The 57,671-nt window shown below is 39.5% G+C and carries 52 protein-coding genes (2 of these 52 running past the window's edge); 24 read left to right on the top strand and 28 right to left on the bottom strand.

Features of this window, described 5'->3' with window-relative positions:
* The 6 genes from dapA to PHF18_RS00865 all read right to left on the bottom strand — a co-directional run.
* Positions 1-262: the 5' end (the start) of a 4-hydroxy-tetrahydrodipicolinate synthase gene (gene dapA / locus PHF18_RS00890; protein WP_300097214.1), read on the bottom strand. It extends 614 nt beyond the left edge of the window; the window shows 262 of its 876 coding nt (coding positions 1-262); its start codon is at positions 260-262; the stop codon falls past the left edge of the window.
* A gap of 57 nt (positions 263-319) precedes the next feature.
* Entirely contained in the window at positions 320-514 is a 195-nt protein-coding gene (locus PHF18_RS00885) for a 30S ribosomal protein S17e (RefSeq protein ID WP_300097213.1), read from the bottom strand.
* 342 nt (positions 515-856) lie between these two features.
* Entirely contained in the window at positions 857-1,216 is a 360-nt protein-coding gene (locus PHF18_RS00880; RefSeq protein ID WP_367279119.1) for a hypothetical protein, read from the bottom strand.
* Between the two features lie 572 nt (positions 1,217-1,788).
* Positions 1,789-2,553 (bottom strand): heparan-alpha-glucosaminide N-acetyltransferase, encoded by a 765-nt coding sequence (locus PHF18_RS00875; protein WP_300097212.1) that lies wholly within the window; start codon positions 2,551-2,553, stop codon positions 1,789-1,791.
* 394 nt (positions 2,554-2,947) lie between these two features.
* A complete protein-coding gene (locus PHF18_RS00870; RefSeq protein ID WP_300097211.1) occupies positions 2,948-3,823 on the bottom strand; it encodes a CPBP family intramembrane glutamic endopeptidase in 876 nt (291 codons plus the stop codon).
* 2 nt (positions 3,824-3,825) lie between these two features.
* A complete protein-coding gene (locus PHF18_RS00865; RefSeq protein WP_300097210.1) occupies positions 3,826-4,713 on the bottom strand; it encodes a DUF1616 domain-containing protein in 888 nt (295 codons plus the stop codon).
* A gap of 844 nt (positions 4,714-5,557) precedes the next feature.
* On the opposite strand from PHF18_RS00865, the gene PHF18_RS00860 reads away from it, so the two are divergent.
* Positions 5,558-6,454, top strand: a complete 897-nt coding sequence (locus tag PHF18_RS00860) for an SDR family NAD(P)-dependent oxidoreductase (RefSeq protein WP_300097209.1) — start codon at positions 5,558-5,560, stop codon at positions 6,452-6,454.
* 137 nt (positions 6,455-6,591) lie between these two features.
* Here PHF18_RS00860 and PHF18_RS00855 read toward each other — a convergent pair whose 3' ends face one another.
* A complete protein-coding gene (locus PHF18_RS00855; RefSeq protein ID WP_300097208.1) occupies positions 6,592-8,475 on the bottom strand; it encodes a TIGR04279 domain-containing protein in 1,884 nt (627 codons plus the stop codon).
* A 98-nt stretch (positions 8,476-8,573) separates the two neighbouring features.
* Positions 8,574-9,452 carry a hypothetical protein gene (locus PHF18_RS00850; RefSeq protein ID WP_300097207.1) on the bottom strand — a complete coding sequence of 293 codons (879 nt, stop codon included), beginning with the start codon at positions 9,450-9,452 and terminating at the stop codon, positions 8,574-8,576.
* Between the two features lie 677 nt (positions 9,453-10,129).
* Between PHF18_RS00850 and PHF18_RS00845 the strand changes: the two genes are divergently transcribed.
* The gene (locus PHF18_RS00845; RefSeq protein ID WP_300097206.1) at positions 10,130-10,327 is read left to right on the top strand and encodes a hypothetical protein; all 198 of its coding nucleotides are present in this window, start codon (positions 10,130-10,132) and stop codon (positions 10,325-10,327) included.
* 172 nt (positions 10,328-10,499) lie between these two features.
* Here the strand turns inward: PHF18_RS00845 and PHF18_RS00840 are convergent, their stop codons facing one another.
* From PHF18_RS00840 to PHF18_RS00830, 3 genes are all read right to left on the bottom strand, one after another.
* Positions 10,500-11,156 carry an HNH endonuclease gene (locus PHF18_RS00840; RefSeq protein WP_300097205.1) on the bottom strand — a complete coding sequence of 219 codons (657 nt, stop codon included), beginning with the start codon at positions 11,154-11,156 and terminating at the stop codon, positions 10,500-10,502.
* Positions 11,102-11,782: an RNA-guided endonuclease IscB gene (gene iscB / locus PHF18_RS00835; RefSeq protein WP_300097204.1), complete on the bottom strand. Its 681-nt coding sequence runs from the start codon at positions 11,780-11,782 to the stop codon at positions 11,102-11,104. Before iscB ends, PHF18_RS00840 begins: the two co-directional genes overlap by 55 nt.
* A gap of 356 nt (positions 11,783-12,138) precedes the next feature.
* Positions 12,139-13,080 carry a hypothetical protein gene (locus tag PHF18_RS00830; protein ID WP_300097202.1) on the bottom strand — a complete coding sequence of 314 codons (942 nt, stop codon included), beginning with the start codon at positions 13,078-13,080 and terminating at the stop codon, positions 12,139-12,141.
* Between the two features lie 767 nt (positions 13,081-13,847).
* Here PHF18_RS00830 and PHF18_RS00825 point away from each other — a divergent pair.
* The gene (locus tag PHF18_RS00825; protein ID WP_300097200.1) at positions 13,848-14,111 is read left to right on the top strand and encodes a hypothetical protein; all 264 of its coding nucleotides are present in this window, start codon (positions 13,848-13,850) and stop codon (positions 14,109-14,111) included.
* Positions 14,112-14,813: 702 nt separating this feature from the next.
* Here PHF18_RS00825 and PHF18_RS00820 read toward each other — a convergent pair.
* Positions 14,814-16,019 (bottom strand): TIGR04279 domain-containing protein, encoded by a 1,206-nt coding sequence (locus tag PHF18_RS00820; protein ID WP_300097198.1) that lies wholly within the window; start codon positions 16,017-16,019, stop codon positions 14,814-14,816.
* 98 nt (positions 16,020-16,117) lie between these two features.
* On the bottom strand, positions 16,118-16,867 hold the full coding sequence (locus PHF18_RS00815) for a hypothetical protein (protein WP_300097196.1): 750 nt from the start codon (positions 16,865-16,867) through the stop codon (positions 16,118-16,120).
* A 650-nt stretch (positions 16,868-17,517) separates the two neighbouring features.
* Here PHF18_RS00815 and PHF18_RS00810 point away from each other — a divergent pair.
* Positions 17,518-17,754, top strand: coding sequence for a hypothetical protein (locus PHF18_RS00810; RefSeq protein WP_300097194.1), 237 nt, complete (start codon positions 17,518-17,520; stop codon positions 17,752-17,754).
* 80 nt (positions 17,755-17,834) lie between these two features.
* Here the strand turns inward: PHF18_RS00810 and PHF18_RS00805 are convergent, their stop codons facing one another.
* Both PHF18_RS00805 and PHF18_RS00800 read right to left on the bottom strand, forming a co-directional pair.
* Entirely contained in the window at positions 17,835-19,181 is a 1,347-nt protein-coding gene (locus PHF18_RS00805; RefSeq protein WP_300097192.1) for a CPBP family intramembrane glutamic endopeptidase, read from the bottom strand.
* A 647-nt stretch (positions 19,182-19,828) separates the two neighbouring features.
* Entirely contained in the window at positions 19,829-20,716 is an 888-nt protein-coding gene (locus tag PHF18_RS00800; protein WP_300097190.1) for a DUF1616 domain-containing protein, read from the bottom strand.
* 1,044 nt (positions 20,717-21,760) lie between these two features.
* Here PHF18_RS00800 and PHF18_RS00795 point away from each other — a divergent pair.
* The 8 genes from PHF18_RS00795 (at position 21,761) to PHF18_RS00760 (ending at position 32,622) form a co-directional block, all read left to right on the top strand.
* Positions 21,761-22,732: a glycosyltransferase family 2 protein gene (locus PHF18_RS00795; RefSeq protein ID WP_300097188.1), complete on the top strand. Its 972-nt coding sequence runs from the start codon at positions 21,761-21,763 to the stop codon at positions 22,730-22,732.
* Positions 22,733-23,565: 833 nt separating this feature from the next.
* The gene (locus PHF18_RS00790; RefSeq protein WP_300097186.1) at positions 23,566-24,510 is read left to right on the top strand and encodes a glycosyltransferase family 2 protein; all 945 of its coding nucleotides are present in this window, start codon (positions 23,566-23,568) and stop codon (positions 24,508-24,510) included.
* 54 nt (positions 24,511-24,564) lie between these two features.
* Complete coding sequence (locus tag PHF18_RS00785; RefSeq protein WP_300097184.1) at positions 24,565-25,734, top strand: glycosyltransferase family 4 protein; 1,170 nt, start codon at positions 24,565-24,567, stop codon at positions 25,732-25,734.
* Between the two features lie 42 nt (positions 25,735-25,776).
* Complete coding sequence (locus PHF18_RS00780; protein WP_300097182.1) at positions 25,777-26,958, top strand: glycosyltransferase family 1 protein; 1,182 nt, start codon at positions 25,777-25,779, stop codon at positions 26,956-26,958.
* Positions 26,955-28,079 carry a glycosyltransferase family 1 protein gene (locus PHF18_RS00775; protein ID WP_300097180.1) on the top strand — a complete coding sequence of 375 codons (1,125 nt, stop codon included), beginning with the start codon at positions 26,955-26,957 and terminating at the stop codon, positions 28,077-28,079. Before PHF18_RS00780 ends, PHF18_RS00775 begins: the two co-directional genes overlap by 4 nt.
* A 41-nt stretch (positions 28,080-28,120) precedes the next feature.
* Positions 28,121-29,251, top strand: coding sequence for a glycosyltransferase family 1 protein (locus PHF18_RS00770; protein ID WP_300097178.1), 1,131 nt, complete (start codon positions 28,121-28,123; stop codon positions 29,249-29,251).
* A gap of 395 nt (positions 29,252-29,646) precedes the next feature.
* Complete coding sequence (locus PHF18_RS00765; protein WP_300097175.1) at positions 29,647-31,512, top strand: DUF2206 domain-containing protein; 1,866 nt, start codon at positions 29,647-29,649, stop codon at positions 31,510-31,512.
* Between the two features lie 45 nt (positions 31,513-31,557).
* Positions 31,558-32,622 (top strand): glycosyltransferase family 1 protein, encoded by a 1,065-nt coding sequence (locus tag PHF18_RS00760; RefSeq protein WP_300097173.1) that lies wholly within the window; start codon positions 31,558-31,560, stop codon positions 32,620-32,622.
* Positions 32,623-32,677: 55 nt separating this feature from the next.
* Here the strand turns inward: PHF18_RS00760 and PHF18_RS00755 are convergent, their stop codons facing one another.
* From PHF18_RS00755 to PHF18_RS00740, 4 genes are all read right to left on the bottom strand, one after another.
* Positions 32,678-34,114, bottom strand: coding sequence for a flippase (locus tag PHF18_RS00755; protein ID WP_300097171.1), 1,437 nt, complete (start codon positions 34,112-34,114; stop codon positions 32,678-32,680).
* Between the two features lie 331 nt (positions 34,115-34,445).
* Positions 34,446-35,474, bottom strand: a complete 1,029-nt coding sequence (gmd, locus tag PHF18_RS00750) for a GDP-mannose 4,6-dehydratase (protein ID WP_300097169.1) — start codon at positions 35,472-35,474, stop codon at positions 34,446-34,448.
* 46 nt (positions 35,475-35,520) lie between these two features.
* Positions 35,521-36,522 (bottom strand): GDP-mannose 4,6-dehydratase, encoded by a 1,002-nt coding sequence (gmd, locus tag PHF18_RS00745; RefSeq protein WP_300097302.1) that lies wholly within the window; start codon positions 36,520-36,522, stop codon positions 35,521-35,523.
* 92 nt (positions 36,523-36,614) lie between these two features.
* Complete coding sequence (locus PHF18_RS00740) at positions 36,615-37,982, bottom strand: mannose-1-phosphate guanylyltransferase/mannose-6-phosphate isomerase (protein WP_300097300.1); 1,368 nt, start codon at positions 37,980-37,982, stop codon at positions 36,615-36,617.
* Between the two features lie 381 nt (positions 37,983-38,363).
* Between PHF18_RS00740 and PHF18_RS00735 the strand changes: the two genes are divergently transcribed.
* Positions 38,364-38,507 (top strand): hypothetical protein, encoded by a 144-nt coding sequence (locus PHF18_RS00735; RefSeq protein ID WP_300097167.1) that lies wholly within the window; start codon positions 38,364-38,366, stop codon positions 38,505-38,507.
* 131 nt (positions 38,508-38,638) lie between these two features.
* Positions 38,639-39,598, top strand: a complete 960-nt coding sequence (galU, locus tag PHF18_RS00730) for a UTP--glucose-1-phosphate uridylyltransferase GalU (RefSeq protein WP_300097165.1) — start codon at positions 38,639-38,641, stop codon at positions 39,596-39,598.
* Positions 39,599-39,782: 184 nt separating this feature from the next.
* On the opposite strand, the gene PHF18_RS00725 is transcribed toward galU, so the two are convergent.
* Positions 39,783-40,601, bottom strand: a complete 819-nt coding sequence (locus PHF18_RS00725; protein ID WP_300097163.1) for a polysaccharide deacetylase family protein — start codon at positions 40,599-40,601, stop codon at positions 39,783-39,785.
* 106 nt (positions 40,602-40,707) lie between these two features.
* Here PHF18_RS00725 and PHF18_RS00720 point away from each other — a divergent pair, with 106 nt between their 5' ends.
* From PHF18_RS00720 to PHF18_RS00685, 8 genes are all read left to right on the top strand, one after another.
* Positions 40,708-41,613 (top strand): glycosyltransferase family 2 protein, encoded by a 906-nt coding sequence (locus tag PHF18_RS00720; RefSeq protein WP_300097161.1) that lies wholly within the window; start codon positions 40,708-40,710, stop codon positions 41,611-41,613.
* A 475-nt stretch (positions 41,614-42,088) separates the two neighbouring features.
* On the top strand, positions 42,089-42,244 hold the full coding sequence (locus PHF18_RS00715) for a hypothetical protein (protein ID WP_229387297.1): 156 nt from the start codon (positions 42,089-42,091) through the stop codon (positions 42,242-42,244).
* Positions 42,244-42,531, top strand: coding sequence for a hypothetical protein (locus PHF18_RS00710; protein ID WP_300097157.1), 288 nt, complete (start codon positions 42,244-42,246; stop codon positions 42,529-42,531). The genes PHF18_RS00715 and PHF18_RS00710 overlap by 1 nt, the downstream gene beginning before the upstream one ends.
* Positions 42,532-42,536: 5 nt before the next feature.
* Positions 42,537-42,806: a type II toxin-antitoxin system RelE/ParE family toxin gene (locus PHF18_RS00705; RefSeq protein ID WP_300097155.1), complete on the top strand. Its 270-nt coding sequence runs from the start codon at positions 42,537-42,539 to the stop codon at positions 42,804-42,806.
* 311 nt (positions 42,807-43,117) lie between these two features.
* The gene (locus tag PHF18_RS00700; protein WP_300097153.1) at positions 43,118-43,294 is read left to right on the top strand and encodes a hypothetical protein; all 177 of its coding nucleotides are present in this window, start codon (positions 43,118-43,120) and stop codon (positions 43,292-43,294) included.
* Positions 43,294-43,551 carry a type II toxin-antitoxin system RelE/ParE family toxin gene (locus PHF18_RS00695; RefSeq protein ID WP_300097151.1) on the top strand — a complete coding sequence of 86 codons (258 nt, stop codon included), beginning with the start codon at positions 43,294-43,296 and terminating at the stop codon, positions 43,549-43,551. Before PHF18_RS00700 ends, PHF18_RS00695 begins: the two co-directional genes overlap by 1 nt.
* Positions 43,552-44,258: 707 nt before the next feature.
* On the top strand, positions 44,259-44,480 hold the full coding sequence (locus PHF18_RS00690; RefSeq protein WP_300097149.1) for a hypothetical protein: 222 nt from the start codon (positions 44,259-44,261) through the stop codon (positions 44,478-44,480).
* Positions 44,481-44,492: 12 nt separating this feature from the next.
* Entirely contained in the window at positions 44,493-44,900 is a 408-nt protein-coding gene (locus PHF18_RS00685) for a PIN domain-containing protein (RefSeq protein ID WP_300097147.1), read from the top strand.
* 349 nt (positions 44,901-45,249) lie between these two features.
* Here PHF18_RS00685 and PHF18_RS00680 read toward each other — a convergent pair whose 3' ends face one another.
* The 3 genes from PHF18_RS00680 to PHF18_RS00670 form a co-directional block, all read right to left on the bottom strand.
* Positions 45,250-45,672 (bottom strand): DUF86 domain-containing protein, encoded by a 423-nt coding sequence (locus PHF18_RS00680; RefSeq protein WP_300097145.1) that lies wholly within the window; start codon positions 45,670-45,672, stop codon positions 45,250-45,252.
* A complete protein-coding gene (locus PHF18_RS00675) occupies positions 45,669-46,112 on the bottom strand; it encodes a nucleotidyltransferase domain-containing protein (RefSeq protein WP_300097143.1) in 444 nt (147 codons plus the stop codon). Before PHF18_RS00675 ends, PHF18_RS00680 begins: the two co-directional genes overlap by 4 nt.
* Positions 46,113-46,244: 132 nt before the next feature.
* Entirely contained in the window at positions 46,245-47,426 is a 1,182-nt protein-coding gene (locus PHF18_RS00670; protein WP_300097141.1) for an ATP-binding protein, read from the bottom strand.
* 284 nt (positions 47,427-47,710) lie between these two features.
* Here PHF18_RS00670 and PHF18_RS00665 point away from each other — a divergent pair, with 284 nt between their 5' ends.
* On the top strand, positions 47,711-48,391 hold the full coding sequence (locus PHF18_RS00665) for an acylphosphatase (protein ID WP_300097139.1): 681 nt from the start codon (positions 47,711-47,713) through the stop codon (positions 48,389-48,391).
* A gap of 461 nt (positions 48,392-48,852) precedes the next feature.
* Here PHF18_RS00665 and PHF18_RS00660 read toward each other — a convergent pair whose 3' ends face one another.
* The 3 genes from PHF18_RS00660 to PHF18_RS00650 all read right to left on the bottom strand — a co-directional run bounded on the left by PHF18_RS00660 (position 48,853) and on the right by PHF18_RS00650 (position 53,153).
* Positions 48,853-50,289, bottom strand: a complete 1,437-nt coding sequence (locus tag PHF18_RS00660) for a TIGR04279 domain-containing protein (RefSeq protein WP_300097137.1) — start codon at positions 50,287-50,289, stop codon at positions 48,853-48,855.
* Positions 50,290-50,520: 231 nt separating this feature from the next.
* Positions 50,521-51,285, bottom strand: coding sequence for a hypothetical protein (locus PHF18_RS00655; RefSeq protein ID WP_300097135.1), 765 nt, complete (start codon positions 51,283-51,285; stop codon positions 50,521-50,523).
* A gap of 359 nt (positions 51,286-51,644) precedes the next feature.
* A complete protein-coding gene (locus PHF18_RS00650) occupies positions 51,645-53,153 on the bottom strand; it encodes a lipopolysaccharide biosynthesis protein (protein WP_300097133.1) in 1,509 nt (502 codons plus the stop codon).
* A gap of 758 nt (positions 53,154-53,911) precedes the next feature.
* Between PHF18_RS00650 and PHF18_RS00645 the strand changes: the two genes are divergently transcribed.
* The gene (locus PHF18_RS00645; RefSeq protein WP_300097131.1) at positions 53,912-54,991 is read left to right on the top strand and encodes a transposase; all 1,080 of its coding nucleotides are present in this window, start codon (positions 53,912-53,914) and stop codon (positions 54,989-54,991) included.
* 777 nt (positions 54,992-55,768) lie between these two features.
* On the opposite strand, the gene PHF18_RS00640 is transcribed toward PHF18_RS00645, so the two are convergent.
* Together PHF18_RS00640 and PHF18_RS00635 are read right to left on the bottom strand one after the other, a co-directional pair.
* Positions 55,769-56,815 (bottom strand): polysaccharide deacetylase family protein, encoded by a 1,047-nt coding sequence (locus tag PHF18_RS00640; protein WP_300097129.1) that lies wholly within the window; start codon positions 56,813-56,815, stop codon positions 55,769-55,771.
* 63 nt (positions 56,816-56,878) lie between these two features.
* Positions 56,879-57,671, bottom strand: the 3' portion of a protein-coding gene (locus tag PHF18_RS00635) for a nucleotide sugar dehydrogenase (protein WP_300097127.1). The gene runs 635 nt beyond the window's last position; 793 of the gene's 1,428 nt are visible here — the last part of the coding sequence; its start codon lies off the right edge, out of view; it ends in the stop codon at positions 56,879-56,881.

Below are 57,671 nucleotides of genomic sequence, written 5' to 3'. Positions count from 1 at the left end.
TTGTAAATTGGAGAGCTTCTCCCGTGTTGTTTGAACCTGTTCCTGCAATCACAGGAACCTTTGAGCACTCCACTGCAATGTCGATTACTTCTTCATGCTCCAAAGCGGAAAGAGTTGCCGATTCTCCGGTCGTGCCACAGGGCACGATTCCCGAAACTCCTCCCTCTTCCACAAACGCTATATTCCTTCGTAGCCCTTCCCTGTCAATCCTGTCATCTTTAGTAAAAGGAGTGATCAGGGCAGGCATTGCTCCTTCAAACATATTGATACCCCTGCCTGTTTCCTGGAAATAAGTTCTTTATCTATTCAGTAAACTTATTCAGTAAACTTTCATGCGTGCAACTTTTCTTGTGACGTAGCCTGCAACCCGGTTTCTAATTATTTTGCTCTCAATGGTTGTATACTTTGTCACAAGGAGTTTGTTGGTATCAAAGTCCTTTGTAAAAACGTCTCCGTAGTTTTCAAGCAGGCTAAATGCAGTTCTTTTGATGTTTGTCTGTCTTATATTTCCCATCGTATCTCCTCTTATGTTTTTGTTTTTTATTCCAGTTATTCAAGTTTTTGTGGTTTGTCTAAACCATGTTTCCCTGTGAATTCTGGTTAACGTGAAGCCGGAAAAGGAAGCAGTTCCATAACATGGGGTTTCTTCTATCTCCGATTAATGATTTAGCGGAAACTGGATTCAAAAATTTAACTATACTGATTTTGTCGACTAATAGGTAACTTGAGATTTATAAGTTTTGGGGTGAAAAAGTATTTTTGGGAATATCCCTACCTTTTCTGTAAATGTTTTTTCTCTTTCCCTACCTATTTCTTCCTGTCTCTTATTATTAACTCCCTTTCTTATTCCTGCCTTTTAATTAACTCCCTTTCTTATTCCTGCCTTTTCATCTATTTTTTTCACTGTTTTGCTCTTTACATAATCTGTTTTCCCAAGAAAACGGTCAATTGTTCCTGCATTAGTAAAAACTGGCTCTCTTGCCCCTTTACGGTTGACAATAAGCCCAAATAAAACAATAAGCAGACCAAGATCTGGCTTTGCATCAATGCTGATTGCCCCTATGAGGATCAGGGAAGAAGCTGCAAGCCCCCTGAGGGCACCTTTCCTGTAGGATAAATAACCCGTCCTTTTAAAAATCCGAATATCTCGAATCGTTAGGAAGAGGGTTACAAAATAGGCAAACATTGCAATTTCCAGATACATTCTTTTCTCCATTTTCTTTTTGGTTTCGCACTTTTTAACTCTTTACCGGTTGATCCTTAAGGGTTCAACCGTATACACGGGTAAATCGCGCTGATGATTTTTCAAGGGGCAGTGCAAACCAGTATCACAGTTTATAAAGAAGGTAAGGTGGTCAACGAGAGCCTATAACAAGCTCATCGCGTTAGCGTGATAAGTTGACATTAAGGTTTCTCAGTATTGCAATAAGGGTGGGTAAATCAGATATGAAAATCTTGCCGTTTATATGAATAATATTGCCGGTTAGTAGTTACATATGGTATTATTAATATCGGATAATAATGCAAAATCAGGTATTCTATATACTATATAAAACCACAGGTTTTAAAACCACAGGTTTAGCTCTTTCTGTTAATTCTCTTTGTGCCAAAAAACATACGAAAAAACAGTTTTTTACGGAATAATCATGCACTTTGAATATATTTATATCACTATTTTGAGGGCCTCTTTGAGATCAATATATTTTAGATAAATATCTTTAAGTCAATATATTCAGGTCACTATATTTAGATCAATCTGTTGAGGTCACTATATTTAGATCAATCTATTCAGAGCATCCCAGGGTCAAGGAGCCCACTCAGGAGCAAAAGCCCGAGGAAGAGAGGCTGGTGGATAAAATATATGAACAGGGAACGTTTCCCGACCCATGAAACGAGTTTCTGAAGCAAGAAGTTATCGGCTTCAGGGACTTTAAACTGTCTATTCCCACCTTTATAAAGAGAGTTTCCAAGGAAAATTCCTGTAAGAAGTACCCCAAACCAGGGGAACAGAGGAAAATAATCCAGGGTTATGAAACCTTCGGGCCTGAATCCCAACCAGAGAAGAGCAGAAAACTCGAAAGTCCTGTCTTTGAGGTATAACCCCACAACGCCAAAAAACAGGCAGAAGAACAGGTTTTCTTTTCCGTACTTCAGGAACGGGTAGGCAAGCAATGCTGAGACCCCGAAAAAGTGAAGGATTCCAAAGAGAATATACTGCCCGGGGAAAAAAATCCAGGTTATCGCTGTAATAATCATTCCCATTGAAAAAAGTCTCAGCCCTCTTTTAAAGTATTTTGAAAAATTTTCCGCAGGCTTTCCTGATGTCCCATTGGCAAGAGCTCTTGAACGGCTTATGGAAAGAGCGGCTCCGGATATCAGAATAAAAAGGAAAGCTGCCCCTCTTCCAATATAGAGAAACGTGCCGGACCTTAACTCAATATCAGCAAGCCCAAAAAAATCCAGGTCATAGAGAAAATGATATCCAAGCATTAAAATAACTGCAAAACCTCGCAGGCAATCAATTTCCCAGAAGCGGTTTGAGTGCCTTCCCATAAATTTTTTCTCCGAAATGCCCTGAAATCCCGTTAATAATGAACTTTCGACTCCCTTTATTTCGACTCCCTTTATTTCGACTCCCTTTAAAGAGAGCCACACTTATATATTCTACGGGACACAGAAATAAAACAGGCATTACTTTCCAGTCTGTTACCTTTGCAGTGGCAGGAGAGGCGGTAGCTCCAAAAAATAGGATTAGTATAATAAGTAAACAAAACCGAGGCTTCAGTCCTGATTTGCTCGGTTTGGGCATCAGGGACTTCATATATTTTCTTCCTGACTTTAATCTTTTCTTCCTTGTTTTTATCTCAACTAACTCAGCCAAGTTATACTTGATGTTGTATGCAGTTTTGGTTATATTTTTTTAACAGTTATTTTTTTTAACAGCTTTTTATATCAGTCCCAATCCCGGACCCAGGAGTGGAATTAGCCCGAATAAAAATACGTTTATAAAACCGTGAATCATTACTACGAAAGAAAGGCTTTTTGTTCTGTAAAAGAAATACCCGAGTACGCCTCCCGCAAGAAACGTATATGCCATCTCGTAAGGAGTGCCATAACTTGAATGCATTATCCCGAACAACAGGCTTGCAAGCAGGATACCTCCTGCAGGTCCTAAGGATTCTTCCAGTCTTGTCTGGATAATCCCTCTGAAGATAAATTCCTCTACCAGGCCGACTACAAAAATCATTATAATCGTGAGTAACAGCAGGTTAACAGGAGACAGATCCGGGATAAGAGGGCTTGTCCGGATGACTGAATACTCTGCCTCTGCAAAGATCAGGCCTGCAAGGATAGAAAAGGGCAGATAAATCCGCATTTTCTTGAGTAAATCTACTGTCTTCTCGCCCGGGATTTTTTGATGAATGGATATGATAGTTGCCGGAATTGTCATAGGTATGTACATGAATACGAAAGAGTAAAGGTTGGTTTCAAAGAATATCGGCATTGAAAGGTTTACCAGACGAAGGATGGGCAGGAGTATAAGTGCCTGGTAAATTTTGCGTATCTCCAATTTTTTTGAGATTATTATTGAAAGTGAAAGGATTATGAGAAGCAGCGTATAGGTTACTGCTGCTTCTTCTATTCTTCCGCTAAATATTAACAGTTCGGCAAAAGCAATAGCAATAACAGGGACTCCTGCAGAGATTAGCTTTTTTGAGTATCCAATTTTTTCATCGGTCTGCATTTTTAACATTCCCCCAAGCTCCGGCAAAGAGACCCGTCTTGCTTCCAGTTCTGAAGATGTATAGTCTGGAGACCCCATATTCAGACTTCCTTTGTGACATTAATCCAGAGGTGCAAGTTCCTGTAAGGCACACTTTTTTCGGTTTCATTAAATAGCAGAAACTCCAGTTTCATGTTCTTTCCCTCAAAAGGCGGAGTAATAGTAACTGGCTCTTCCCAGGATACGTTATGGTCAAGGCTGATATATTTCTGGTTTTCCGGAAGAGGCAGGGAACGATTTTCAAGCCTGATTTCCAGTGTATAATCCATAGTCCTGTACTCATGGTTCGTAATATCTACAAAAACTGTCCCGCTTTCTCCGAGTGTGTAGTTTGTTGGGTAATTCTCAGTCATTCTGTCAGGTCCCAGGATGTAAAATTCGGTGAACGACTCTCCTTCTCTGGGATTTCCTATGACATAGACAAGGCTGCCGAGAGAAGCTAGAATAGAAATCACCAGTAACATTGAAAAGGCTCTGCCGGCTCTGGACCCATTCTCTTCCAGAAGCTCTGCCTTAAGGGTAAGGAGAGAAGTTTTGAACGGGACTTCAAAGGCTTCAGCTTCAGGTAACTGGTGTCTTCTGTAATACGCCGTTCCACACATGAGAAGGGTAAAAATCGAAAGGCCTGTGAGTATGGGAACTTCCCTGATTCCCCAGTCAGTATAGTTCATTCCATATCCCATGAGCGGGACTACGGCAATGCTTAACCCTAAGGAAAGCAGGGCTCTCTCAATTCCTTCCAGGTCTTTTTTTGCAGGAAAGAGGGCTCCTATCAGGGCATATCCTGGTAGGAAGAGGACCAGAAGAAGTCCAAGGAATGTGCGCAGAAAGCTTCCACTGAGTACGGGTACAAGTACGAAGATATCAGTAAGGAGCACAAGACCTGCCACAAGTAGCAGATCCAGAGGATATTGTCGGTTTCCAGCCATTTTATCACTGCGAAAATATTTAGTAATCTATCTTTCTACAATTTATACTTATGTAAGCTTTCCGCTACTCCACTATAATTCATTACGTATATGTTCATCCCGGCGCATCTTCACATTTATTTTATGTATGTAATTCATTTTTCCCACATATGATACATTTTTTCCACTTTATGCTGCCAGCATCCCTTCTTCAGACATTGCTACTACAGAATGGATAATCTAAAAGGAATAATCGACTGAGTAAATCGGCTTAATAACCCGATAAGTAGCCACTACTTTGAAGTAATATTTTCTGGAAATTATCCCGCCACCTCAAGCTGTACGGTTAACTCTCTCAAGCTGCATGGCTAACTGTACTTTACTTATCAGTTTCTGAAGACCTGAATTTCCCAATTTTTTTTGAATTCCCCAGTATCCATAAGGTTTCTTCCTATGAAAATTTTTTCCCCTCTGGCGAGATTTTCTCCTGATGATGACCAGTTCTTCTATTTTCCATAGTCTCTCATTGTCTTCAATTGTCTTTTATTGTCTCCAATTGTCTTCCATATTCTCTCATTGTCTTCTATTGTCCTTCCTTATATTCCATTATCTTCCATTGTTTTTAATTGTCTTTCCATTATCTTGCATTATCTTCCGCTCAAATTCCATCTTTTTTAACTAATGGTTCTCTGCGAAATTACTCAGGCACTTTTCTATACTGCACTCAACTATCTTTTCCCACACATACTACCCGATTTAACTCCATAATAATTGTGTTTTGCATGGGTTATTTCGTAACAGGCCCTCTGGAACTTTCAGGCCGGCATGGAAAATTATATTTTGTACCTTCCCCTTTTCTCAAAACATGAATGTGTTGGTTACAGGAGGGGCAGGTTTCATAGGCTCCCATATTGCTGAGTATTTCGCAGAAGCAGGACATAGTGTAAGGGTCCTTGACAATCTTACTACCGGGTTTTCTCGAAATATCCCTCAGCACAGAAATATCGAATTCATTCAGGGGGATATCTGTGATCCTTCTGCAGTTGAAAAGGCGGTCTCGGATATTGACTGCGTCTTCAATGAAGCTGCTCTTGTATCAGTGCCTCTCAGCTGTGAAAAACCAGTCGAGGCATTCCGGATAAACACTCTTGGAACACTTAATGTATTGCAGGCATGTGTCAGGGCTGGAGTTGAGAAATTTGTGACAGCATCCTCAGCTGCAATTTACGGGAATAACCCTGTACTTCCTAAAAGTGAGGGCATGTATCCTGAGCCTGCCTCACCTTATGCAATCTCCAAACTTGATGGGGAGTACCTTGCAAGGATGTTTTATGAAGAGCACGGGCTTCGGACCACCTGTCTGCGTTACTTTAATGTCTACGGTCCGCGCCAGGACCCAAAATCTCCTTATGCAGCTGTTATCCCCCTTTTTTTGGAAAGGGCAAAGGCAGGAAAAGACCTTGTTATTTATGGTGACGGACTTCAGAGCAGGGACTTCGTGCATGTCAGAGATGTTGTCAGGGCAAACGTAGCAGCCCTCGAGCACGGGGATGGTCAGGTCTTCAATGTGGCTATGGGAAAAAGCGTAACAGTCCTGGAGCTTGCTGAGAATATTATTAAATTGACCGGTTCCTCAAGCCAGATCATCCATGCCGGGTCAAGGGCAGGAGATGTTCGGGACTCAAGGGCAGATGTTTCAAAAATTGCCGGCTGGTGGAAAGGAGAGATAGAACTGGAACAGGGATTAAAAAGCCTGATTTAAGTATATAAGGACTTTAAGAACTTTAAGGACTGAATTTTCTAAAAACCTGATCAATTATTCAACAAGTAATCTTAAAAATCGAATTTGAACAGGAGAAAGAATCTCTCCTGTTCTTTCTTACTTTTCAGAATTTCCACTTACTCTTCAGAATCTTCATCTTCATCTTCATTGTTCTTGTCTATATTTTTCTTTATAATTGCCCCCGTTAGAATGATTACAAGGAAACCTATAAAGAAACTGACAATTTTTAATCCAGAGTTTCCTTTTTCTTTTGAAGCCGTCTCAGATTCCACACCTGTCTCTGAATTGTCTTGTTGTTCTGCATCTACGGTGGACTGATCCTCAGTTTCTCCTGCTTTTTCTCCAACCTCAAGGATATTCTTGCTGGCTGTAATTGCAAATGGGGAAAAACCTGGAGTTTCGGCTTCTAAATAGAGATACTCCTCATCTTCACCTACTTTTTCCGTGTTAAGGGAGTTCCACTGATCTCCACTGAAATGCTGAAGGGTTATTGTATCCATGTTAATGTTGTTTTCAGTTATCCAGTCCTTGCTAATCCTGAAGCCCACAATGGCGTTTTCAATGTTGTTTGAATTTGCAAAGCCGCCGTTTCCTACCCAGATATTAAGGTGTTTGTAGATCTCTCCTTCAGGCTCTGTAGGAGTAAGTGAGGATTTCTCTTTTAGTTCTTCAACAATAGTTGTTATCTTGCCTGCAGTTTTTTTGGCGTTGAACTGCACATAGCCGACAGGAGTGGCTTCTTTTGTGAACTCAAACCTGATTCTGTTGCCATTTGAGACAAACTTCTGGCAGAGCTCTTTTATTTTTACATTTTTCGCAGGCTCAGGGGAACCGCCGCCGCCGCCGCTTCCTCCGGAACTGCTGCCACCGCTTGATTTAATCTCGATCACCTTCTGGGAAAGCCCTACCAGTCCCTTTTCGGGGCTATATGCGCCCACAAGGAGGTAATAGGAGTCTACAGGCAGATCGAATGTGGTAAGTGACAGGGTTTTCTGGTCAGTTTCCCCTATTGCTATGGCGCCGTTTTCTGCCCCTATAAGAGTCTGGATTTCTGTCTGCAGTTCATTTTTGGTCAATTTTGACCTGTAGTTTGAGGAGTTAATGTCAAATTCATCAATAATATCTATATCGTTTATTATTACAGAAGTTCCGTCCCTGGTTCCATCGGAGTTGATTTCGATGTTTGCTTTGTATGCCTGTTTCTTTATGAGCACTGCTCCGTAGGTGCAAGCGGTTTCGTCGGGAACTCCTGTTATGCTTATTCCCAGGTTATTCCCTTTTTTGATACTTGAAAGGGAAGAGACGCCCAGGTCATATTCCGTAACCACGAAAGCGGTTGCAGAAAGGACTGTCAGGCTTCCGTCATCATTTTCCTGTAGCATGACTACGCTGTACTCGCCTGCATCGAGAGGCCCAAGGTCATAATCTAATAAGTCGCCGTTATCCCCTAGTGTGGCATAGTATTTTTTGTAATCCCCTTCTTCTATGTTGCTGTGGAAGAGGTTGTCCAGATCCCCTATGTTTCCTGCCTGAAATGCATCAAAAATCCCGTATATACAGTCCGAGTCGACTTTTAAGAGGTATACTTCAACATCTCCGTTCAGGTCCGACTTTCCATAATACGATATGGTTACATCGTCCGTAGGGAGGTAAATGGGATGGGTGCAGTAGGGAGAAGTTGATGGATAGGTTATGGTGTAACTTTCCCCTTCTTCCTTATTTAAGGTCCCGGAAGCTCCGCCATATTCCTTATATTTCGGGCCGTTATACGTGAGTTCTATCGGCTGAGGGAGCTGGATACTTCTGGCCTCATCTGGGCATCCCATTGTGATCCAGTTTCCTTCGTCAGGGTCGCTGGTATGGTCCAGGAAGTAAACCACTTTATCAGTAAAATTTAAATTGCCAACAGAATTTACGTCTGTTTTTCCACCCCCTGCCATTGCTGGTGCAGAGGTTAATACGAATATCGTAAGTATAAGTATCAATAGACTTTTTCTCAATTTACATGCCTCCATTTTCCCCATCGAATCTGTTTGATTCATCAGTTTCAGGATAGCAAATTGTTTGCATGCTATTGGCTGAAATTACTATTTTTTCTTCATTTTCTTTTTGAATACATGAGAAGGATTAGAACTGCTGCTCCCATTCCTCCAAGTATGTAGACTATATCTACGGGCAGTCCTCCTTTTTCATCAGGTCCAGACCCCCGAGATTCTATTTCTGAAACAGGTGTTTTATTTCCGTCTTCGGAGATTTGATCCGGATTTAAAATGGTTTCAGACTCATTTTTCTCTGTCTCTTCTACGGTTTCAGACTCAGTTTCCTTTAAAATAGAACCTGTGGGCACAACTGATGTCTTCTCTTGCTGAATGGTTATTTTTTTCTTGACGCCCCCAACACTTATTTCAAAGTCTCCAGGAGGGACAGCCTTTGTATTATAGGAGTAACTGAAATCCCCATCTGAATTCGCTTTTATCTGCTGAACAGCTGTGATTTTCAGGTTCACAGTCGAGGCTCCTCCGCTGGCATCTCCATCCATTTTTATCTGGTAGGTTCCCGGAGGGACGCTTGATTGTGTCACAGTTGCAGTGTTTCCAGAAGCTTCCGAACTTTTAGTCATCCAGATTAACATTTTTACCCTAACATTGAGGTTTCTGGCTTCTCTGGCCTGGACGGTAAAACGGTTTTTGAACCCTCCAGGGATTTTCACGCCTTCTAATATGTACTCGTACTCCCCCCCGGCTACCGGGGCGGCCTTTTCAAAAGTTACCTGTACTTCGATTTCCTCATCCGTAGATGCACTTCCTTTAATTCGAAGGGTATCTCCAAGAACGGGGGTTTCGGGGGATAAATCCCAGGTGCTAACTGCTGCAGCTGCAGGTGAGATTGTCAGTAAAGCCAGAATAAGAACTAAAAGGGAGGTGACCATAAAAGCAGACGTTTTTTGCCTTTTATGAGGATGAATAAATTTTTGCACGGGAACTACTCCTTTTCAGACAGGAACATGCTAATTATTTTTAGTGTTTGTGTATTTAAATTTTTTGTCATATCTGGCAAAATTAATCATTTATAATAATGTTAATAGGGATTATTCTATAGATTTTTGATGTTAATAATCCCTACATTTCTATTGGTAGTAATATTAAGTACTCAATAAATAAATTCTAAAATTATATACTTATTTTATTTTTTTAAAGTATATTCTGAGTTCTGCCTACTCACTCATTTTTTAAAATAAATAACCGCATACTTTTTATTTTTTACTCTCTCTTATTTTTGTAGTAAACTCTTTAGTAATGTTATTTGATGGTTATATTCTTTCCTTGTATTTCTTCTGTGAGCTTCTAAACATTCTAATCTCATAAACTTCTATCTGAAACTAGATGTCCTTCTTTAGATGCTGATTCTTCTCTATTTTGTTTCTATCTGTGGGGCTTTCGTCTATCATTCTATGATATTAATAAAATTAAAATAATATCTCAATCCTTTAATATCTCCGGAAACTTTTTATAGAACTCAATCCTTCTACATAACTAATGTCACAAAATAAGGAGTTTATCTGAGTTATTATTTAGGGGAGGTGTCTTTATTCTATTAAGCATAATTTCCTCAAGTGCAATTTCCTCGAGTGCAATTTCCTCGAGTGCAATTTCCATGGTTACGAGTCCCGGGCTTCCTCAGTACGGCGCAGCAGTAGTTGTCGGGCTAATTGCCCTCCTTTCTTTAAAGGAGGTCCTTTCGGCATCTGAGTACTGGAGTAAAACTCTTAATAGTTCCTTTAACCTGGCAATCCTGCCTTTGCTTTTCAGTTTTGTTTCTATTGTTTTTTTCAAGGTCGTAGAAATTATCTAAGATAGTTGAGAAGCAGAATTGGTTAAAACAGAACTCTTTAAAAATAGAAGTAAAACAGAACTCTTTAATAATAGAATTAAAACAGAAGAGACGAGATTTTCTGTTTTTATCTATTATATACTCTTTTTATTGTGAAGGCCCCTTTTTTTCAGGCTTCTTTTTTCATCTTACCTCAGCAGGAGACCCCTTCCTCGACAGTTCCGGCTTGCCGGAAATGGCAGGTGGGGGAAGAATGTGTCATCTGTACCATCTGAACTAATGTTGTACTCCTCGCACTCAGTCTCCTGCATTTTTTCTTAACATTAACACTATCTGAAATTTTATTTCCGAATATATCTGAGATTGAAAAATACCCGGATGACCGTTTTCCCCAGACTACCCCGATCCCGTTTTCCGTTTTTACAATATCAAATTTCCTGAGCCCAAACAGCTTTCCGGTAGGTATTTTCTTCTCTGATCTCTTCCCTTTTGTTTGCTGATAATCTCCCGCAGAAACGTTTCTTTTTAGAAAAACCGAATCTTCTACCTCTACTTTCTGATCGTCCCTGCAACAGATAGCAACAGCATCAAAGTAATGTGTTTTTAACAACTTCAAGACCTGCTCTCTCCTGTACTTTGTTTCGTACCCGAAAGTCTCTGCAAAACTCCAGCCGGATTTCCGGATTTGGGATTTGAGGATCCCGATTTCAGTTGCATGTTTTGTTTTTGACTTTTTCCCTGAAAGCTTGAATTCTCCATTGTGCAGGGCTTTGTGACAGGTTTCACAAAGCGTAATCAGGTTTTCAGGAGCATCTGTCCCTTCTGTGACCTGAAAACGATATGATGGCAATGTAGCCGGGAATCCTTTGACTTTCCCCTGCAGTGCTGGCAGGTGTAGCCGTCCCGATCCAGAACGTAAGCTTTGACATTGTAGAAGCCTTTAAGGTCCCCTTCCTGATACCCAACCCCGGAAACCTCCGGATTTTTTATTTTGTGAATATCAAAGGAAGCAAGTTCTACCTTCCACCCGGTTACAGGAAGCAGGGATTCCACAAACATCTTTTCCCGGAAATGAGCTTCAAGTTTGCTTTTGATGGAAGGAGCCAATCTTCCTTCTCTCCTTGAATTTCCCCGGTTATCAAATCTTGCAGGTCTATATCTTGTTTTTCTATCTCTTCTGGTTCTCCGGTACATCTTCCGTTGTTCCATCTTTTTCGAAACGTTTTCTCTCAGGTAAATTTCGGATTGATACAACACTTTTCCGTTAGCAATAGCTGCACAGCCTACGACCTTAGAGCCGGTATCCATCCCTGCAATTACAGGTTGAGTATAACCACTGCTTCCGAAAAGTAACTTGATTGTGAATGGAGTATTTCGGACCACTTTTGCCTTGCCTGCTTGCAGTAGCTTTCTGGCTTTTGAAGGTTTACAGGGCATTAGTGGTTTTTTGTTTTGATTGATTACGAAAACTAACATATAGTTTTCCTCCGAAGAGTTATGCGTATCCGAATTGTGGAGTCAATTCCGGAATCCGTCTTCCTCTCGATCTGATATGGAAAGGTTTAACGATGCAAGCACTGTCCCTACCTCTCAGGACTGTTTAACCGGCATCCTTAGAGCCTTAAACTGAGGCGGCATTCAAGGGTAACTATTTCTTTCCTATCGTTTACCGATTTTCCATTACTCCGAATCGGTGATCTGGTCAACCAGAGCTTGTTAGACAAGCCCCTTCCTCAAAAACCTGAGCCGTTAGGCGAAGGTTTTAGGGAGGGGTAGTTGACCTAATCGTTTCTGGAGATACTTATTAGGGGCCGTTGAATTGTCGCGGTCTTTTACTTCTTTTCTTTTTTGAATATATAACCAAGGATACCAAATGTTATTATAAATCCTCCTATCGTAAAGGCTATGTTGAGAAATAACCTGGTATTTTGGGAGCTTTCGGGAGCTTGAGTGTCTCCGGAAAGTTTAGTTTCCGCTTCTCCTATATTTTCTTCTGGATTTGAGGCCGTTTCAGGGGTTTCGGTCTCTTCCAGGGTTTCTGATGGGGTAGGTTCCGGATCAGAAATCATCTCCGGGGAAGATGTTGAGGAAGAGGAAGCTGAGGGTGAGGAAGCTGAGGGTGAGGAAGCTGAGGATGAAGACCCGCCTGAATAACTTTCAGATTCAATAGTTACTGTTTTTGTGATACCTCCCACATTAATCTCAAAGTCTCCCACAGGAACTGCTTTTGTGTTGTAGGAGTAACTGAAGTCCCCTCCCGAGTTAGCCTTTATTCCCTGAATAGCTGTGATCTTCAGGTCCACACTTGAAGCTCCTTCTGCGGCATCTCCGTCAATCTTTATTATGTAGGTCCCTGGTGGGACACTTGACTGGGATACAGTGGCAGTGTTTCCGGACGCATCTGCGCTTTTAGTCATCCAGATTAGCATTTTTACTCTCACATTCAGGTTTTTGGCTCCTGTAGCTTCGACATTAAAGTTGTTGTCGAACCCATTGGGAATCTCCACATCTTCAAGAATATATTCATACTTTCCTTCAGACACCGAGACTGTTTTTTCAAAGTTTACAAGCACATCGAGTTCTTCTTCCGGAGAGGCGCTCCCTTCTATACTGAGAGTGTCTCCGATGACAGGGTTTTCAGGGGAATATTCCCAGTCACTAACGGATGCAGCTGCAGGAGAAATCATCAGTAAAGCCAGAATAAAAACCGAAAGAAAAGTGGTCGTAAAAACCAATTCTTTTCTTATTTTATGGGAATTAAAGAGTTTGTGCACAAAAATCACTCCTTCTTCAAATCAGGGTATGATTCAGGTTTATGGGAGAGACGTAAAACCCATAAAATCTTTATTTCATGGAATATAAGTGTCAACTTCCATACCTTCTTACGTTATTGATTTTGCTAAATTGCTTCTTCTTTTAAATTAATTATATCTCGCTGTCCCCACAATGCAAAAACCAGGCGAGTTGGAAACAGGGCAAATAATCACGCTCATATCACTCTGAGGGGTAGAGGTAGTACCTGAGAAATCAGGACGTTGAAAGGTAGCTCAATCAAAACAAACTGACACCTGCGGAACGCGGGGATGAGCCTGTATGATTAGTTGACAATAGTCGGCAGGATGACTCAGGAAGCCCGTTACATCTTTAGATTTAGCGGGTAGTTCACTTTGTGTATATTTCGATTCCAGGTTCGTAGAATATTTGTAAAGTGAAATAATAGGACTATTAAATAAGTCGGATTATTGTGAATAGTTTTATTGAAATTATTATATAAAGTTTTACTCCTAGTTTACTGCCTGGAGATGTTTTGTATTCAATATTCTGAAGCATTTGATGTATATTTTTCTTAATTCTTTGAACAATGTGATATTTTAACAATAATGCGGAAAGCTCCTTCCTCAGCAGGCGTTAACCTGACAGGTGGGAGTATTTCACTTGTCTTATACAACAAGAAAAGTTTTTTATAGTATTTTGTCCTTCTATCACTAAATTTACTATTATCTTTAGTGGGTTTACTTTACTAATTACAGGAGGTCTTTTTATGCTTCTAAGCATTATTTCATCGAGTGCAATCTCTTCGAGTGCAATATCTTCAAGTGCGATTTCCATGGTTACAAGCCCTGGGCTCCCTCAGTATGGAGCTGCGGTGGTTGTTGGGCTCATAGCTCTCCTTTCCTTAAAGGAGGTTCTTTCTGCTTCTGAAAAATGGAGCAAAACGCTTAACAGTTCCTTTAACCAGGCAATCCTTCCTTTGCTCTTCAGTTTTGCTGCAATTGTCGTTTTCAAGGTTATAGAGATTGTTTGATTCCTTTTTTCCGGAACATTCACTCCCTTTTTCCATAGTTGCAGGCCTCTACTAGTTTTAACTCTCTTTTTTTCTCTTTTTTCTCTTTTTTCTCTTTTTTCTCTTTTTTCTCTCTTTTCTCTCTTTTTCTCTATTGTTCCAGGGGTATTCTGTACACCTCTGTTCCAGGGTAAAGTTTACGGGGCTCATCCCAAATTTTCTGCCTTATTGGACGTTTCTGGAACCCAAAATAAAAAATCCGTATCATATGGATTGCTTTGTTGATAATAGATTCAAACGGGGAGCTGGAACTCTTGAGGTAAATTATAAATAATTTTGGTAGGGTCAAATATAAATACTACTTCTGTACCCTTTGTGCCTTAACCCTCTAAAACAGTCATATCAACATTCTTCTACAGTGTGATGCGAAGGCTCCCATGGATCTCAGGGAAAAAATGAGGGAACTCGTGAACTACCCTCTCAAATTATAACCTTCAATAAATTCGTTAGGCGTCAACTATCCCTGAGCTAAAGACTCAGTGGCTTGTCTAAAAAACCCTGGTTAACCAGATCACAGATTAGGAGCAATGGATAATCGGTAAACGATAGGAACTAAATGGTTATAACAGAACTTTCTTTAAAAATAGACGTAAAACAGAAGACAGACGGTCTCCTGTTTTTTCCTGATAATTCACTCTCATTTAATTTCTTCGTGTTTCCCTTTTATTTAATTTCGACTTCGAGCTGGGTAAGCCCTGCAAGCCCATTTTCCGGGCTATATGCTCCCACAAAGAGGTAGTAGTCGCCTACAGGCAGGTCAAAAGCGGTAATTGATAGTGATTCCTGACCCACTTCTCCTATGGCTAAGGAGCCGTTTCCTTCTCCTATCAGGGTCTGGATTTCTGTCTGGAGTTCGTTTCTGGTAAGTTTTGACCTGTAATTTGAAGAGTTAATGTCAAATTCCTCAATAAGGTCTACATCGTTTATTATTACGGAAGTCCCATTCTTCGTGCCATTAGAATCGATTTCTATGTTTGCCCTGTATGCCTGATCCCTTATCAGTGCCGCCGCATAGGTGCAGTTACTCTTTTCAGGGGCACCCATGAGGTCCTCGATGCTTATATCCAGGTCTTCACCTTTTACTATACTTGAAGGGGAATCTACACATAGTTCATATTCAGTAACCACAAGGGCCGTTGCGGAAAGGGCTGTCAGGCTACAGTCTTCATTTTCCTGCATCATGACTATGCAGTACTCGCCTGCATCGAGAGGTCCAAGGTCATAATCTAATAAGTCCCCGTTATTCCCGAGTTCGGCACAGTATTTTTTATAATCTCCTTCCTCCACGTTGCAGTGGAAGAGGTTGTCAAGGTTCTCTATATCCCCCGCCTTAAATGCATCAAAGAGGCCGGATGCACAGTCTGAGCTCACTTTAATGAGGTATATTTCCACATCTCCTTCCAGGCCGGATTCCCCATGGAACGACATGGTCACGTTTTCCTCTGGTAGGTAAATAGGATGGGAGAGGTAGTCCAAAGTTGAAGGATAGGTGATGGTGTAGTTTTCATCTTCGGCTTTGAACAGGGTCGCGGAAACTCCTCCATACTCCTTATATTTCGGGCCTGAGTATGTGAAATTTATTGGTTGAGGGAGTTGAACCCTTCTCCCCTCGCAGGGGTTCCCCAGAGTGATCCAGTTCCCTTCTTCAGGGTTGCTTGTATGATCCAGGAAGTAAACCACTCTGTCGGTGAAATTTATAGCGCCAATTGGGTTAACATCTATTTCTACATCCGTTCTGTTTTTACATCCATCTTCGCATTTTGCATCTAGTTTTCCACCCTCTGCCATTGCCAGGACAGAGGTTAATATGAATGCTGTTACTATGAATATCAATAAACCTTTTTTCAAGTTCAATATATTCTTTCCCAAACTATATACCTCCATTTTACCCATTGAATTTTTTAGATTCTCCAGTTTCAGGAGCGCAGGATTTTCATGCTATTCTGGCTGAAATCGCTTGCTTTATTTCACTTTCTTCTTGAACTAATGATAAAAATAATAATAATCAATGCTCCAAATCCTCCAATTATATAGGACACATTGAATTTGGAGGGGGTCGTTTTCTTTTCAATCTCAGATGAGGTTTTGCCTGAGGCATTTTCAGATTTAAGGGTCACTTCTTTTGTGATGCCTCCCACATTTATTTCAAATTCTCCTGGTGGGACGGCTTTTGTGCTGTAGGCATAACTGAAGTCCCCTCCCGAGTCAGCCTCTATTCGCTGTAGAGCCGTGATCTTCAGGTCCACATTTGAAGCTCCCTCTGTGGCATCCCCGTCAATCCTTATCCTATAGGTTCCCGGTGGGACACTTGACTGGGATACGGTGGCAGTGTTTCCGGAAGCATCTGCGCTTTTAGTCACCCAGAGTATCATTTTGACCCTTACATTCAGGTTTTTGGCTCCTGTAGCTTCGACCTTAAAGTTGTTGTCGAACCCCCTGGGGATCTCCACGCCTTCCAGAATATATTCATACTTTCCCTCATATACCGGGATTGTTTTTTCAAAGTTTACAAGCACATCGATTTTTTCTCCCGGAGTTGCACTCCCTCCTATACTGAGAGTATCTCCCAAAGCAGGCTCTTCAGAGGACAATTCCCAGCTGCTTACAGATGCAGCTACAGGAGAAATTGTAAGTAAAGCTAAAATCAGAATTGAAAGGGAGATCTTTTTAATAATCAGTTTTTTTCTCCTTTTACAGGAAGTAATTGTTTTTTGCATGGGAATTACTCCGGATTCAAGACTTTTAAGCGGGATTTCCCCCTACTTCAGCGGGGAGATTAATGCTTCATATTTCTTGATTTTCTTTATCAGTGCTCCTTATTATGCCCTCACTACGTATATTGCTCCAGATAACCTCGACACTTCCGGAGTGGAGTAGGGCACTGCAATAAGCAGATAACAGCTTAAGTTGAGACTACATCATTGGAATCTGGTTTATTTGGTATGGGGTTGGCAACAACCTCGCCGAAAGTAACCTTTGAAGCGTCTTGATAGAACTGGGTTGCTATTCTCGCAAGAGAATTCAGGAGTGGTTCTCCCCAGGTCAACCAGCCATACGTATAAAACGATCCGCAACAGCGGGGATATACAGATCCGTTACTTCAGTGCCGGGCGGTTAACATTAAAGACATAGTTAGGGTATATTTTGTGTATGTCTTTCTTAAGTTTGGAGAGGATTTCTGGCTGTGTGGCCCTTTATATTTTTGAGACCTTTGAGACATATCTTTTCCGTCTATATTTTTATCCTTATATTTAATTATGATTTAAATAACATTATTTTATGTTTATATCCCTTTCTTTTTTTCCATATTTTTTCTTAAATATTTTAATGCTTGAAAATCCCTAATACCAAAATTGCCAAGACATCTATGAAAATTCAGTTTCTTGCTCTTTTTCGGACTTTTCCGGATTTTTCAGGTGTCTTTGAAGGCAGAGGGAAAGGGAAGACATCAGGGGAGAAATCAGGGAAGAAATCAAGGGAAAAATCAGGGGAGAAATCAGGGGAGAAATCAGGGAAGAAATCAAGGGAAAAATCAGGGACGAAATCAGGGGAGAAATCAGGGGAAAAATCAGGGAAGAAATCAGGGGGAAAAGATGGGCTGTAAAGATTGGGTAATTGGGAAGAGAAATGAGTAAAATGATAAATTGAGGTAGTTGGGCGAGATCTGAGGTGAATTATGGGGGTTCAGAAAAAGGTCCAGCTACTCAGATGAAGAGGAATGACTCCAAAAAGGAAAACATTGACAAAACCGTGGATAGTCGCAATAAAGGGCAGACTTTTTGTTTTATAAAAGGTGAAGCCCATGATGAATCCTACAAAACCGGTGTAGAGGATTTCGTTGAAAGTGCCGTACCCTGAGTGCATGAGTCCGAAAAGGAAACTTGAAATTAACAGGGCTTTCCTTATACCAAGCGCCTGCTCCAATCCTGTCTGGAGGATCGACCTGAATATAAGTTCCTCTACGAGGCCCACGAAGAAGACCATGATAAGGGTAAGCTTGAGGAGATTTTCAAAAGAAAGGTTCGGGACCAGGGCTCCTGTATGGATGGTCAGGTATTCTCCAAACCCCAGCAGGAAGCCCAGGGGAATCGATAGGAACATGTAAGTCGTGATATGTTTTAAGGTAATTCCTATCTTTTCGGGGGCTTGCTGCTGGTGCAGTAATACAACTATTACAGGGAGTGCCAGGGGACCATAGATGAAGATAAAGGTATAGAGAGTTGTATTGAAAAAGATCGGCATGGAAAGGTTTACGAGCCTCAGGACGGGGAGGAGCATCAGAGCCTGGTGAATTTTGTTGATCTCGGTTTCCTTTATGAACATTGTAGTAAGAGCAAGTGCAATCATGTTTCCTATGTGCAGCCAGACAGCGAGCCCCATGTTGCCTGAGAAGATCAGGAGTTCGGCCAGGGTTATGCTCAGGACAGGGAGTCCTATAAGAAGCATGAGCTTTTTTGGATCCGATTTTTCCTGGACTGTATTTTCTGACTCTGTCAATTTCCTGGTTTTCCAGGGATACGAGATTTTGAGGGTTTTTATCAGATCAGATTTTTTTGCATTTATTCCTGACCATTTTGCAGTTATTTGTGAATATACGATAAAAACAAGAACTGCAGCTCCAGCTCCGGTCAACACATAGGCTATGTTTATATACAGATCGGTTTTCAGAAAGGATTCGGACTCTGGAATTTCTTCTTCCGGAAGATGGGGGTTAGTGTTTTCCGGCTCAAGGGTTTCATCTGAAGCTAAAATAGTTTTGGGGCCCTCCCCCTCTTCCAGATTTTCTGAGGGCACTGGTTCCAAAACAGCTGCTGTTTCCTGGGTTGGGGCACCTGATGCTACATTTTCTCCGGTTGTGTTTTCTTTTATATTAAGGGAGTCCTCAAAAACTGGGTTTCCCGAAAAAACCCCCCGATCGTTTACAGATGCAACTGCAGGAGATATTGCCAGTAAAACTAGAATCATAACCGAAATGGAGGTGATCACAAAAGCCAGTTTTTTTCTACTGGGGGATTTAATGGGGGTTTTCACGGGATATTACTCCTTTTCCAGATGAGGGGCTAATTCAGGCCTGGTCTGTGTAATCTCTGAATGTTTTTACTCTGTTTAATACAGTGAAGTATTCGGATATTTACTATATTTTTTACTCTGTTTAATACACAGTGAAATCTTCGGGATATTCTGAAGCTCTAGATATTTATGACTTTTACTGCGAACGTTGTATAAATTTTTATCGATAGTCGGGGGTTTTTTCGTGGGATATTCGGACTTTGATCTCATTTGCTTCGCAGAAAATCCGGGGTCACACGCGAAGATAAAGGTGTAATGTCAGGCTCTCAAAATGAATAATTGAATAAGTTTACTTGTTTGAGATGGGAAAAAATGGGTATAGTGGATTTTGTAGGCATATGGGTCCTTTATGGATATGGTGGAAAGAGAAAGTGTAATCATGTTTCCTGTCAGTCAGGCCAAATCCCAATGTTGTCAAGAAGATCCAGAATTCAACTCTGGTTTGAGGATAGGGGCCCCAGTAAGGAGTCTCTGCTTTCCTGCCTCGGGGTTTTGCCTTCTTTTTTCCGGACCGGTTTCCAGATATATCGGGATTCTGCGGCTTTTCAGAGGAATTTTTACGAGCCCTTCGAAATCACACCTCTGCAGCCCCCTGGACTTTTGCACCCTCACCTATCCGTTGAGTTTACATTTATCCAGAGGTGTAGGTCCCTGTAGGGCGTGTTTTTGTCGGTATCGTTGAAGAGCAGGAACTCAAGTTTCATATCCTTTCCCTCGACCGGTGGGGTGAGCGTCAGGGGTTTTTCCCAGGTCTCATTATGTGCAAGCGTGACCTGTTGAAGGTCTTTTGGCAGGGGCAGAGATTTGTTTTCAAGCCTTAATTCCATTGTGTAATTTACTGGCCTGTATTCGTGGTTTACAACCCCAACAATTACTCCTCCGCTTTCCCCAAGTGTGTAGTTTGTCGGGTAATTGTCAGCTTTCCCTTCAGGCCCGAGGACGTAGAATTCTGTGAAGTGTTCCCCTTCTTTTGGGGTGATAATTACATAAAAAAGGGTTGCAACCGAGAGAAGGATGGAAAGGACCAGGATAATTGTGAGGACTCTGTCGAGTCCGGATGCGGGTTTTTCCAGGATTTCGGCTTTAAGCCCGAGTGCCATTTCCCTGAAAGGTACTTCGAAAGCATCGGCGTCTGGGAGGGTTGCCCGCCTCAGGTATGCAAGCCCGCACATTGCAAGTGTGAACACGGACAGGCTTATAAGGATTGGCAGAAGCCGAATTCCCCAGGGAGTATAGTTAAGGCCGAGGCCAATCAGGGGCACTACTGCAATGCTCAGCCCGAAGGATAGGGCTGTCCTTTCGATCCCGTCAAGGTCGGATTTCGCAGGAAAGAGGGCGGCAATCAGGGCATACCCGGGCAGGAAGAGTACAAGGGGCAGGCCGAGGATATTGCGGAGCACAGTTTCACGTAATCCGGGTGTGAGTACAAAGAGATCGGTAAGGATCACAAGCCCAATAACGGTCAAGAGGTCTGATGGAAATTTTTTTCCGGTCATAAGGTCATCCGGCGTATAATTTAAAAAATTCTATACTTCTTAAATATTTTATATTTCTCAAATTTCTTTTGGGAAAATAACATATCTTTTTCTCATCCATTTTATTCTTTCGCTTGTTTTCGTTTTACTCAATCATTTACTCAATTAATTCAATCAATTTTATTCAATCATTTTTATTTGATCAATTTCTCTTTAACCTGGCAATTCTATTATTTTATTTATATGTATCTTTTTTGTATCCTCTTCAAATTCTATGGGGAAAAGTAAGTTTCACATCTTTGCTGAGCAATATCTTTGCTGAGCAATATCTTTGTTGAGCAATATCTTTGCTGAAAAATATCTTTGCTGAAAAATATCTTTGCTGATTATTTAAAAATTTAGCCAGGTCTAAAAAAATACTTAAGATACACATCCAAGCATATATAATGGCTTAACTGTGTAATAAAATTGTCGTATGTTTTGCTGGTTGGAAAATTCTCCCCCGGTTGAAGAGAATACTATTTTTTGATTAAACTTACTTTATTTTAGGATACACTTTTCCCGTCAAACCCGAAAATACAATCTCAATTTATTTCGCAGACGCGGCAAGTGGGGCTAGAGTTGAATTGAGCTCAAAATTTTTGATCCCTGAAAATCACTTTTAGGAAATCCGAGAAAGCCTGCGGCACCCGGGCACTTAAATTTCGTGTTCTTATGATATTGTTTTTTTTTCGGAATCAGTTTTTTATTTTTGATTTCTTATATTCTTACTTTCATGTTTCAGATGATTTTTGCAGCCGAGTATATCAATCGTATAATGTTATATTTATCATACTAAGGGCGCTGCCGCTGTTATTATAACTTACGGATTATTCTATTGCAGTGCGTCTGTCAATAAATTTATATATTCCCGGCCCAGATGTCTATCTAAAAAATTAAAATATATTGGGACTTCAAATAGTCCCTTAAAAATTCAACCTATCATGCCATCACTGGCATTAAGTGACTTTTAAGCCACTATACTTATCTCTACTTCATAATACAAATTTAAAAGGGGTCATACAAATGAGTAGTGAACTGCTTATGGACAAGAGTACCCGGTACCCTGTTCATAAAGAGAACCAGCGTATCAGGGGGGCATCCTCTAAAAATATAACTGTTATCCTTCCGGCCTATAATGAAGAAGTCTCAATCGGAAGCTTAGTCCTTCTCTCCAGACTCTATGCTAACAATGTGGTCGTTGTCGATGACGGCAGCACGGACCTGACAGCTGAAGTTGCCAGGAAAGCCGGAGCTGAAGTAGTGGCTCACGGGGATAACAGAGGAAAAGCCGAAGCCCTCAAAACAGGGTTTAAAACTGCAGCCGCCATCGGCGCAGATATTATAGTTACAATGGACTCGGACGGGCAGCACAACCCTTCCGACATCCCGAAGCTCGTTGCCCCCATCCTTGAAGGAAATGCCGAGATGGTAAACGGCAGCCGCTACCTGAATTATCAGGGAAAAAACACCTCCCTCTACCGCCGCGCCGGCCAGACAATGCAGGGCACAACTGTACAAATGAACTTTAACCTCAAAATAACCGATACACAGAGTGGTTTCCGTGCCTTTGCAGCCTCTACAAAAGACATCTTCCGGTTCAGCGGTGAAAAAACAGCCATAGAAAACGAAATGCTTGCAGATGCAGGCAGGTCAGGCGTCCGTATATCAGAAGTTGAGATCGGAGCCTTCAAGCCCTCCGAAACCACTACCCGAAACCCGGCAAAGTACATCCGTGGAGCCCTGAAATCCGTGGTTGAGGACATAGAAACCAACAGTCCTCTGTACCTTTATTCAGTGCCAGGCTTTGCCCTTGCAACATGTGGTTTCTATATGGGTTTCAAGTTCCTCGAAGCCTTTTTCCTGGGCAGTGCAGGCATTAACTTCGGACACACATTCCTTATGGTCTTCCTGTTCGTTGCAGGTGCTTACATGACCCTTCTGGGAATAGTAGAGCATTCCATGGCAAGAGAGGTCAGACAAACCGAGTCTGTTTAATTATACGCTTTCAGCCCCTCTTTTAAATTATTTTCATCCATACTGGGGGACTGAATTAGTTTTTTAGTGTCTATTTCTTGATTACCCTTCTTAGTTTTCGAGGCACTTCTCTCCTTCCCGTCGAAAAATAGATTTAATTTATTCATTTCTCAGGTATTCATTTTCACACGGATATTCTTCTTTTTTCTTATTTTTCCGCCACATAATAATGCGGCAAGTGCCCTCAGAGAGATTTGGTTCACAAGGGTCATACCGAGGAGAAATACCTCTGGAGGATTTTTGAAATTTCGTCTTAGGTGGTGGAAGGTGATTATGAAGTCAAAAGATAACGTTTTTTGATATACCCCTCTATTTTATCATGTTTTTATTTTTGCAATCTAATAAACACAGTCATTTTTCTATAACTTTTAGTCAATCCTATAGTATTATTTTTATTTAAACAACGGTTCTCATATCATTTTTATTACTTTATTTATATTATATTTTGAGTTCATATCGAAATGTTTATATAGTTCTATTTCCCACATTATCTAAAAAACTCGCCTGTGTTATTTAATTAAAACAGTCATCACATAATTAAAGCCATGAAGCTTATCATCACTTCTCTAGTATATATCTAAATATTTTCTCTAAAAATTTTTATCATCAACTTTCAAAGGGGTTTATTCAAAATGAGTACCGAACAGTGTATAAATAATCATGGATCAATAAATTAGTTTATAAAAGTTGGTTTAATAAATGTTGGTTCACAAAATGTTGGTTCAAAAAATGTTTTTGGCTTCTGTTTACAGGTATGAAATCCCTATTCCTTTTTTTGTCTATCTGGTGATGTTATGAAATTAGTAGTAATGATTCCTTGTTGCGATGAAGAGAAAACAATTGCCTCTGTTATAGAAGAAATCCCCCGCGACTGTTGTGACGAGGTTGAGATTCTGGTCATCGATGACGGCTCAACCGACAATACGGTTCAAGAAGCTGAAAAAGGAGGCGCAGATCGAATTCTCAGCTTCAAGAAAAACAAAGGTCTTGCCCCTGCCTTCAGAGCAGGCCTTCAGGCCGCCCTTGAAATGGGTGCCGACATAATCGTAAATACCGATGGAGACGGCCAGTACAACGGAAAAGAAATCCCCAAACTCATAGAGCCTATCCTCGACAACAGAGCCGACTTTGTCCTTGGCTCCCGTACAAAGGGCCATATCGAATACATGCCTCTCCAGAAAAAAATAGGAAACAGAATCGCAACCTTCATCACGAGGCAGGTTACGGGTTATCCGGTCTCCGATGCTCAGTCCGGTTTCAGGGCCTTTACCAGGGACTGCGCCATGCGCCTGAACGTCATGGCCGATTACACCTATGTCCAGGAAACCCTTATCCAGGCTACCTACTATGGCCTTGTGATCGAAGAAGTCCCAATCGAGTTCAGAAGAAGGAACGCCGGCCCTTCCCGCTTGATCTCAAATATCTGGAAATATGCCCAGAGGGCAGGGGTTACAATTGCAAGGGGTTACCGTGACTTCCATCCTCTTGATACCTTTTTTGGCATTGGTTCCTTCTTTATCTTAGTAGGTCTTCTTTTCGGGTTTCGGGTACTTTTCGGATATTTTAAAACAGGGGTCGTGGCAGGGTATTTGCCTTCAGCTGTGCTGACCGTGTTACTGATACTTATTGGGGTCTCCACTATGACTCTTGGAATGATAGCTGATATCCTGAAAACCCAGCGGAAAATCCAGGATGAGATTTTGTACAGGTTGAAGAAGATGGAGTATGATAATCAATAATTATTTTTTTATTCGAAGCTCTTTAAATAAAACTGCAAAACAAGGATGAATTCAATGGTAGATAAAGTCCTTTCTGAAGGTTCAGTTACTCTTATTGGATCATTACCTCCCATAAAAGGAATTAGTCCGTACTGTTGTGAGTTGATGTTATCACTTTCAAAAATCATTCCAGTAGAATTTATTGGCTTTGAGAAAATGTATCCTGATTTCCTGTATCCAGGAGGAAAATCAAAAGAAGAGGGCAATATCTCTGATTTCTCACAAATAAGCAATGTGTCCATAAGAAATTTTTTGACATACTATAATCCTTTCACATGGATCTGGGCAGGCTTAAGTATTAAAAGTAAGGTGGTTCATGCTCAATGGTGGAGTCATGTTTTAGCTCCCGTTTACTTTGTGATCTTATCTATCTGCAAGCTCAGAGGGAATAAAATTATAATAACAATCCACAATGTGACTTCTCACGAAAACAATGGATTTAATCAATTCTTAAATAGGAGCATATTATTTTTTGGAGATCATTTTATTGTACATTCTTCAAAAAATAGTGAACAATTGTCTGAAATTTATAGTATCCCAAAGGAAATAATTTCTCTTGTGCCAATTGGTAGTTCTATCTCTTATAATACTCAAGTAGTTTCACAGAACGAAGCAAGAGAAAAATTAAAACTTCCCTTAGAGAAGAAGATAATACTATTCTTTGGACACATCAGGGAATATAAAGGTCTAGATGTCTTATTGGAAGCATTTGCTACTGTAACAAGCGAAATGAATGATATTCTGTTAGTGATAGCTGGAACACCATGGGAAAAATGGGATAAATATGAGGAAATAATTCAGAAATACAATTTGACTGAAAATATAAAACTATTTCTTCAATTCATTCCTTCAGATGATGTTAAATATTTTTATCATGCTTCAGATGTAGTTGTTTTGCCGTATAAAGACTTCACATCTCAAAGTGCTGTAGGGTCAGTTACATTATCTTTTGGTAAACCCCTGATTGTAAGCAATGTTGGTGGTCTTTCTGAATTTGTGACGAATAAAGATTTTGTTGTGGAACCTAACAACTCATGTGAACTGGCTGATAAAATCCTATCTGTATTGAGAGATGAAATCTTACTAAAAATATTAGCCGAAGACTCTAAAAAGTTGGCAGATGAATATTCGTGGGATAAAGTTGCAGATAAAACAGTTAGTTTGTATAGTAAACTGTTGGAATAAAATAGTGTTTCTATATCTGTTACCATGCAGGTTAGTAACAAAATGAGTCTTATTGCTTGTCTTAATAACAATAAATATTTGGTGATTATTGTGAAACTCGGAGTTATTTCAGCAACTTTAAACGAAGATTTTACTGGAGTTCCTAATTATACATACAATCTTATAAGTGAATTAGATAATCTTATGGGCAAAGATTCACTTCATATGATAAATTATCAAGACGATCCTTTTTTTAAAAATATACATAAGTTTATAATAAAAAACCCATTAGGTTATTTGAGCAAGCTTTTTCCATTATCTTCTTACTTTTGGTATACTTATTTAGGTATGAAATTGAATGCCCAAAATTTTGACCTGGACATAGTTCATAATCCCTACCAAGTCCCTACTTTATTCAAATTTAAAAAACAGAAATATGTTGTTACTGTACATGATTTAATGCAAGTTATGTTCCCTGAAATGGTTAAGCCAAGTGTTTATTTTATCCAGAAGTTTTTTCTTCCTAAAACATTGAAATATGCGGATGCAATAATAACTGATTCCTATAGCACAAAAAATGATCTTATCACTTTATTCAAGATTCCTGAACATAAAATCAATGTAATATATTTGGCGGCAAATAATGAATATAAACTACTTGATTCTAAAGAAGTTGGTCAAGTAAAAAAAAGATATGGTATTGATTCTCCTTTCATTTTATATGTGGGATCTTTGAAACCATTAAAAAACATCTCTACTCTCATTAAATCATTTTACCATTTAAAAAAGAAAAATTTGCCTCACAAATTGGTCATTACCGGCAAAAGAAGATTGAAATACAAAGAAATATTCCGCCTAATTGATGAACTAAATCTTCAAAATGATATTATATTCACAGGATATGTAGATAAAACGGATCTTCCAGCATTATACAATGCAGCTGAGTTATTTGTCTCACCTTCTATATATGAAGGATTTGGTTTGCCTCCTTTAGAGGCTATGGCTTGTGGTTGTCCGGTAATTACCTCAAATACATCTTCTCTTCCTGAAGTAGTGGGTGATGCAGGAATTATGGTTGATCCATATGATGTTGATGGATTAGCAGATTCAATGTACGAAGTATTGACTAATGATCGTTTAAAAAATGACATGTCCAAAAAAGGATTAAATAGAGCAAAAATGTTCAGTTGGGAAAAATGTGCAAGAGAAACATTGAAAGTCTACGAAGAGGTTTTTGAAAAATGAAGATTGGAATTGTATCTGAACCTTTAAATCAACCTTTTACAGGTATAGGTAATTATGCTTTCAATTTAATAAGTACAATATCTGAAATTTATGGCACTAAGCATATTCGCTTAATAGATTATAACAATAAATCGTTTCATAACGATCCTAACTATCTAGTTATTCCTTATAATAAGACCTTTGAAAAATTATCGAAATCCTATTTGTGGTATTTAACCCTACCCTTGAAAAGAAAAGTAGTTAGAGAATTTGATATTGTGCATAGTCTTGCTCAATATCCAATGTATTATGTCTCTAAAAATCAAAAATATGTAATAACTATTCATGATTTGATACAGATGTTATTCCCTAAAGAAGTTCCAGTTGGTTCTTATTTGATTCGTAAATTCTTTCTTCCAAGAACTTTAGATCTCGCTGAAAAAATAATTACTGATTCGAATTGTACAAAACAAGACCTACTGAAATACTTCAAAATAAATGAAGATAAAATAATAGTAATACCACTTGCAGCAAATGATAAATTCAAATTGCTAGATTCAAAAGAAATTACAATTATTAAAACAAAATATCAACTAAATTATCCATTTATTTTTTATGTGGGTACATTTTCTCCTAGAAAAAATATCCCTACACTGATAAAAGCTTTTTATAATTTAAAATCGAAAAATATAGAACATAAACTAGTATTTGTTGGTAAGAAAGGTAACATGTACGATAAAATTATTGGACTTGTTTCCGAATTAAATCTCAATAATAATGTAATATTTATAGAAAATGTTCCTTCTGAAGACTTGCCTGCACTATATAACGCTGCAGACTTATTTGTTTATCCATCCTTATACGAAGGATTTGGATTGCCACCGTTGGAAGCTATGGCTTGTGGATGTCCAGTGATTACATCGAGTACATCTTCTCTCCCTGAGGTAGTAGGTGATGCAGGAATTATGGTTGATCCATATGATATTGATGGATTAGCAGATTCGATGTATAAAGTTTTAACCAACGAAGGTTTGAGTAAAAATATGTCTAAAAATGGGTTGGATAGAGCTAAAATGTTTAGTTGGGAAAAATGTGCAGAAGAAACGCTGAAAGTATATGAAGAAGTTTACACTAAATGTTGAAAAGTTAACTATAATTCAAATATATTAAGGAATTGATTAAAATGGAAATCGGTATTATTTCAGCAACCCTTCGTCATAATCACCGTACAGGGGTTCCAAATTATGTATTTAATTTAATAGAGGGATTAAATAGAATAAAATCTAAAAAAGATAATTTTTATTTAGTAAACTATGAACATAATATTTTGTTTTCAGATTTGCATGAGATCATATGTAAAAATCCATTAAATAATATTTCTCAAATGTATTTATGGTACTGTTATATGGTTCTAAACATTAACTCTCAAAATTGCAATATAGACTTAATTCATAATCCTTTTCAGATCCCTACTTATTTTAAATTTAAGAAACAGAGGTATATTATTACTATTCATGATCTCACCCCAATACTTTTTAGTAAAACTCACAGTCTAAAAAGATCGTTAGTTTATAAATTGCTTCTGCCTAAAACTTTGAAAACTGCAGATAAAATTATAGCTGATTCAAATAGTACAAAAGACGACTTGGTAAATTATTTTAACCTGCCTGAAAATAAAATAAAAGTGATCTACCTCGCGGCAGATAATAAGTTCAATATTTTAAAAGATACAGAAATTCAATCTATTAAACACAAATACAATCTTAATCTCCCTTTTGTTTTGTATGTAGGTACTTTAGAACCTCGGAAAAATATCGTCACACTTCTTAAGGCATTTTCGAAATTAAAAGAAAAGGTACATCATAAATTGGTTATTGTAGGAAACAAAGGCTGGAAATTCAAAGAAATATTTGAAACTGTAGATAAACTAGATCTTCAAAATTATATTATATTTACAGGTTATGTTCAGGATGCGGATTTACCTGCACTATATAACGCTGCAGACTTATTTGTTTATCCATCTTTATATGAAGGATTTGGATTGCCGCCATTGGAAGCTATGGCTTGTGGATGTCCTGTGATCACATCGAATACATCTTCTCTTCCTGAGGTAGTAGGTGATGCAGGAATTATGGTTGATCCATATGATATTGATGGATTAGCAGATTCGATGTATAAAGTTTTAACCGATGAAGGTTTGAGAATAAATATGTCTAAAAAAGGATTGGATAGAGCTAAAATGTTTAGTTGGGAAAAATGTGCCAAAGAAACATTCAAAGTATATGAAGAAGTTTATGCTCAATCAAAGGTATGATTATGAGAATGACTCTACATAATCCTCTTCAGATTAGTTGTTGGAACATTAGAAGCTTTCTGATCGTCATATTTTCCATCCAACTTTTCTTACTAGGTACGATTATTTTGGAATATATTGGATTAGAATTTCCAATTCTGAGACAATTAATTGGTTTTATATACCTCACACTAGTACCTGGTGTTCTCATTCTTAGAATCCTCAAATTACACAAACTCAGTAATATTGAAACATTATTATACAGTGTTGGGTTGAGCGTATCCGTATTAATGTTTATTGGATTGTTTATAAATATAGTATATCCGAATTTGTTTGGGCTCTCTAATCCAATTTCAGCTGTGCCTTTAATTGTCACTATAAGCATAGTTACAGCTGTCTTATGCATTACTTGTTATTTGAGCGATGAAGGAAATTCTGATTTTGATTTAATTGACATCGGTGAAATATTGTCTTTACCTGTCCTATTTTTGAGTTTAATACCCATTTTCACAATTATTGGAACTTATCTTGTAAATTTTCATCATAATAATATTTTGTTGATGTTAGTTATCTTTTTAATCGCAATTGTAGGTTTATTAATTGGTTTTGATAAGTTCATTCCACCAAAATTGTATCCATTTACTATTTGGATATTGTCAATTTCTCTAATATGGCACCGAACATTGGTATCTCAGTACATAAACGTATGTGATATTGTCGGTGAATATTACTTTGCAGACTTGGTTATCAAAAATTCATTTTGGGATTGGACACTTGTTGGAAATTACAATTCAGTTCTGAGCATCGTTATGCTTGCTCCCATCTATAATCAAATTTGTAATCTTGATCTGACTTGGGTATTTAAAATAATATTTCCTTCATTATATTCTCTTGTACCACTTGGAGTATTTTCTGTTTTTTTAAACGAAACAAAAAATAGCAAAGTTGCATTTTTATCGTCCTTTTTATTTATATCAATAGCTCCTTTTTATGGAGAAGTTGCAATTATTACAAAACAGTCAACTGCAGAACTATTCTTTGTTATCCTACTTCTTTTAATATTAAACAAAACAATGAGTAAAGCTAAAAGATCAACTTTGTTAATAATCTTTGCAGATTCATTGATTGTTTCTCATTATGGAACTTCCTACCTTTTTATGATTTCATTACTTTTTGTTTTATTCTTTTTGTATTTTACAGAACCTCAAAACAAATTACGCAAAATATTTCATTTTAAACTTAAAAAAGAAGATTTGATCTCAAACAACTTTAATATAATAAATAAATATGTGTCTATTAATTTTATACTTCTGTATGTCATATTTGCAATACTTTGGTACATGTATATCTCAAATTCGTCTACATTTATTAACGCCGTGCTTATCGGAAAATTTGCCGTAAACAGTATATTTTCAGAATACTTTAATCCTGAAGATTCAAGGGGGTTATATACAATAATGAGAGGCGAAGTCTCAACACTATGGTTCATAACCAAAATATTTTATTTAATCACTCAATTTTTTATACTTGTTGGGCTCGTCAAAACATTATTTAATTATAAAAGAACCAATTTTAGCAAGGTGTATCTCGGTTTTTCATTGTATTATTTATTATTACTTATAGCATCACTCATTCACAGTAGTTTTTCTGTAATGGATCCCCGTAGATTATATCAACTATCTCTTTTTACATTGGCACCTTTTAGTATTATGGGTAGTTTGATTGCTTGCAGAATCACATATGTAAGTTTTAATCTATTATGGACTACTAAATGTGAAACTAATTCTTTGAAGTTAGTATCTGTATTCTTGACAATATTTTTGCTGTTGAATACTGGATTTATTTTTGAAATTTCAAATGATCACGTTAGTTCAAATTCATTAAGTCAAGAATCATTCAGAATAACTAATAACTTTGATGATAAAGCTCGTTTTTATGGCTCCACTATTTTTACTCAGAATGTATTTAGCGGAAAATGGTTGGGTACAAATATGAATAAAAATCAAACAGTTTATAGGGGCGACGTGGTGCAAGGATTTCCATCTCTGACGATATATGGAAACATTGATCCCAAAAATATACTGGGTTTTAGTAACAAGTCAACAAATATCGACCCAGGTTATGTGCAATTGTCTTATGCAAATATAGTTGGAAATTTTGGATCAATTTGGTTTAATGACCTTCAGATCAGAGAATATTATAATTTTTCTGATTTATACCCACTTATTGATATTAAAAATAGAATCTATGATAATGGTGGCAGCGAAATTTTATTGGATTGATTTTTGGAAATATTATATCACAAAATCATTGATGGTGATGAGGTTATGGAAATCGATTATATATGTGGTTATAAAACGAAAGAGATATTTGGCATGCTTAAATTCCAAAAAAACATACAAAAAATATTAATTGATGTAAGGTTTAACAAAATAGAATATCCAAGAATATCGAGAAGAAGTGGGATATTGTTTAATAAATTTATGAAATATTTTGTATACCCTCTAATTGTTAAAAAAAGCATAACCGAGAATAATGTAAAACATATTTTTAGTCAAGAATGGGGATATTTATTAAATTATATAGAACTTGATAAATCTGTTATTAATTGTTATGATCTCATACCCTGGGTATATGAAAATAACCATTCTTTCTTTTGGAAATTAAATATCAAAGGATTAAATAAAGCAGATAAAATAATAACAATATCTGAATATTCTAAAAATGATATTATAAAACATTTAGGATATCCTGAAGATAGAATTCATATTATATACCCTGCTGTAGATCATGAACATTATTTCCCGAATAAAAGCAAAGAAATTTTAAAAAAATTCAATATTAATGAAAATGAATATGTTATATTATATGTTGGTTCGGAACAACAAAGAAAAAACGTTCCTTTTTTAATAAAGTCATTTGCTATACTAAAAAATAATCTCCCACATGTCAAATTAATAAAAATAGGTAAGCCCCAAAAACGCGGGAAAAGGGAAGAAAATTTGAATTTGATATCTAAATTAAATTTACAAAATGATATTTTAATTATTGATACTGTCCCAGAAGCCGATTTGCCAAGATATTATAATGCAGCTGATCTATTTGTTTATCCATCCTTATATGAAGGATTTGGGTTACCACCTTTGGAAGCCATGGCTTGTGGCTGTCCAGTTATAACTTCCAATACTTCATCACTTCCTGAGGTTGTGGGGGATGCAGGAATTATGTTTGATCCCTGTGATGTCGATGGATTGGCAGATTTGATGTATACAGTTTTAACTAATGAAATATTAAAAGAAGATATGTCCAAGAAAGGTTTAGAAAGAGCAAAACTTTTTACTTGGGAAATATCTGCTAGGAATACTTTGAAGATTTATGAGGATCTACAATAATTTAGTTTATAAATAGCTCACTGGGAGTTCCTCTCATTATATTATTTTTTAATGTTTATGGTGTTTTTGAGCCTAATACAAATCTAAGTATTCTTAATTCATCTCTGGTAATGATTTTCATAAAGTATATAGCTAAAACGTAGAAAGTCAGACCTATAATGCTTGCTAAAATCCACTCAATTTGTTTAAAGTAATAAATAACTAAAATAATAACGAAACTAGCAACTAAAGGTTTTACTATATTCTCAAATAAAGATAATTTTATTGAATCTCTTGAAATAAAGTAGTACATTAAAGTAAAACCTAATCCTTCTGTAATTACTGTTGCTACAGCTGCACCGATATATGAATAATGAGGTATTAAAATATAATTTAAGATTATATTTAATGTGGCATTTGAGGCAGTTACGTAAGTGACTATATGTTGTCTGTTAGCGGCCTGTAAGGCAGGCCCAAATAAAGAAGTTAAAAATATTATTGGTATTACCAACAATAAGACTTTAAAAGAATTGATACTCTGGGTATATTCAGGTCCATAAATAAATATGATTAATTTATCTGCAAAAGTGATTCCTAGTATAGTAATGGGCAGAGAAATAAGCAATAAGTATTTAAATCCTTTTGTGTACACCTCACAATAGCCTTTTTTTTCGGATTGTTCACAATATTTTGACATTAAAGGAAATATCGAACTCACGAATGCCGTTGGAATCAACATCAATCCGAATATTATTCTGTACGCTGCATTATAATAACCAACAGCAGAATCATTCTGCATTATTGATAACATGATTGTATCAATTTGAAAATATATAGTAACAAATATTGCAGTCAAGCAAAAAGGTAAAGCACTCTTTGTAGTGTCCCAAATAAATGAAAAGTCTATTTTTGTATTTTGTCTGTTGACTATTTTTGATGTCATAATATAGCTTAACATAACAGCAAACACACTTGAGATTAAATATGCAGAAACAATACTAACCAATCCATAATCATAATATATTAAATAGATAACTAAAAAGAAAAGAAATATTTTTTCAAGAATCCGAACAAATGTTTCGTATTCCATCTTTTCAAATGCTCTAAAGACTGCAATATAAAACTGATTAAAAGAAGTAATTATTACATGTAGGCCAACTATATACACCACTAATTTTGTGTCACTTGGATATTTCAATAGATTAATAATTATGATTAAAAGTATGAAAGAGGTTATTGATATTAGTAGTTTTAAATATGAGATATTTCCCAAATATTTGGCAACCATACTTTTGTTTTTTGCGATTTCTCTTGTTGCTAAAGTATTTAATCCAAAGTCAGATACGATTGCAAAAAATGAAGAAAAAGCAAAAGCAAAAGAGAATTTTCCAAAACCAACATCTTTCAAGTATCTTGCTATGTAAATTGTTAAAATAAATAATATAAATTTGGTTATTGTTTCAGCCAGAGTTAAATAAAAAGTATTTTTTGCAATGCGTTTTATATTATTCAATTTTAACACCAAAAATTAATTTATTATATCTTGACTTCTCAGATTGGACAGTTACTTCAGTTGATGTTATCGATTTCAATAGAGAGCGTCGGAAAAGTCGATAATTGCCAAAATTTTGGCACATTTAAGCATTGGCAATAAATTTCAAAAGGCCGCATGATCCATATTTTTTTATTGGATTTTTCGGTGCTGTGTGAATTTAGGTATAAACTTCCGACTTTTCCGACACTCTCCAATACAATCACTATATTTTGTCTATAAATCTTGTGGGCATTTACCCCTAAATGTGACAAGTCAAGATATATGATATGGATCTTAACTTTTTATTGCTTTATTTCATATCCCATTCCATCATCATCTTCACAAGTTCTTCAAAGCTTACTTTTGGTTCCCAGCCGAGTTTCTCCCTGGCTTTCGAGGGATCTGAAATTAATAGTTCCACTTCGGTGGGGCGATAGTATCTGGGATCTACTTCCACAAGGACCTTGCCTGTTGCCTTATCTTTTCCAATTTCATTTACTCCCTCGCCTTCCCATTCGATCTCAATGCCTGCTTCCTTGAATGCAAGCTCCGTGAACTCTCTTACTGAATGGGTTTCTCCGGTGCCTATGACGTAATCGTCGGGTTCTGTCTGCTGGAGGACTCTCCACATGGCTTCCACGTAGTCGCCGGCAAAGCCCCAGTCGCGTTTGGCGTTCATGTTGCCGAGGTATAGCTTGTCTTGAAGACCTTTTTTGATGTTTGCAACTGCGATTGTGATCTTTCGGGTTACGAAGGTTTCGCCTCTTCTGGGGGATTCGTGGTTGAAGAGGATGCCGTTGCAGGCGAATATGTCGTAGGCTTCGCGGTAGTTTACTGTGATCCAGTAGGCGTAGAGTTTAGCGACTCCGTAGGGGCTTCTTGGGTAGAAGGGGGTTGTTTCTTTCTGGGGGATTTCCTGGACTTTTCCGTAGAGTTCGCTTGTTGAAGCCTGGTAGAATTTTGTTTTCTTTTCAAGGCCCAGAATTCTGATCGCTTCGAGGATTCTGAGGGTTCCGAGGGCATCGGAGTTTGCGGTGTATTCCGGGGTTTCAAAGGAAACCTGGACATGGCTCTGGGCTGCGAGGTTGTATATCTCGTCGGGGTCGATATCGCGGATGAGCCTGATTATGTTTGAAGAGTCTGTGAGGTCTCCGTAGTGGAGATGAAAGTTGTTTTCTTTTTTATGGACGTCTGTACACAGGTGGTCTATGCGAGCTGTGTTGCTCAGGGAATTCCGGCGCTGCATCCCGTGTACGATGTATCCTTTTTCAAGGAGCAGTTCTGCAAGATATGCCCCGTCCTGTCCGGTGATTCCCGTAATAAATGCTACTTTTGACATCTTTTCACCATTATTCCCTTTGTAATAAAATGTATATTGTTAATTGTCAAAGTAAATTCATATCGTTTCTGGTCATCATCTTCACAAGTTCTTCAAAGGTAACCTTGGGTTCCCAGCCTAATATTTTTCTGGCTTTTGAAGGGTTTCCGACAAGTAGATTTGCTTCAACGGGCCTGTAGAACGCGGGGTCAACCTCTACTAAAATTCTGCCGTTTGAGGCGTTCTTCCCTACTTCATCGAGTCCTTCGCCTTCCCACTCGATTTCTATGCCCACTTCTCTAAACGCAAATTCCACAAACTCTCTTACCGAATGGGCTTTTCCGGTTGCAATAATGTAATCATCCGGCTTGTCCTGCTGGAGCATGAGCCACATGGCTTCCACGTAATCTCCCGCAAAGCCCCAGTCGCGTTTGGCATTCAGGTTCCCGAGATATAGTTTCTCCTGCAGTCCTTTTTTTATTCGGGATGCAGCCTTTGTGATTTTTCTGGTTACAAAATTTTCGGGCCGTATCGGAGATTCATGATTGAAGAGAATGCCGTTGCAGGCAAAAATATCGTAGGCTTCTCTATAATTTACACAAATCCAGTAAGCATAGAGTTTGGAGACTGCATATGGGCTTTTTGGATAAAAAGGAGTACTTTCTTTCTGCGGAATTTCTCCGGAATTGCCAAAGAGTTCTCCCGTTGAAGCCTGGAAAAATCGTGTTTTCTTTTCAAGCCCCAGGGTGCGTATTATCTCCAGAATTTTCAAAGGAGCCAGGGCATTGGTAAGTGTGGTATATTCAGGTTTTTCAAAAGAAATTTTTACGTTGCTTTGGGCTGCAAGGTTATATATTTCGTCAGGCTGGACCTCTTGAATAATTCTAATTAAATCTGCATAATCCGTTAAATCACTGTAGTGCAGGTGAATATCATTCTCATTCTTGAAGTTTGATTGAGGGGTCCCTCTCCTGATTCCGTGTACAACATAACCCCTGTTAATCAAGAATTTGGAGAGATATTTGCCGTCCTGGCCGTTTATGCCTGTGATCAGTGCAACTTTTGTCAGTTTATTCACCTCTACTACTATCGGTTTTCCATATTTATGATCAGATTTCTCAAATGCACCGAGCAACCTGATTATTCTGCAGAATTGAAGAATTACTTTCTTCCGTACACATCTTCAAACCTGACAATATCCGATTCTTCCACAAGTTCTCCGATCTGAACTTCAATAATCTCCAGTGGGATCTTTCCAGGATTTGATAGTCTGTGTTTATCCCCTGCCCGGATGAATGTGCTCTCTCCCGGTCTTACAAAAAATTTGTCACCATTCATCTGCACGCAGGCCATCCCCTTTACCACAACCCAGTGTTCGCTCCGGTGGTGGTGCATCTGGAGGCTAAGGCTGTGTCCGGGTTTGACGGTAATCTTTTTTATATTGTGCCTACCTGATTTTTCAAGTATGTTATACATTCCCCAGGGACGGTAGACAGTCTGACCGCTCAGGGCTCTTTCATCGTTTCTTGCTTTGAGCTCAGAGACAACTGCCTTTACTTTCTGGCTGCTTTCCTTTGGGCAGACCAGGAGGGCATCTCTTGTGTCTACAATTACCATGTCTTTTACATCGATCAGGGAGACCACTTTTTCAGGTTTTGAGTATACGAGGTTCCCGCAAGAATCGAGAAGGGTGGAGTCACAGTCGTTTATACAGTTTCCAGACTCATCTTTTTTGAATTCGTCGTGGATTGCGGCAAAGTTTCCAAGGTCGCTCCAGCGATGTTCCAGTTTGACCACGGCTACTTTATCGGACTTTTCCATTATGCCGTAGTCCACGGAAACGGAGGAGAGTTTTGGATAAATTTCACTAATCTCTTCTGTTTTGGAGTTTTCGGAAAATGCATTGTAGATTTCAGGGGCTAAGGTTTTGAGTTCTGAAAAAAAGACCTCTGTATCGAAAAGGAACATTCCGCTGTTCCAGAGGCAGCCTTCTTCAATGTATCTTTTTGCAGTTTCAAAATCCGGTTTTTCCCGGAATTCCGATACCCTGCAGCCGCAGCCATGAGCTTCAGCAGGTTTGATGTATCCGTAACCTGTGTGAGGGTGAGTAGGAGAGACGCCGAAAGTTACAAGGTACTCGGTCACCAGTTGTTCCGCATTACTGATCGTTTCACTTGAAGCGTGGTCAAGAACATGGTCTGAGGAGAAGATCCCAACAGTTGATTTTCCGAATTTCTTTTCTATCGCTTTCATCCCGAAGGTGATTGCAGGAAGAGTGTTTTTGCCCTCGGGTTCCAGAAGGACGTTTTCTTCAGGGATTTCATAGCCAAGCTCTTCGATCTGGCCAAGCACAAAGAACTTCTGGGCTACATTTGTTACAACAAAAACTTCTGAGATGTCTGAAAGTTCAAGGCAGCGAAGTACTGTATCCTGGAAAAGAGACTGATCTCCGAATTTCAAAAATTGCTTTGGGTACTGTTCACGGCTTAGAGGCCAGAGTCTTGAGCCGGAACCTCCTGCGAGGATCATCGTTTTCACTGTTTCCAACTCCTGTCTTTTTCACTGTCTTTTTTAATGGTTCATTTTTATGATTTCAGGCCGGATCCCGAGAATAATTACAATTTTCATTTTTTCACTGCATCCTTGCCGGGGAATTTATATTACTATCTGAATTTTTAGTGAATAACACTTTATAATTATTTAAGTTCTTTGGTTTCTGTTTATTACTTATCGATCTTGCTTTTTTCTGACCCCCCTCTTTTGATTTACAATCTTGTTTTCGTATGAATTGCAAATATTTTTTTATAGTTTGGTCCCAAATGTAACATTATTAAATAAATAAATGGGTCATAATAAATTCTTCTAAATTCTACTAAAAACTTGTTTTTTGATCTTCAAGGAGGCCAAAATATGGAACCATTAATTTTTGGGGAAACCTTCAGCATTCCTGACGTAAGAACCCTTTACGACATGAAAAAAGTTATTGCTGATCAGGACTGGCTTCGAACTGCAGATAATTTCGATCTACATTATATACAGGGAACCTGTGAATGAAATTGAAAGGCTTGGGTTTTTGAAGGAACCTCAGGATTTTCCAGATGTTTTTATGAAATTTCTTTAGTGTAATAACAAGCTTTAAATTTTTTAAGTGACTTTATTCTTCTAGTTTTTGTGGAGTGTTCATTTTGAGTGTAAAAAAAGCAATAATCCCCGCTGCAGGTCTTGGAACTCGTTTTTTGCCTGCAACAAAGTCCATGCCGAAGGAAATGCTTCCCATCATTGATACACCTGTAATCCAGTACGTGGTTGAAGAAGCTATTAACTCAGGAATAGAGGATATAATCATCATTACCGGCAGAGGAAAAAGGGCTATTGAAGATTATTTTGATGATTCTCCGGAACTTGAGATGTACCTGGCAAATAAGAAAAATACTGAAATGTTGAAATTGGTCCGGGATGTCTCCTCCCTTGTTGATATCCATTATATCCGCCAGAAGGAACCGAACGGTCTGGGAGATGCTATCCTCAGGGCGGAAAAACATATTGGAAACGAGCCTTTCGCTGTGCTTCTGGGAGACGACATCATCATGAATGGTAAGCCATGTACTGCTCAACTGATTGATAAATTTGAAAAATATGGCAGGTCCACAATTGCGGTTGAAGAAGTTCCATATGACAAATTGAGCAGTTACGGCATTATTAAAGGAAAACCAGTTGCAGATTCTCTTTATGTGCTTGAGGATATTGTGGAAAAGCCAGCCCCAGAAAAAGCTCCTTCAAATATCGGGGCAATTGGTCGCTACGTTTTCACTCCAGAAATTTTTGATTGTATTAAAGAAGCAGGACTCGGGGTAGGAAATGAGATTCAGCTCACTGATGGTATCCGGCTCCTGAGCAAAACGCAAAAGGTCTATGCATATGAATTCAAGGGGAAAAGGTTTGACACCGGGGATAAGCTGGGGTACATTAAAGCAACAATAGACTTTGCCCTGGAGAATAAGGAACTTAAAGATGACGTACTCGAATATCTGGTAAAAGTTCTTTCATCGGAAGATATTCCCTTTAGAAAAATGCTGTTTGAAGGAATGAACCAAAAAGATTCCCTCACAAAAATAGAATCCGAAACATTTGAAGTTAAAAACTAAATGTATGAATAATAATAATCGAAAATGCTTTCAAATTCCAAATCCAGTTTTCTGAACTCTTCACATTTGGTCAATGTCCTAACTTTCTGTGAATTCCGAAGTTTATATGGTCGTAAAGGTGGCTGAAAAGAGGGTATATCGTTTGCTTCTTTATATTATTGTTTCAAAGTATTTCCATACTTCTTTATCCATGTAACCATTTCTTGATAGATGTAAACTTGAAATCCATTAATAGTTGTTTAATTTTTGGCTCCATCGCAGGTAAATTGTAGTAATGATACCATTTAAACTCTGGAGACTTAGGTTGTCCCAGGTCTATTTCCCAGGGATGTAAATATATCACTGCAGGCTCTCTTTTTTTATTTATTTTTTCGATTGAGTTTTTTATAAACCAGTAAGGAAATAGCCTCAAATAAAATCCACCAGCTATTGGTATGTTCTTATATGGCAGCTTACGGACACTTAACGGAAATTCATATATCCCACCTTCAGATTCTCCACAAATATTCTCTGAAGAGATCCGGTATGGAAATAAAGGTGCATCGGGAACTCCATATAAGGGGGTTTTCACGGGAAAAACGCTAGAATCGTATTTTATCCCACACCTTTCCATAATATCTAGCGACCATGAGGTGCTCTTCATTACTGAGGCCTGACATGCTCTATGCCCACATACTTTCACGCCTGTAATGGATTCTATGATTTCCATAGATTTTAGTAGTTCTTCCTCAAATTGATCCGGCGTCTGTGATTGGATTGGTTTATGGCTATATCCGTGGGTACCCAATTCATGGCCACGGGCATGAATAAGTGAAATCAATTCAGGGTGATGTTCAGCTACATATCCTAATACAAAGAATGTTGCTTTTGTGTCTCCTAGAATGGATAATATCCTTTCAGTGCTGTCTACAACTCTATCTTCAAATTTTTCCCAACGTGAGATATCTGTATTCATATACCAATCTTCAACATCAACTGTTAATATATTCTTTATATCTCCCATTTCAATCTCCCTTTTTCACCTTCCAAAGAATTAATGTAAAAAATTTTACACCTATTTCTGTTTGAGTATGGAATTTTTATGTCATTATTTACTTAAATCTTTTTGAATGGTTATACTCATTTCTACTAAGAATTATCTAAATATAACCGTGCTCCTGCCGGCTTATAATGAAGAGGTTTCCATAGGGAGCGTTGTCCTGCTTGCAAGAAGGTATGCCGACAGGGTGATAGTTATTGATGACGGCAGCTCGGACCGGACAGCCGAGGTTGCTGCAAACGCCGGGGCTGAAGTGTTTGTGCATATCCTGAATCTGGGAAAGGGAATGGCTTTTAAGACCGGCTTTGAGGCCGCCGGGGATGCAGATATTATAGTCACCATGGACTCGGACGGGCAGCACAATCCTTCCGATATCCCGAAGCTCGTTGCCCCTATCCTGGAGGGCGTTGCTGACATGGTGAACGGCAGCCGTTATCTGAATGGGCGTGCCACAGACACACCCGCGTACCGGCGCATAGGCCAGACGGTCCTGGACAAAGTTACGGTCCTGAACTCCGGAGTCAAAATTACCGACTCCCAGAGCGGTTTCCGCGCCTTTGCCGCCTCCACAAAAGATATCTTCCGCTTCAACGCCACAGGCATGGCAATAGAAAGCGAGATGCTCGCAGACGCAGGAAGGGCCGGGTTAAGGGTAAAAGAAGTGGAGATCCGGGTAAGGTACGACGTCGACGGCTCAACCGAACACCCCGTAAGGCACGGCCTGGGTGTTTTGTTCAAGATTTTTAAGGACATTGAATATAATAAGCCTCTGTACTGCTTTACCCTGCCGGGGTCCTTTCTCGGAGCAGGCGGGTTATACATGGGCTTTGGTTTTTTGCGGACCTTTTATCTCGGCGGGAACCTTAACTTCGGGCCTGCAGTTTTGATGATCCTGCTGACCCTCACCGGGGCCTTTATGGCTTTGACTGGAATTATGCTGCATTCGATAGCTGGTCTGTTCACTCAATTAAAATGAGCGAGTTGTGGAAAAGGTGCTGGGTTCTAGAGACGGTGCTTTCTGCAAGATGCCCAGGTCGTATCCGGAAAAGATCTAAAATAGCATACATGCCGTGTAACATGTATCACATGTATCTAACTGACGGAATTTGAAGGAATTAACTAACTTCAGGGTTATAGGGTTTGACCTGAGAGGCTCACAGTTTTATAACCTGATGAATGCGGGATTAAGGTTGCTTCGGTGAGTTTGCAGAGGTTTCCGGGACTGGAAACAAAATAATAATTAAGACTTGACAAGACTTGACCCCCTCCTTTAAATCAAAAATTCGGTCATGAATGGGTCATGAATGGGTCATGAATGAGTCATGAATGAGTCTAAGGGTCCAAAATTAAGCGCATAGAGAACTCTCCCCTAAAAGTCTCGGTTATTAAGCAACGCCATAGATATGCTTAAGAATCTGTAATTGCATAAATATATGTAAATGAGGAATATTATGAAAAGATTCACAATTTCTGTTCCCGACGACCTCAAAAAAGAGCTTGATTCAATGGCTGATATTAACTGGGCAGAGGTTGCCCGGAAGGGGATTGAGGACAAAATTAAGAACCTTGAAAAGTTTGAAGCTCTTGAAAAAAGAGGTGATCTGTAATGGCAACGATTACAATACCTGTTACAGATGACCTTTACAGGAGGATGGAGCATTTTTCCTGGGTGAAATGGTCTGAGGTTGCAAGACACTCCCTCCGGAAAAGGGAAATATTTGAGAAATATTTAAGGTCCGGAGAACTATCTGACGAAGATGTGGAGTTCTGTGATAAAATTGACTGGCACCCTGTAGATGAAATGTCTTTAAAAAAGGATTTTGTGCATAAATTAGAGAATTCGAAAAAAGAAACCTCCCTGAAGGTCAAAGACATTTCTGACATCTTTGAGTGATCGGAATGCCATATACTCTTTTTATAGTTCCGTCCTGCAAAAAAGAGCTCAACAAAGCATGTAAAAATAATGCACAACTAAAACACTCTTTGACCAAAAAAATACAGGAAATCTGTGAAAATCCCTCTCATTACAAACCTTTGAGAAACGACCTTTGTGGTCTGCGCAGAGTGCATATCCTTAAAAGCTTTGTCCTGATTTTCAACGTAGACGAGAACGAAAAGTCCGTGACCCTGGTTAGTTTTTCACATCATGACACTGCTTACTCACGTTAATCGCGGGTTTTTTATGGAACCTTCGATACTTCAGGAATGGTTATCTGGAACTCGGGCAGCAAAAACTAAAGATTTAGTTTTGAAAATCGGTTATCTCCAGGTTAAATTGCTCCTTTTCTTTCTTAATCCGCTTGAGATAAATATAATTCTACGCCAAAAAGTAGTCCTCTTGAGCGCAGCGAAAAGGACCGCGTACTCCCGAGGCGCAATTCGGGCGAGTCGCAATTCGGGCGAGTCGCAATTCGGGCGAGTCGCAATTCGGGCAGTTGACCAAAATGTTAATATTTTATTCCTGCTCTATATTCTTTTATATGGTAAACTATAGACGCAGGACCCCAGCCGGAAGAAAATCAGCTTCTTGCAGTTCTGCCGTGGATCCGGAACCTCTTAGCTCAGTAGAGAAAGAAGCTATAGAAGAGTCCCTCGAAGACATAAAACATGGCAGGGTTTACACTTTAGAGGAAGTTAAGAAAGAGCTTGGTTTTTAATGGGATATTCCATATTGTTTTCTTCCAGAGCGAGGAGGGATTTGAAGAACCTTCCAGAAAATGTTGTAGAAAAGATTCTTGAAAATCTGGAATACATAAGCAGCGACCCTCATTCTCATGTGAAAAAATTAAAAGGGAATCCTTTTTTCAGCTATCGCACCGGCAAATATCGCGTAATTCTTGAAATTATAGATGACAGATTAATCATACATGTTATCAGCGTGGCTCATCGGAGCAAAGTCTACAGGGACTTTTAGTTCTCCAATTTTCTTCCATAATCAAACCCTGATTATCCTCACTTCTATCTACAATTTCCTGCATATCCTGTGGTCAATGTTTTGATGCTCTCCTTTTGCCGTCCAGCCGATATTTTTTAACCAGAATGTATTCAAAACAGGCTAAAATGAATGTAATAAGCTGTAAAAAAGATCGTGCCTGTATCCTCTAATTTATCTAACAGAGGGTTTAGGAGTTTTCTGGTGAGGGTTTTGAGGGGTCAGAAAGGGCGGTTTGCTGAGATTCCTGCACGGTTGCGTTGGGGGAGTTTGGGGAAGAGGGCCGGGACTGGGTAAATATACAACTCAGGTCTTGAAAAAAACGTCAGTTTAAACCGGGGTTTTTTCGTTAGCTCAGGGAAAAAGGCGGCAGATCTTCGGGGTGCAGCTGGACTGAAACTGTCCGCCGTGTTTTCGAAGCTGAACCTGTATCAGGTTGTGTCGGGAGAGTTTTTGGGAGGAGTCCGCCGGCAGGTAAAATATACAAATCAAGTTTTTAAAATTTTAGTCCTCTTGGGAGCACGAATTTATATATTCTATTACGGAAAATATGTTTCACATGAAAAAACTTGCCGAAATCATAATCTCCGGGCAAATCCAGAAGGCAGGTTTCAGGGATTTCATAGTAATATCATAAGGAACATTTCTGGATTCATCAAAGGAGCTTTAAATTACGGAGGACTGCGTAAGTGGAGGATATGGACACCCTTAAAAAACATCTGGCCCACATGTCCCGTGAACTTTCCGAGATCAAGAAGCTGGTTTTCGGCATCGAATCCGGCAAAAAGGGTTCAGAAGGCTCTGATCGGGCATGGGAGGACCTGATGGAAGCCTCCGAGGAAATCTCGGACCTGTGGACGGATGTTTCGGCTGTTGATGAAATACGGGCGCAGAGGGAAAAGAGCTGGTAATCTCATGGATATATGCCTGGACAGTTCCGTGATTTAACAGCTTTGCGAAAGCAGGAAAAAAGCCATCTTGCTGCAAAGGATGTCTTGCGGAAAGTAAAAGATGGCAGCCACATTGCCATCGAGCCTTATACGGTCCTGATTGAGGTCACTGCCGCTTTAAAAAGAAGGACAGGGTCAAAGGAACTTGCCCTCAGGGTCAGGAATGACCTGCTTGCAATAAATACGATCAGTTTCATGGGGCTTGATGCTGAAAGTGCGGCAGATGCAGCTGAAATTGCAGCTGAGATCGGGGTAAGGGGTATGGATGCCATAGTGATACAGGTTGCAAAAGAATTTGATATACCCCTGGTCACTCTGGATCAGGAAATGCTGGAAAAGGCGAAGCTCGTTGTAGACGTGATGGACTTAAATTATCTTTAATTCCTGAGCTGGAGAAAATAAAAATCGAGTATTATTAGTCCGCTTGAGCGAGCCCTGCGAGTGAAACGGACCGCATGCTGTTGTACTTGCAGTGTAACTCCCGGAAAATCTCCAATTTCCTGAGATCCCGAAGCGAAACTCGGGGTTGGAAAGGGATTGGCAGGGAGAGGTGCGGTTTTGAAGCTGAATTTGGCTCCGGTTGTGCCGGGGGAGTTTTGGGACGGAGTCCGCCGGCAGGTGAAATATAAAAATCAAGTTTTTAAAATTTAGTCTGCTTGAGCGAAGCGAAACAGACCGCGTACTCCCGAGGCGCAATTCGGGCAGCACAACTTGGCTGACACTACCATAATTATTCGTATTTGGAAATCAGGTACTTTGCAATGTATCCGGCAAAAAGTTCCAGATCGTCAATGTCATTTTGGAGGTGAGAGTAAAGCTTCCCCAGGTCGATATCTGCATACATATGTACAAGCACATTTCTGAAACCGGCAGCAGGTGCCAGCTTCTTGGCAAACTCCTCTGGGAGAATCTTGTGCTGGCCAAGTACCAGGATAACTTCTCTGTAAGTGTCCGGCCGCCTCAATTTCTCGCTGGAAACGATCATCTCGCAGATATCAATCATGCAGGCAAGGGAGACTTCCATATACCTTTCAACCGCTCCCCTCAAAGTACGGTTATTCCTTATCTCCTCTATATCGTACTGTTGATATTCTCTGAGGGCGCTGACATACTCCCCAAGCTGTTCGAGTTTGAAGTTTATCTCTTTTATCATCGAAACCCGCTCTCTGCTATCCTTTTCAGGCTTTCTTTTGCATGCCTCTCAATGTGATACCGCTCGTCCAGGTATCTGGACATGATTTTTGTCTCAAATTTTACCCTTAAAGGCTCATCGGACTTTAAAATGATCCCGTCACGTATAATGTTGTATGTCAAAAGGAGAGGGGAATCATTGAGTGCCACAAGGTCTATATTGTTCGTTTGTAGAAGGACTGTAAGTTCGCTTAGTAATCCCAGCTGGAGGTCAAAAGCTTCCTTTTGTAAAAGAGTATCATCAAAAAGCACAGCGATATCTGTGTCGCTCAAGCAGTTAGCTTCTCCCCTGGCAGTTGAGCCGAAAAGATAGGCTAATGTAACGCTCTCAACTCTTGAAAAAAAGTCACTTAGCTTCTGTTCAAGCTGTTTAATATCTGATTGTGGAATAACGGGCTGCATAAAGCTGATCACTTATGACTTTATGCTTACTTCTGTTTATAATTTGTGCAAGCTTCACAATTTTCCGGGTTTGCTCCTTCATAGGCTGCAAAAAAATCACGTCTTTTCATGCCGGATTGATAAATTCGGGATTCAATTTTCCAGCTGAAACTTCCTGATTATCCAGTCTTTGAAAATCGGATCAGTCAGGCAGTATTGGCCTGGCTCTATTTTTTTTATAAGTCCCAGGTTGATCAGGTAGGGTATGTAATAGTACAGGGAACCCGGAGGAATTCCTGCATCTCTTGCAATCAGGGAAGGTTTGGCGAACCTGGCGGTTGAGATTACGATGTCGGAATAAATTTTTGAATTCTCGCCCAGCCTTGCAAAGACCAGGGAAAAGGTGGGGTCAAGGGTTACAAAAATTTCTTCGTAGGCCAGAAAGACATCGGTTTCATTTATAGGATTGTTTTTTGCAGTGTCAAGCAGAGCATCTCCTAGGCGCTGGAGGTAGTCCGGTAAACAATTGCTTTTTTGCATCATCACATCCAGAGCTTTTTCCCCTATAGAGTAGCTGGCAAGGGAAAACCGTTCTTTTATAAAATTCCGGGCACAATCCCCGGGAATAGGTCCTATAAAAACAGGTTTCAACTGCCTATAAAAAGGGCTTTTATTGTGGTATACCATGTCATTCATATAGGTCATGGCAGAGCTTGAAAAGATATACATAACCCTTGTTTGCTGCTGGATAACCGTCCTCAGGAGTTTTAGAAATTCGTCTCTTTCTTTCTCCGCAAGCTCGGCAAATTCGTCCAGGAATACGACAAAATATACATCCTTACTCTTTGCAAGTTCTTCAGGGTAATTCAGGGCATTTTCAAAGAGTATAGCTTCTTCGGCTTTCGGGTCTTCCATGCTTAACTTTATCGAGATATAGGAAGCAATGGAGATGTCCAGCTGGGAGAATTTTAAAAGAATCTCTGAAACGCTTTTTTTCAGATACTCATTAAGTTTTGTGAGGTATGCTCCGTCATTGGTTTTTTCAACATACCCTTTTTTGGCATTCTCCACAAAAACACTGGAAAAACGCCTTATGGAAGGCATCGAAAGGCAGTCAATGAAAACCGGGATTACCTTTTCTTCGTTTTCAAGTTCCAGAATTACATTCTTTATGAGGGAAGTCTTACCCACTCTCCTCGGGCCGAGGACTGCAAGGTTCATGCACGTCCCGTCCTTAAGATTCCCGATTTCAGCCAGCAGCACCCCGGATTCATTTTCCCTATCCACAAAATAGGGTTTTGCTACAGGTTTTCCATACATAAAGGGCCTGTTCATAATAATCAATATAATAGGCAGGACCATATATAGTTTTTACATATTACATTAATACTAGGATTACCTATTAATAGGATTTCCTATTATTACCCACTCAATTTTCTTCTTTGCCCTTTATTTCCAGCAGGTTTTTTGGGTAGGCCGCTCACGATACTGCTTACTCGCGTTAATCGAGGGTTTTTTCATGGAACCTTCGAGACTTCAGGAATGGTTGTATGGGACTTGGGTACTTTGAGAGAGAACAGAGAATAAGGTTTATCTCCTGTTAAGAAAATATACATCACATGGAGAAACGTGCCGAGATCAAAGTATATGGTCGAGTCCAAAAAGCAGGTTTCAGAGATTTCATTGATGAGATTGCTTTTAATCTAAATCTCAACGGATATGTTAAAAATCTTGATGACGGGGCAGTACAGGTTGTTTGCGAAGGGGACGAAGACACCATTAGCGAATTGCTCACAAAAATTAACATAACTCAATATCCCATTCGTGTAGAAAATATAGAAGTGGTCTACAAACAGCCAACAGGTGAGTATACAACATTTGAGCTTATCAGAGACGAGGATCTGACCACAGCAACTTATGAAAGAATGGATGTGGCTGCGAGATATATTCGAGAAATTAATTCTAACCTCGGCCAGAAAATGGACTCCATTGGTGGGAAAATTGATGTCCTCGGTGGGAAAATGGATTCCCTCGGTGGGAAAATGGATTCCCTCGGTGGGAAAATGGATTCCCTCGGTGGGAAAATGGATTCCCTCGGTGGGAAAATTAATTTCCTCGGCGGAAAACTGGACTATCTCGGCGGAAAAATTGATGTGCTGGGCAATAAAATAGATCAGGCTCGAGTGGAAATAACATCCGAAATCCGCTTAACCCGGGATAATTTCAGGTCTCATCTTGATGAAAGGATTTCAACCATAGAACGTGAGTTATCTCTCATTAAAACAAAAGTTATTCCCTGAATGCTGTTTGAGCAAAACATCTGGCTCAGTAATTAATATTTTTTCAGTTTTTTGTAGCTTAAACCTTTCAATATCTTCTATTTTCGTCCATTTTTCTGTCCCGGAATTCTCACCTGTGGGGGGCATCGGGCTTTCCAGTAAAAATACCCGATGAAAGCCAGGATTTTTGGAGGGTTCACCTGAACAGTTAAGGGGTTGAAAGAGCCGCAGGTGCTTGAGACATATTTTAGTGCAGTTTTTCAAGGTCTCACGAGTAATCCTTTAAAAAACGGTTAAGTTCTCTCTGGGAAAGTTCACGGAGGTTTTCTTGAATAAAAAAATAATCTCAAATATAAAACAAATCTAAATCTAAAAACAAAAATTTAAAAACCGGCGGATGCCCGGTTAGATTGCTCCTGATCTTCTTCAGTCGCTCTCTCCAGGCCCGAACTTTCATCCGCTGTTTTTCCGGTTTTAGCGCCTTATTTCAGTATCGAAATTCCTATCGTGAGTGTTCCCAAAAAGCCTATAATAAAGGAAGCCAGCTTAGGGGGATTTTTCATGATCTCTGCTGCCTGGGGGATGTTTCCTCTTATCTGAGGTTCGAGATCGTCGAGCCGGAGTGAGCTTACTGTATCAAGAATGGGCTGCTCGGTTTCCATGGTGGAAGGACTCTTACTCTCTGTTGCCAGGTTGTTTTTTGATTCTTGTTTTTTGTATGGCCCGTTTGATTTTTTGTCTTCACGTATCGTCATCTCTTTCTGGGTTATGCTTGCAAGACCTTTGCCATTTTCATAGGCAGCTGCAAAGAGGAGGTAGTCTCCTGGAGGGAGGTCAAAGGTTGTCAGGGAGAGTGTGTTCTGGTTTTCTTCTCCTATGCTTATCGTACCGTTTCCTTCTCCGATCATAGTCTGGATTTCGGTCGTGAGTTCATTTTTGCTGAATTTGGACTCGTAGTTTGTGGAATTAATGCCGAATTCATTGATGATATCAATTCCGTTAACGAATATATCGGTCCCGTTCACTGTCCCATTGGAGCTTACATTTATTTCTGCGCGGTAGGCCTCCTCCTTTATCAGCAGGGCGCCGTATGTGTAGGTCCCCTGTGCCGGAGCCTTTTTCAGTTTCAGGTTGACTTCAAGATTTTCGCCTTCTTTGATCTTCTTCGGGAAACCTACTTCCAGTTTGTATTTCATGACCTCAAAACAGGTTGCTGAAAGGACCTTTCTTTCAGCCTCAGGCTCTTCATTTTCGTTGCCTGCAAGCATTATGAGTACTCCATAACTGCCTGCTGGAAGAGGATCAAGAGTAAGGGGGGAGGACAGGTCTCCATTTTCGTCCAGGACCGCGGTTGTTACCAGGGTTGTAGAATCCGTGCTATTGTCGAAGATCTCCTTGAAGCTCAAGGCGTTCCCGTCCCTGATATCCGTAAAGGCTTCTTTAAGGGAATTCACATTAAGCCCCTCGATCAGGTAAATATTCACTTTCTGCTTCCCGAAGGCTTCAGGTCCTTTGAAATCCATCTTTACTTTCTCGTTTTCAGCGTAAAAGGGATGGGTGGAGTAAGGGTATGTAAGGACCAGTTCCGTATCAGTTCCTGGATATGCACGCGATTTTAGTTCAAGGACAGTTCCCGCACTTTTAAGGCTGTCTGTCCCTCTGTATGTGAAATTAAGGGGCTGTGGAAGTTGAATTTCATTTCCTCCACTGAGACGGATCCAGCCGCCTTCCGTCAGGCTCTCATTATGGTCTGCGAAAAAAATGCTGTTATCATTTTTTTCAATAACTGCAATCCAGGGCTCTTTTTCTGAAAATGCCGCTGATACTGAAATGAATGAAAAAGTAATTATCAAAACTGTCAGGGTTAACCTGAATATTCTGCCATAAATACCATTATGTGTTCCTGTTCTCTTCTTCAATTACGCCACTCCTTAGTTATTCTCTTCCCTACTTAATTCCGGACTATTTACTCTTTTTCAGGGTCAGTGATCTTTATTTTTTCAATTAAGTATTCTTTAACATTCATATCTTTATTTAAAAGCATTTGTTCGCCGTTAAAGAGATTTGCAGGGTGGTCGAGAACATTTTAATTGCTTAAATACTCTTCACAGTGTCTAAATACTTTTTTTGCCTTCCAGAAATCCGTAACTTTAACGTTTTTTAATCCTTGAATAAAGCAAAAGTAGTATCATTCCGGTTAAGATCCCCGCAATCCACATTTTCCAGGTATGCCAATCCCTGGAACCGTCTTCCTTTTGGTCCTTTTTTTGTTCCGAAGAAGGTATCATATCCGAGGGTACGCTCTCTGCCGGATGCAGGGTGACCTGCTTTGCAACGTCCCCTACCTTTACCTCAAAATTGCCCGATGGTATCGATTTAGTGTCGTACTTATAGCTGAAATCCCCCGAATCCACCTTAACCTGCTGGAAACCTGTAATCTTAAGTTTAACCTCAGAGGCGTTTGATTTCCCATCAAGCCTGATTTTGTAAGTCCCTGGGGGGACACCTGCCTGGGAAACCGTGGCTTTTCCTTCTTTTGCTTTTCCAGTTATGGTTATCCAGAGTATCATCTTTACTCTCACGTTCAGGTCATCGGCCCCTATTGCCTGCACAGTAAAACGGTTATTGAACCCGGACGGGATTTTCACGTCCTCAAGCAGATATTCGTATTTGTCGTCCGAAACCTGGACATCCTTTTCAAAGGATACCCACACGTCTGCTGTCTCTCCCGCGAAATCGGCTCCTCTTATCTCTATCGTATCCCCAACTACCGGGTTTTCAGGGATAAGTTCCCAACTGTTAGTTGCAGCATTCCCGGGAAATGGGATAAGGCATAGAAGTACTGAAAAGTAGAACAGCAGTTTCAGCTTTTTTCTATTACTCTGGTTCTGGATGAAAGTGGAAGCGAATTTCATGGAAGTAATCCCCTCTGAAAACAAAATCCTGAATCTCTGTTTTGATATTTTTGTATTAATTTGAATACATAACTTTCAGATAATGTGCAGATAAATCAGCATGTTTATGTCGTTTTTCCTTTTGATATCTCGGGCTTTCGGCGGCAAAGAGTTTCACTACAGACTGGTTTTTATAACTATCTCTCTCAGAAAAGTCTATTTATATTTCACATTGCCTTTTATACGACTTGCCGCAGAATCTGAATCCGGTTATTTATGAGAATAGCATGGTTATCAGTATTTCTCATCAGGTGTTGTATCCAGAGCGCAATCTTTCGAACGCGAGCCTATTGATTATCTTCGATGAGTTTTCACACTTTTTATGCTTTTCCCGGAATTTTTAATTCCCCTATTATCTCTTTTACCTGTCTATCGGTTTTCAGTATATATATATAATAAATGCCGATACTCAAACCGGAAATTACAACAAGAATGACCTGGTTTATTCCTGCTGTTTTGAGAGCTATCAGGACTGCTCCTGCAGGGGTAAAGAGGACCAGGTTTGAGAATACTATTTTCAGCGCTCTTGAGGTCTTTACCCCTGAGTAATACATCATTTTCAGGCATAGGTACCCGTACACCACAATGCCTGATATGGAGAAAAGGGCAAGGGCTAGACGGGCGCTTCCGAGCATTCCGCCAATTGTAAGGGACAGGAAGCGAGTCAGTAGATTGAAAAAATTGTAGTTAAAGCCAAAGTGAAGTTCTTCTACTACCAGGTATATTGTGGTTAAAGGGGATGAGATAAACCATATAAATGCCCAGAGGCTCAGGATCTGGGCGTAGACTCCTGCTTCTGTCCAGGCACTCCCAAAAACAACGGTAAAGACATCGCTTCCGACAATTGTGAGAACCAATATAGGGAACATGCCTATGAGCACAAGCATTCTGAAAACATTTTCAACAAGAATACTGAGGGTGCCGTCTGATATTGCTCTTGATGCCCTCTGATAAAATACCTGTGAGATCGAACCGCCAATAAAACTCATCGGTAACTGGAGCAGGCGGAACCCGAGGGAATAAAAGCCAACCACCGCAGGAGCAAAAAAGGCTGAAAGAAGAAAAGCCGGAAGTTGCCAGGAGATGGAGTTCATAAGGGCAGACCAGCTGTCTATGAGTGGAAGTTTGCGGTGCCGTATAGCGCCTTCATATATTTTTTTCCAGCTCAGGCTCTTTGTTATCTGTTTTCTATCGTCTCTCCAGATCTGCCCTCCAAGCACGAATGTCGCTACAGACTGACCTGCAAGGCTGCCGCCGATTAAGCCAGTTGCAGTTGGGGGATGTTCTGCAATTCCGAGGGTTATTTGGGTTGCAGTGGTCGAAACCGAACTGAAAACTCTTGCGAAGGAAAGTCTCTTGAAGAGTTTTGTTCTTGAGTTCCACTGGTTAAGTGCGAGAAAAACCCCGTTTACAAACACAAACGGAGGCACAAGCCAGAGATAATCTCCGATTTGTGGGGCATTTAGAAGATCAATTAGCGGAGCTTTGAAGTACCAGACAAATGGCACGGTTAAACTGGTAATAACAAGGACTGCCAAGAAACTCAGACCTAGAAGGTTTACTGCTTCCTCGTCTGATTCCGGCAGCATTATAGAGAACTCATACCTCAGGCATGCAATCACGTTTATAATGCTCGTGATAGACATATAAAGAGCCCAGACTCCAAAATCCTCCGGTCCGTAAAGACGGGTCAGAACAGGAGCTGCCAGAACCGTAAGGATCTGAGCGAAGGTTGTTCCGCCTGCGAGTGTCAGCACATCTGATACAAAACTTGCCTTCTTTTTGTTTTTAGATGGCTTTTCTGCTGTTTCTGCTGTCTTTTCATCCATAGCAACTACTCTGGCAAGAGGCGTCGTTTTTCATGCAAGGCAAATGGACACTTTTAAATCTCTGAAGTGGATAGTTTAAATTCCTGCGGTTATATTTGCCCTTTTTAAAATATTAAGGAACAATACAAATATAATATCAAGAATTTTTGTTGCCAGGAATGATTAGTTAGGGAAATTGAACTATAGAGCAATTCCCGAACTAAACATTGAAGCTATATTTTTATCATTCCTAACTCTTCAGAGTTTCAGTACCTGACCTTTCCTTAATTTTTTACCCGACACCTTCTTCTCCCTTTCCAATTTCCTATTATATACAAATTATCTTTATATATTCATCCGACTCAACAGCGCCCCTATCCCAGTAGTGACAGCATATATCCAGAAAACTCCTGAAGTATAGGAAGAAGCATAAACCCCATGAAATCTTTATTTCATGGGATATAAGTGTCAACTTCCTCAAGTTCTCTTGTTATTGATTCTGCAAACTTATTCCTATTGTCTTTACAGGCTGTCCGACAATTCAATTTCAGGGCAAAAACATGTAAAAAAAGGAATTTAAAGCCTTTAAATCGGAAAAAAAGGAATTCAAATACTACTGAGAGTAATTGTCGGACAGCCTGTTTAGTTCAGGGGTAGTTCACGATAAGCTAAGAAGGATGCTTGCCATTTTAATGGCGAGAGGAATTCGTCAACTTCTCACAAGGCACAATAATTTAATAAATTAAATTATAAATGCTATTGAAGCATATTGTCAATATATGCTATTGACAGTTAAGACTAAACTGATTACAAATCATGATCAAAAGACCTCATTATTAAAAACTATGGAAAGGTTCAATGAGGCATGTAATCTTATTTCTGTCTTTGCATATAAAAAAAAGAAATTTGGAAAGATTGCTCTCCAAAAAGAAATATATTATGAGATCAGAGAGAAATATGGTCTATCTTCCCAAATGGTAGTAAGGGCTTTAGGAAAAGTAGCTGAAAGTTATAAAGTAGATAAAAAGGTATTACATGAATTTAACCTTCATGGATCTATTGTTTATGATCAGCGAATTTTAGCTATTAAAAGACCTGATCTTATTTCCATTCTAACTTTAGATGGTAGAATTGAGGTTGGAATAAAGTACGGCGAATATCGTCAACTTGATTATAATAGAGTCAGAGGACAAGCTGATCTTATCTACAAAGATGGTACTTTCTATCTAATGATTGTTGTCGAACTTCCAGATGCAGAACCAATTGATCCAAACGGAATTATTGGTGTCGATTTTGGAATAGTTAATCTTGCTGTTTCTTCTGATGGAAAAGTATATTCCGGTGACAAATGCACTAAAGTTAGACAAAGATATTCAAAAATCAAAGCTATTCTTCAACATGTTGGTACTTATTCTGCTAAAAAACATCTTATAAAAATAAGTGGCAGAGAACGAAGGTTCAAAAAAGATACCAATCATTGTATTTCTAAAGAAATTGTTCAAACTGCTAAAGACACGAACTGTTCTATTGCTCTTGAAGATCTTTCAGGTATTAGACAGAGGACTACGGTTAGGAAAGCAGAAAGAGAAAAGCATGAGAAATGGGCATTTTTCGAACTTAGAAATTTCATTGAATATAAAGCAAAACTTCTAGGTGTTAGTGTTGATCTTGTCGATCCTAGAAACACATCAAGGCAATGTTCTGTATGTGGATATACCAATAAAAAGAACAGAAAAACACAAGAAACTTTCGCTTGCCTTGAATGTGGTCATACCGAAAATGCTGATTTCAATGCTTCAAAAAATATCATGCTTCGAGCCGCCGTCAATCGGCTTATGGTGTTCTGCTTAGGAAACTAAGACCTAGAAACGCAAGCTCCCTACTTTAGTGGGGAGTAATTGACCCAGCTGATATCTCCAGATGGTTACAGTCAACTACCCGTCACTAAAGTGGCAGGCATGTAATAGTGCCCCGGTTGACCAGCCTGAGTCTTAATTGACTACGTTGGAAATGTCATGATACCTGCTAATGCTTCCTCAGTTTGTAGCTCTATCGTGTAGCATTAAAAGTCCTGAGAGGTAGGGGCGGTGTGTTACACATAACAAGCATATCCAACATTGGCGAGAGGAGATACGAAAGTACGTTACCTGCGGAGGAAATTCGTTTCCAAAGCAGAGTGGAGAAATCCAAACATGAAAGGAATGCCAGAAAATTGACGGCATTCCTCTCATGACTAAAGTCAAAAGCATCCTGCCTTATTTTTTCGTGAAAAAAGCAGAAATCCCAATTTTTTTAGCGTGAGGTAGTTCACAGAGGATAAGGTAGTTTTCAGAGGATAAGGTAGTTTTCAGAGGATAAGGTAGTTCACAGAGGATAAGGTAGTTTTCAGAGGATAAGGTAGTTTACAGAGGATGAGGTAGTTTACAGAGGATTATAGTCTCTATATATACGGATAAAATAATTATTGGATCTTTAACAGAAAGTCACTGTTAACTTTCGATCAATCTGAATTCCCTGGGTCAACATCAATCAAATTAATCTATTTTGAGGCAACCATATCTCTAACAAGAAATAATCTTCTTTGAGCTGCCGATTGATGTTGTTTTATTATTGTAAATGAAGGTCAATTTATTTTTTTAGATCCCTGGCTCAATTTGACTGGTCCACCAGTTATAGATTTCCTCTCCGCTGGTAATCCAGGCGTTTTTACCGGCACAGTACTCAAGGACTTTCTCGTAATATTTAAGATTCTCTCCATCAATGCATGTGTTATTATGCCAGAGAATAGTAATCACGCCGTTATGCTGTTCAACAGTATTGATAAGATGCTTCGTACATTCCCAGGCTTTTTTAACATCAAGGCGCATGTAGTCTTTAAAAAACGAACGGTCCATAATCACCAGTGGGATCTCCATAATATCGATCGTACGCCCCTCGCTCAGATTATATGGTCTGAAAGGATGGCACATCCCATTTCTAAAGCCGGCACAGTCCGGATACCCCAGTGTGGTATCGTATTTGAACCCCGCTTTGCTCAATAATTCCCAGGTATTCGGCACCTTAAACCTTAAATAGTGATTTCTGTACCCGATAACCCTTTTTCCTAAGACTTTCTCAAGCCGACTTTTTTTTTCTTTGATGTCTTCAAGGCTGTTGTAAGATTCGTGTCCGCCGTGCAGGCCAACTTCCCATCCACTGTCGGATATAAATCCCAGTTCTGATTCAAGGTCTTTAATTTCATAATTAAAGTCCGTTTCTTCAGGGGTCAGGGCAAGAAAATAAAAACTGGATTTTGCATCATATTTTGTCTCAAGCTCCACTATTTTCCTTAAGTTCCAGCAGGGATTACATTTCTTGCAAATCCTGGAAAAAGGGGATTTCATTGTCTCGGTCAGATCCCCTCTGGCAAGGGCTTTAATAGACCCGAAAATCGTAGACAATTTTTCCGGGTAAACCGCGTCGATGTCATGTGTGAGGCAGACAGCAAACTTTTTTCCGTCCGGATACTGCGGTTTCAGCCCGTTTTCTAACAGAAATTTGGAAACTCTTGGCTCAAAAATACTTCTCTGGTTGCTTAGATAGTATGGAAACCTTTCATACCTGTCGCGAAAGGTCAGGTCGTACTCTTCTTTTCTGGTAAAGAGATTCCAGAGTTCCTCGTTTTCTTTCAGTTTTTCAAACATAATTCTCACCCAACTTCACAGATATAAAAGATAAATTCGTCTTAAAAAGGGGAATTTTCCCCTTCATATTATCTCATGTGAGTTTTTATCTCCCCTCCCAATCCCCTTATACACAAACCCTTTTCCAATAAACTCATCCGGCTCAACTACATTTCTCCCATCAACAATTACCGGATTCGTTTTCCCACTTACTTTCTTCACCCAATCAGCTGTCACTTCAGAGTATGCACTGTGCCCCGCAAGCACTATTACAGCATCCGCACCTTTTACAACCTCTTCCAGGTTATCCGAAATCTCAACGTCCGGATAATTGACAACGTATGGGTCGTGCACCATGACACTGGCTCCGGCTTTCAGGCAGAAGTCTCTGTACGGTTCTGAAGGCGTGTTCCTGGCATCGTCAGAGTCGCTGATAAATGCCCAGCCGAGCATTGCAACCTTTGAGCCCTTCATTTTCTTTCCAAGCCTCTCAAGGGCGGCAACAGTCAGGTTGTACATGTGTTCAGGCATAAAGTCATTGACTTTTCTGGCAAGCACGTAGATTGAATCCGCACCTTCGGGATAGTCCAGCTGTCCTGTCCCGATCTTAACTCCCCTTTCCAGGTGGTATGTATCTTTGGTCAGGCAGTGGCCTCCAACCCCTGCTCCGGGCCAGAGGACAGCTCTTGTTATCCCCTCGCCTTTTAAGCTGTCAACCCCGTCCCTGACGTCATAGACATTTATACCCATGGCTTCACAGTAAAGGGCAAGCTGGTTGATTGCTGCAATTTGAAGGTCACGGAAAGTGTTCTCCGCAGTTTTTGTAACCTCTGCCGCAGTTGCACTCATCGGGATAACTTTTCCTACAGTGAGCACC

Origin of the sequence: Methanosarcina sp., from assembly GCF_028693135.1 — an archaeon.
In the GTDB taxonomy this organism is placed as follows: Archaea; Halobacteriota; Methanosarcinia; order Methanosarcinales; family Methanosarcinaceae; genus Methanosarcina.
Note: the sequence above shows the minus strand (reverse complement) of the source record. Positions and strands in the feature narration are given on the sequence as shown.

What these genes read in the sequence shown, in the direction of transcription:
- PHF18_RS00885 (WP_300097213.1), bottom strand. Translation starts at nt 514, where the DNA reads ATGGGAAATATAAGACAGACAAACATCAAAAGAACTGCATTTAGCCTG.
- PHF18_RS00880 (WP_367279119.1), bottom strand. Translation starts at nt 1,216, where the DNA reads ATGGAGAAAAGAATGTATCTGGAAATTGCAATGTTTGCCTATTTTGTA.
- PHF18_RS00875 (WP_300097212.1), bottom strand. Translation starts at nt 2,553, where the DNA reads ATGGGAAGGCACTCAAACCGCTTCTGGGAAATTGATTGCCTGCGAGGT.
- PHF18_RS00870 (WP_300097211.1), bottom strand. Translation starts at nt 3,823, where the DNA reads ATGGGGTCTCCAGACTATACATCTTCAGAACTGGAAGCAAGACGGGTC.
- PHF18_RS00865 (WP_300097210.1), bottom strand. Translation starts at nt 4,713, where the DNA reads ATGGCTGGAAACCGACAATATCCTCTGGATCTGCTACTTGTGGCAGGT.
- PHF18_RS00860 (WP_300097209.1), top strand. Translation starts at nt 5,558, where the DNA reads ATGAATGTGTTGGTTACAGGAGGGGCAGGTTTCATAGGCTCCCATATT.
- PHF18_RS00845 (WP_300097206.1), top strand. Translation starts at nt 10,130, where the DNA reads ATGGTTACGAGTCCCGGGCTTCCTCAGTACGGCGCAGCAGTAGTTGTC.
- iscB (WP_300097204.1), bottom strand. Translation starts at nt 11,782, where the DNA reads ATGTTAGTTTTCGTAATCAATCAAAACAAAAAACCACTAATGCCCTGT.
- PHF18_RS00825 (WP_300097200.1), top strand. Translation starts at nt 13,848, where the DNA reads ATGCTTCTAAGCATTATTTCATCGAGTGCAATCTCTTCGAGTGCAATA.
- PHF18_RS00815 (WP_300097196.1), bottom strand. Translation starts at nt 16,867, where the DNA reads ATGCAAAAAACAATTACTTCCTGTAAAAGGAGAAAAAAACTGATTATT.
- PHF18_RS00810 (WP_300097194.1), top strand. Translation starts at nt 17,518, where the DNA reads ATGAAAATTCAGTTTCTTGCTCTTTTTCGGACTTTTCCGGATTTTTCA.
- PHF18_RS00800 (WP_300097190.1), bottom strand. Translation starts at nt 20,716, where the DNA reads ATGACCGGAAAAAAATTTCCATCAGACCTCTTGACCGTTATTGGGCTT.
- PHF18_RS00795 (WP_300097188.1), top strand. Translation starts at nt 21,761, where the DNA reads ATGAGTAGTGAACTGCTTATGGACAAGAGTACCCGGTACCCTGTTCAT.
- PHF18_RS00790 (WP_300097186.1), top strand. Translation starts at nt 23,566, where the DNA reads ATGAAATTAGTAGTAATGATTCCTTGTTGCGATGAAGAGAAAACAATT.
- PHF18_RS00785 (WP_300097184.1), top strand. Translation starts at nt 24,565, where the DNA reads ATGGTAGATAAAGTCCTTTCTGAAGGTTCAGTTACTCTTATTGGATCA.
- PHF18_RS00780 (WP_300097182.1), top strand. Translation starts at nt 25,777, where the DNA reads ATGAGTCTTATTGCTTGTCTTAATAACAATAAATATTTGGTGATTATT.
- PHF18_RS00775 (WP_300097180.1), top strand. Translation starts at nt 26,955, where the DNA reads ATGAAGATTGGAATTGTATCTGAACCTTTAAATCAACCTTTTACAGGT.
- PHF18_RS00770 (WP_300097178.1), top strand. Translation starts at nt 28,121, where the DNA reads ATGGAAATCGGTATTATTTCAGCAACCCTTCGTCATAATCACCGTACA.
- PHF18_RS00760 (WP_300097173.1), top strand. Translation starts at nt 31,558, where the DNA reads ATGGAAATCGATTATATATGTGGTTATAAAACGAAAGAGATATTTGGC.
- gmd (WP_300097169.1), bottom strand. Translation starts at nt 35,474, where the DNA reads ATGTCAAAAGTAGCATTTATTACGGGAATCACCGGACAGGACGGGGCA.
- PHF18_RS00740 (WP_300097300.1), bottom strand. Translation starts at nt 37,982, where the DNA reads ATGATCCTCGCAGGAGGTTCCGGCTCAAGACTCTGGCCTCTAAGCCGT.
- PHF18_RS00735 (WP_300097167.1), top strand. Translation starts at nt 38,364, where the DNA reads ATGGAACCATTAATTTTTGGGGAAACCTTCAGCATTCCTGACGTAAGA.
- PHF18_RS00725 (WP_300097163.1), bottom strand. Translation starts at nt 40,601, where the DNA reads ATGGGAGATATAAAGAATATATTAACAGTTGATGTTGAAGATTGGTAT.
- PHF18_RS00720 (WP_300097161.1), top strand. Translation starts at nt 40,708, where the DNA reads ATGGTTATACTCATTTCTACTAAGAATTATCTAAATATAACCGTGCTC.
- PHF18_RS00715 (WP_229387297.1), top strand. Translation starts at nt 42,089, where the DNA reads ATGAAAAGATTCACAATTTCTGTTCCCGACGACCTCAAAAAAGAGCTT.
- PHF18_RS00710 (WP_300097157.1), top strand. Translation starts at nt 42,244, where the DNA reads ATGGCAACGATTACAATACCTGTTACAGATGACCTTTACAGGAGGATG.
- PHF18_RS00705 (WP_300097155.1), top strand. Translation starts at nt 42,537, where the DNA reads ATGCCATATACTCTTTTTATAGTTCCGTCCTGCAAAAAAGAGCTCAAC.
- PHF18_RS00700 (WP_300097153.1), top strand. Translation starts at nt 43,118, where the DNA reads ATGGTAAACTATAGACGCAGGACCCCAGCCGGAAGAAAATCAGCTTCT.
- PHF18_RS00695 (WP_300097151.1), top strand. Translation starts at nt 43,294, where the DNA reads ATGGGATATTCCATATTGTTTTCTTCCAGAGCGAGGAGGGATTTGAAG.
- PHF18_RS00685 (WP_300097147.1), top strand. Translation starts at nt 44,493, where the DNA reads ATGCCTGGACAGTTCCGTGATTTAACAGCTTTGCGAAAGCAGGAAAAA.
- PHF18_RS00680 (WP_300097145.1), bottom strand. Translation starts at nt 45,672, where the DNA reads ATGATAAAAGAGATAAACTTCAAACTCGAACAGCTTGGGGAGTATGTC.
- PHF18_RS00675 (WP_300097143.1), bottom strand. Translation starts at nt 46,112, where the DNA reads ATGCAGCCCGTTATTCCACAATCAGATATTAAACAGCTTGAACAGAAG.
- PHF18_RS00670 (WP_300097141.1), bottom strand. Translation starts at nt 47,426, where the DNA reads ATGAACAGGCCCTTTATGTATGGAAAACCTGTAGCAAAACCCTATTTT.
- PHF18_RS00665 (WP_300097139.1), top strand. Translation starts at nt 47,711, where the DNA reads ATGGAGAAACGTGCCGAGATCAAAGTATATGGTCGAGTCCAAAAAGCA.
- PHF18_RS00655 (WP_300097135.1), bottom strand. Translation starts at nt 51,285, where the DNA reads ATGAAATTCGCTTCCACTTTCATCCAGAACCAGAGTAATAGAAAAAAG.
- PHF18_RS00650 (WP_300097133.1), bottom strand. Translation starts at nt 53,153, where the DNA reads ATGGATGAAAAGACAGCAGAAACAGCAGAAAAGCCATCTAAAAACAAA.
- PHF18_RS00645 (WP_300097131.1), top strand. Translation starts at nt 53,912, where the DNA reads ATGCTATTGACAGTTAAGACTAAACTGATTACAAATCATGATCAAAAG.
- PHF18_RS00640 (WP_300097129.1), bottom strand. Translation starts at nt 56,815, where the DNA reads ATGTTTGAAAAACTGAAAGAAAACGAGGAACTCTGGAATCTCTTTACC.